The following is a 56,989-nucleotide window of genomic DNA, read 5'->3' on the forward strand; positions in this document are numbered from 1 at the left end:
TCCGCGGCATCGAATGCCAGGCGCGGTACGCGGAGGCCTTCCACACCGGAAAACTCACCCTCGACCTCGCGGGAGACTGATCGATGCGCGTCCTGCTCACCGGACACCAGGGGTACCTCGGCACCGTCATGGCGCCGGTGCTCACGCGGTCCGGACACGAAGTGACCGGGCTCGACTCCGGTCTGTTCGCCGACTGCGTGCTCGGCCCGCAGCCGGACGACCCACCCGCGATCAGCGTGGACCTCCGCGATGTCACGGCCGACCAGCTCACCGGCTTCGACGCGGTGATCCACCTGGCCGCGCTGTCCAACGACCCGCTCGGCTCGCTGGAACCGGACATCACCTACGAGATCAACCACCGCGCGTCGACGAGGCTGGCGAGGCTCGCGAAGGAAGCCGGTGTGCGGCGGTTCCTGTACGCGTCCACGTGCTCGGTGTACGGCGCAGGCGGCGACGGTCTGGTCGACGAAGACGCGCCGCTGCGGCCGGTCACGCCGTACGCCGAGTCGAAGGTGCGCGTGGAAGACGACCTCGTGGAACTCGCCGACAGCGACTTCACGCCGGTGTTTCTCCGTAACGCCACTGCGTTCGGCTTCTCGCCGAGGCTGCGCGCGGACATCGTGCTGAACAACCTGGTCGGGCACGCGGTCCTCACCGGCGTGGTGCGGGTGCTGTCCGACGGCACCCCGTGGCGTCCGCTGGTGCACGCCGCGGACATCGCCAGCGCGTTCGATGCGGCGCTCACTGCGCCGAAGGACGCGGTGCACGCGAAGGCGTTCAACGTGGGTACCGAGGCGAACAACGTGCGCGTGGCGGAAATCGCGCAGGCGGTCGTCGAGGCGGTACCGGGTTCGGACCTGCTGATCACCGGGGAAGCGGGCAACGACCCGCGGTCGTACCGGGTGGACTTTTCGCGGGTCCGTGCGGCACTGCCGGGCTTCGACTGCGTGTGGACGGTGCCGGCCGGGGCGCGGGAGCTCGTCGAGGCGTACCGCTCGCACGGGCTCACGCAGGAGGCGTTCGACCGGCGGTTCACCCGGCTCGCGCGGCTGCGCGACCGGGGCGAGACCGGCAGCGTGGATGCCGGTCTGCGGCCTGTCGCGGTCGGCTGAGGCCATGGTCAGCCCGGCGGTGGACCCGCTGATGGCGGATCCCGCGGAACCGATCCGGTGCCGGTACTGCCACGGCGAGAGCGGCGAGGTGGTGCTCGATCTAGGGCAGCAGCCGGGATGCGAGCAGTTCCCCCGTCCGGACGACGACGGCCCGGATCCGCGGTATCCGCTGCGGATGTGGTGCTGCACCGGCTGCGGGCTCGCGCAGCTGGCCGAGGACCCGGGGCTGCCGGAGACCGTGCTCAGCGTGGAGCCGCAAGCGATGCGGGACCAGGCCGAGCGTGTGCTCGACCGGCTGGCCGCGGAAGGCTGGCTGCACCCTGGCGCGTCTGCCATCGAGTTCGGCAGCCCGCACGGCGGTTCGTGGCTGCCGCGGGTGCTGCGCCGCGGTCTCGTTGCCGCGGACGGCCGAGCCGACCTGGTCCTCGACACCTACGGCATGCTGCACGAACCGGACCAGAGCGAGGCCATGCTCCGGCGCGCGGCGCGGCTGGCACCCGGTGGCCTGCTGGTGTTCCAGTTGTTCAGCCTCGGCAGCGTGTTGCGGCTCGGGCAGTGGGACGAACTGCGGCACGGGCACCACGGGTACTGGTCGCTGCCCGCGCTGGACGAGGCGCTGGCGCGGTACGGCCTCGGCGTGCACCGGGCGTGGAACTACCCGCTGGCCGGCGGCACGCTGGTGGTGCTCGCGAACCACAATCCGAAGCCGGACCGGGAAACGCGGATGACGATCGAGGCCGAGTATTCGGCCGGGGTACTGGATTTCGCGACGTTGCGGAAACTGCAGGAACGGGCGGACGCGGATGCGGCGCGGCTGCGCGCGTGGCTGACGGGCCGGGCGCGCACGCGGCGGCGGGTGATCGGATACGGCGCGGCTTCCCGCGCGGTGCCGTTGCTGTGTCACGCCGGGGTGGACGTCAGCCTGCTGCGGGCGATTGCCGATGCGTCGCCGGGTAAACAGGGCAGGCGGATGCCGGGTACGCAGATTCCGGTGATCCCGCCGGAGTACCTCCGATCCGGGCAGCCGGCCGACGTTCTGCTGCTGCTGCCGCAGTTGCTCGACGAGGTCCGCCGGAGTGTGCCGGAGGTCGAGGACCGCGGCGGACGCTGGATCCGGGTCGACGACGTGCTGGCAGGCCGGGCATGAGCGCGCCGGAGCTGTCCGTGCTGATGGTCACCTACAACGCGGCCGCGCATGCCGAACGTACGCTGCGGGCGCTCACCGGTGCGGCGGCGCCGTCGATGCCGTTCGAGGTGGTGGTGAGCGACAACGGGTCCACCGACGGTGTTGCGGACATTGTGGACAGTTTGGCCGGTCCGGGTACGGTGAAACGGCTGGGCCGCAACACCGGGTTCGCCTACGGCGTCAACCGCGCGGCCGAACGCGCGACCGGCCGGTACCTGCTGCTGCTCAACCCCGACGCGGAACCGAAACCGGGTGCCATCGACGCGCTTGTCGCGCACCTCAAGGCAAACCCGTCGGACGGGATCGTCGGCGGGCGCACGCTGGACGTCACCGGGCAGCTCGAACCGCGCAGCTGCTTCGGCCGGATCACGCCGTGGAGCCTGACCTGCTCGGCACTCGGGCTCAGCGCGGTGTTCCGGGGTTCACGGCTTTTCGACCCGGAGTCGCTCGGGCAGTGGGCGCGCAACTCGGTGCGGCACGTGGACATCGTGTCCGGCGGGCTGATGCTGATGACCCGCGAGCTGTGGGACCGGCTCGGCGGGCTCGACGAGGCATTCCACATTTACGGCGAAGACCAGGACCTGTGCCTGCGGGCCCGCGAACTCGGGTGCCGCCCGTCGATCACGCCGCGCTGCGAGGTCGTCCACGATGTCGGCGCGTCTTCGCGGGGGGACGTTTCCGGTCGGGACGTGCTCGTGCTGACTGGCCGGGCCGGGGTGATCCAGCGGCATTTGGGCAGTTGGCGTGGGTACGGGCTCTTTGCGCTGCGGTCGGGCATCGCACTGCGTGCGGTGGCGGAGCGGCTTTTACGGCAAGGTCCACGGTGGACGAAGGTGTGGCAGCGGCGCGTCGAATGGGAGGCTGGGTGGCCGGGTACCCGGGTGCTCGTGTGAAGCGCACTGCGAAGGCCGCATTCCGCGCCGGGACGACGATGGTCGGTTCCGTGCGCGCGGTGCGCACGGAACGTCCACATGCGATCCTGACTTTCGACGACGGTCCGGATCCGGTTGGTACGGAACGGATCCTGTCGGTTCTGGCGGCCCGTGGCGCGACGGCGACGTTCTTCGTGCTGATGGAGCGGGTGGAGCAATATCGGACCCTGCTGGCGGAAACCGTCGCGGAGGGACACGAGATCGCTCTGCATGGTCTGGACCACTCCAGGTTGACGCGCTTCGGGGCACGTGAGGTGGGCGTCCGGGTCGCGGCGGGCCGTCGGCTGCTGGAGGACGCGCTGGGCACGCCGGTGCGGTGGTTCCGTCCGCCTTATGGCGCCCAGACGCCCGCGATCTGGCGCGCGATCCGCCGCAACGGCTTGGAACCGGTGCTGTGGGGGCCGACGGCGTGGGATTGGCTGGACGAGCCGGTGCCGTCCCTTGCGGCGCGCGCGATGGAGGGGATGAAGCGGGGTTCGATCCTGCTGGCGCATGACGGTTACGGGGATGACCCTGGTGCGCCATCGGGCGTCCCGGCGCCGACTTTCGACCGCGGGGCGCTGGCTTCGGCGGTGCTGGATGGGTTGTCAGAGCGTGGGTTGCAGGGGGTTTCGCTGGAGGGGGCGTTGAAGTTCGGGGTGGCGGAGAGGTGGGCCTGGTTCAAGCGCTGAGCGCTCAGCCCAGCACTTTCCCCGCCACCGCAACGGTTTCCTCCGCCGCCCGATCCCACGTCGCATGCTCGATCACCGAAGGCGCCTGTCGTACCGTCCGATCCCGCAGCCCGTCATCCGACAGCAGCTCCGTGATCAACGTGGCCAGTTCCTCCGGGGAATCGCCCGACACCAGACTCCCGTTGTCGCCGGGGCGGATCAGCTCCGGCATCGCGCACCGGTTGCGCCCGATACACGGCAGGCCGTGCGCCAGCGCCTCCACGAACACGATCCCGTACCCCTCGAAGTGGCTCGGCAGCACGAAAAGATCATGTTCCGCGTAAAGCGCCGCCACCCGTTCCAGCGGGACCCGGCCGAGGAACGTCACCCCGTCCGGGACTGGCCCCGGCATCGGCCACGAAGCCGGACCGGCGATGGTCAATTCGATACCCGGATAACCCGAACGCCGGAGAATTTCCCACGCTGCCAGTACTTGGGGACCGGCCTTCGTGGTGAAGTCCTTGCCCACGAACAGCAATCGCGCCGGACCGGAGCGTTGCGGCAGGGCCGGGGGGACCTCGGGCAAAGCATTGCAACCCGGGTTCACCACATGCACCTTGTCCGCGGGCAGCCCCGTCACCCGGACCAGATGCGCCGCCAGCCACTCGCTCATCGCGAGCACTCCGGCTGCGCCCGCGTAGATCTCCAGCTGCCGTTCGCGCAGCCGGGCGATCCGCGATGCGTCCAAATGGGGGAAGTGCCGTAGCTCGCGTTCTTCGCGCAGCAGGTCGAAACTCAGGTCCTGGTACGTGAGGTACGGCGTGCGCAGCCGCGCGAGGTCGCCGATTTGCAGGACTACGTCACAGTCCGCAGTCGCCCGCCGCAAGCGCGCTCCGGCGAGGCCCATGGTGACCGGATGGTGTTTCCACCCGCTCACCCAGCGGCCTTCGTGCCGGTGCGCTGCCATCGCCTTCAACGCCATTCGCGCAGGTCGCGGCCAGGTCAGGCCGACGTCCCGGACGTCGGCGCGCTCGCGCAGCGCGGCCCGCAGATGCCACGGGGTGTAGGACCAGGTCGGCTGCGGCGGGTCGTCCCACGCGCACGCGAAACCGAGTGCGATCCGGCCGGAACGTCCCTGATGGGGGGACGTGACACCAGACGGTGACCCTTCATCTGTCACGTTCGGGCTGCTTTCGTCGATTGACTACACGAGGGGTCGGGGAGACCCATCCTGACGGGCAGGGGAAGGACGGGTCAATGGACCTCTTCGGGATTTTCCGGATCGCGATCCGGCGGTGGTACGTCTTGGTCGCCGCACTGGTCGTGACGGGCCTGCTGGGGTTCGTGGCGTCGACCCAGGTCGCGCCGAGCTACTCGGTCAGCGGCGTGCTCGTCGTCAACATCCCGTACGCGCAGGACCAGGAAGCGGCCGCGCGGCTGGCCGGCAACCCGTACTACGACACGCGTACCGCGGCGTCGGTGATGGGCTCGATCGCGGACTCGCCGGACGTGCGGGACGTCGTCGCGAAGGCCGGTGGCAGCCCGGACTACGTGATCAATGTGGACAGTGGCCGTCCGCTGCTGCTGATCACCATCACCGCCAAGAGTCAGCAGGCCACGCTGAGCACGTACAGCCTGTTGTGGAAGGAACTGCAGAAACGGATGCAGGACCTGCAGACCGCCAAGCAGATCCCGGACCAGTTCCGGGTCACGGTCGACGACGCGCTGCAGCCGCGGGAAGCCGCGGTGTCGAGCGGCAGCCGGACGAAGGTGCTTCTCGCCGCGCTGGCGATCGGCGTGGTGCTGGCGCTCGGGCTGTCGGTGTACGTGGATTACCTGCTGCGCCGTCGTGAGCTGCAGGCCGCCGAAGCCGCGGCCGCCGCGCCGCCGGACCCGAAGCCGGACGAGGAAGCCGTCGACGAAACCGCGATCGAATGGCCGGACGAACCGGCCGAATCCGGGCCGGACCGCACCGCGACGCCGTTGTCCGACCAGCCCACCCGCAAGCTGCGCCCGGTCTCGGCCAACGGCAAGGTCAAGGCCGGTGCCCGCGGTAACTCCGAACGGTCGCGGTGAGCGTCCTTCCCCCTCGGTCGGGTCTGCGTTCTCGCCTTGGCCTCGGCGACTTCATCCCGATCGAGAAGCGGATCGACCGGCATCCGTGGCTGGCGACCGTCGCGATCGGCGGCGGCCTGCTCGCCGTGGTCGCCGAGGTGTTTGTCCCGGACCTGGCGTTTCTCGTCTTCGCGGTCACCGCGCTGCTGATCGGGTACGCGTTCTCGCCAAGGGACGAGGTCACCGGCCTGACCCTGCTGCTGTCGGCGACGTTCCTGCTCCCGGCGAACCTCGTGCTGGCGCCGCTTGGTCAGTCGGGCGTACCGAGCGGTTTGCTGGCGAGCGGGTTGCTGCTGATCTGGTTCTGCCTGCGCTGCGCCCCCGACCTCGGCACCGACCGGCACTTCCAGCCACTGCGGATCGTGGTGCTGTTCGCCGTGGTGAGCCAGCTCGCGAGTTACGCGGCGGGGCAGGTCCGCGGCCTGAGCCCGCTCGAGTTGTCGGGCGCGAACGCCGGACTGCTGGCCGAGCTGAGCGCGATGGGCATTCTGCTGTACACCGCCGACACACTGCGCGACATCCGCGCGGTCCGGCGAGTGCTGAACCGCGTGACGGCAGGCGCGGCAATCCTCGCGTTCGTAGCGGCGCTGCAGTTCTTCAGCATCGTCGACCTGGCGAAGCTGATCCGGCTGCCGGGCCTCACCGTGCACACTTCGACGGCCGACTTCGTCCAGAGCCGCGACGGCTTCAACCGCGTCGCGGGCCTTGCCACGCACCCCATCGAGTACGGCGTCGTGCTCAGCATGGCCTTGCCCATCGCACTGCACCTGGCGCTCACCGCACAGCGGCGCAAGGCCGCGCGCTGGGTGGTCGTCGCCATGATCGCGGGCGGGATCCCGCTGTCGATCGGCCGGTCGGCAATCCTGGCGACTGGAGTCGCACTGCTGGTCTACCTGGCGTCCCTGCGCATGCGGACGCTGCTGAACATGCTGCCGTTCGCGATCGCCGGGCTCGTAGTGGTGCAGGCTGGTGCGCCGGGGTTGCTGACGAGTATCAAAGGCCTGTTCACCAACGCCGGAACGGACCCGAGCATCGAAGGCCGTACCGACGATTACGCCGCGGTATTCGGGCTATGGCAACATCATCCGCTTTTCGGCATCGGGCCGGGTACTTACGTGCCGAAGCTGTACCGGGTGCTGGACAACGAGTACCTGTACGAGCTGGTGACCGTCGGGGTGGTCGGTCTCGGCGTGACGCTGGCGATGTTCGGCATGGGCTATTCGCTTTCCCGCCGCGTGTACCGAACCGCCCCGAGCGCCGACGCCCGCGGCATGGGCCAGGCACTGGCCGGTTCGATCGCGGCTGCCGCGGTGGCGGCTTTCACGTTCGACGCTTTCGGTTTCGCGATCATGTTCATCACGACCCACGTACTGATCGGCTGCGCGGCTGCGCTGTGGCGCGTGTCGGTGCGCGACGTCCCGGAAGCGGAACGCCTGCCACCGACGTGGATCCGCCGACTGGCAAACCGGACGTTACGCCCGGCTTGAGTCCGTCTGCGGGGGTTCCTGCCGCGCGCCCTCGTGCTCCGCGACCCTATGCTCCCCGGCTCCCGCTGAGTGCTTGCGCCCCTTCTCACCCCACCCCAATGTGGCATTGGGTGCATGTGACGCACCCAATGTGGCGTTGGGTGCATGTGACGCACCCAATGTGGCGTTGGGTGCGTGGGATGCAGCGAATGTGGCATTGGTTGCGTGGGATGCAGCGAACGCCACATTGGGTGCGTGGGATGCAGCGAATGTGGCGTTGGTTGCGTGGGATGCAGCGAATGTGGCATTGGGGCGATGCGGACGGAAGCCGGGCTGAGCCAGCCCGAACCCTGCCGAGCCAGCCTGAACCGGGCTGACCTGCCTGAATCGGCGTGGAGCCGGTCGGGAACCGTGGCAGTAACCGCCTGACACCGGCCGAACCGGTCGAATCGGCGTGGAGCCGGTCGGGCTCGGCGGAAATCTCGCAGTACCAGCCCGAACCGGCCCCAGCCCGGCGAGAGTCAGCGGTCGGTACCCCAGCTGACCCGCCGCCCTCGTGCCCGCCGAACCGCATCCAACCCCCGCACCACCAGGCTCACCCCGGTGAACACCGCCGCATCCACCGGCCGCACCTGCCCACTCCGCACCAACCGCGCCAAAACCCCCAACCCCGCCGCCCCCGTCGACGGCGGCAGCCCCAGTTCCGTCAGCTGCTGGTTCCCCGCGATCACCCGGATTCGGCGGCGCACCATCGCGCGGATCGTGCGTACCGGGGTCACCGTCACCACGACGTCCTCCACCACCACCCGCCGGGACGCGCCGATCCGCCGTTCGACGTAGCCGTCGTCCGCGATGAGGTTCTCCGGCAGCGGGAACGTCTCCGCGTGCCCCGCCTCCGACAGCACGTACACGCCCCGCCCCGCGCCGTTCGCGCGTACCGCGGGCAGTTGCTGCCATGCCGCGAGATACCGCCGGACCAGCCACGACGCTTCTTCCGTGCGCAATCGCACTCCCGGAACCGCAAGAAGTGCTCCCGTTTCCGCAAGTGCGGCACCAAGCTGTAACAAGCCGTTCGCGTCGATTTCGATGTCCGCGTCCACATACGCGCGCGGGTAGGTGACACAACTCTCGTCACCGAGATTCAGTGCGTGCGCCTTTCCCGGCCGGGCGGTGTCGAGTACGACATCTCCGCCGGCCGCCCGCGCGGCTGCGGCAGTGCCGTCGGAACACCCGTTCGCGACGACCACGCAGCGCAGCCGTTGCGGTTCCCCGCACAGCCTCCGGACCGCCTGTCCGACGGAGCTTTCTTCATTGTGTGCTGGGATGACCACGTCCACGCGGACAGCCTACGGAAGGTCACCACCGGACCGGAAGAAGATCTTTCCGGAAAAATCCCGTGATCATTTCACTGAAACGGGTGGAAGATCGCTTTCGAAGGGTGCGGAACACCATTTCTCGGCGATACTGACCCAGGTCCGCAGTGCTTTTTACGGGCTGTCACCGGGCGGTACCTTGCAATGTGGGGCGAGGCCATGCATAGTCCTTCACGTTCCATCACGAACCGATATCGGTTGCATTTCTGTCATCATTTTTACCTTGGAGGTGAGGCGCTCTTGCGCCGCATCCTTGTTTCCGCGGGTCTCATGGGCGCCGTGCTCACGGTCGCCTTCGTGGTGGTCCAGCTCAGCGGCGGGTTCGCCCGCCAGCCCGAGCCGGTCACCGTCGCGGACGCGTCGTGGCACGGCCGTTACGACGGCAGCCGCTGTACCCGCCAGAACACCACCCCGTCCCCCACCCCATCCCCGACCCAGACCGCAGCTCCGGCAGCAACGACGTCCGCCGCCCCCGCGGCGACCGCCACTGTCGTAGCCCCGCCGCCGGCCAAGTCCGACCCCGCCCCCAGCGGGTACGGCGTCCCGTCCGGCGTCACGCTGAAGAGCGTCAAGGACGTGACCGCCGACCAGGCAGGCCAGGTTCTCGACGCGCTGAACGTGAGCGGCACGATCACCGTCACGGCCCCCGACGTGACGATCAAGCGCAGCAAGTTCACCGGCACCGGCCAGGACTGGGCGGTGCACACCAGCGGCAACGGCTCGGTGCGCATCGAGGACTCCACGTTCTCCGGCGACTACCAGAGTGAAGCCATCAGCTACCACAACTGGAGCGCCACCCGGATCGACCTTTCCGGGATGAGCAACGACGGAGCGAAACTCGGCAACAACGTGTCGCTCACCGATTCCTGGATCCACGACTTCAAGCCCGCCGACGGCGCACACAGCGACGGCGTGCAGCTGGTCGAGGACGTCGGGAACATCGTGATCAAGAACAACAAGATCGACCTCGGCACCAAGGTCGGCAATGCGGCGATCTTCCTTTCCCCGGACATCGGGGCGGAGCGGCCGTCCGCGGGCCCGATCAGCATCGACGGCAACACGCTCGGCGGTGGCGGTTACACGCTCTACAGCGTGAACGGCCGCGACGGTGCGACGTTGCAGAGTGTCGCGATCACCAACAACAAGTTCGTGCGGAATGCGCTTTACGGCCCGGTTTACGCGAGTGAATTCGTCGCGAAAACCGTGTCCGGCAATACGTACACGGATGGCACCGCCCTGAAGATGCCGTCCTGACCCCCGCAAGTCCCGGCCCGGTGCCTTTCGCTCGGAGGCGCCGGGCCGGTCCGCGTCCCGGGTATCGTCGGAAACGTGCGTCCGGCGAAAGTGCTTGTCATCGCGGGGGTCGTGGTCGCCGCCGCAGCCGTCGTCGTGGCCGTTTCCGTCCGGAATCCCGAACCCCCGCCCGCGCCACCGCCCGCACCGGCGTCCGGTTCGCTCACTGCCGACCGACCCGGCATGGTGCTCACCGGTCTCGACGTCCGGGGAATGCTCACCGTCACCGCGCCCGGTGTCACAGTCAAAAACAGCAAATTCACCGGTGACGGCAGTACCCCGTGGGGTATTCACACCGAGGGTGAAGGTTCGGTACGCATCGAGGACACCGTGATCACCGGCGACTACGGTGAGGCCGGAATCGCGTACGGAAATTGGTCGGCAATCCGGGTCGAAATCACGGGAATGTCCAACGACGGCGCAAAGCTCGGCCCGCACTCTTCGATCACCGATTCCTGGATCCACGATTTCAAGCCGTCCCCCGGCGCGCATTCCGACGGGCTGCAGCTGGTCGAGGACGTCGGCGACGTGGTGATCAAGAACAACCGCATCGAGATCGGCACCGGGGAAGGCGCGAACGCGGCGATCTTCCTTTCGCCGGACATCGGCCCCGACCACCCCGGCGCGGGCCCGGTCGTCGTCGAAGGCAACACGCTCGGCGGTGGCGGCTACACGTTCTACAGCGTCGGCGGCCAGGAAGGCGCGCGGCTGCACGACGTCACCTTCACCGGCAACACCTTCCTGCCCGATGCGAAGTACGGCCCGATCTATCCCTCGGATTTCGACGTCCGCACGGTGTCCGGCAACGTTTTCGCCGATGGCTCCCCGGTACCGCTACCGCGCTGAGGCAGCTTCGCCCGCACAGCGGCGGCGAGCGCGGCCACCGAGCGGTGCCGCTGGAACGGCAGTTCGAACACCGCCGCGAAACCGCGCGCGAACAGCACCGCCACCGGCACCACGATCACCGCGGTGAGCAGGAACGACGGCAGCCCCGCAGGAACGTGCGGGCCGATCAGCAACCGGCTCACGATCGCGACGATCGGCACGTGCACCAGGTACAAGCTGTAGGAACACGACCCGAGCGCCCGCAACGGCTTCGTGTCCAGGAACCGCACCAGCCACGCCGGACGGCCCTGCGCGAGCCCAGCCAGCAGCGCGGCGGTGGGGAAGGCGGCAAGCAGGTCGATCCAGAAGTAATTGTTGACGGTCCGTACCGAGCCGAGGATCGCGATCAGCCCGGCAATCGCCGCGCCACCGGCGAGCGCCAGCCACGGCCACGGCACGCGCCGGATCTTGCCCGGCGCAAGCACTCCGGCGGCCACCACGCCGAGCGCGAACAGCACGGCGAATTCGGGCGTCAGGTGCAGGAGCGACGCAAACACCCGGACCTTCCCGGACAGCAGCTGCAGCAGCACTACCCCGGTCAGCACGCACGCCACGAGCGTGATCGCGCCCACGTGCCGACGCAGCAGAAGCAGCAGCGGGAACACCAGGTACAGCTGCGCTTCCACGGCAATCGACCAGAATGCGCTGTTCGGGCTCGGCGCGGAAACCGCGTCCTGCACGAGCAATCCGAACACCAGGAAGGATTTTCCGGTCGGCACCACACCCGGTGTCTCGGTCACCAGAAAACGCGCGATCAGGAAGCTGAACACCAGCGCGGCCCAGTACGCGGGCAGGATCCGCCACGCCCGGCGGCGCAGGAACGTACGGATGCGGCCGAGCCGCCAGTCCCGTTGCGCGGGCGCGACCGCGAGCGAAAACCCGGACAGCACGATGAACACGACCACCGCGAGATGGCCGTAGAGCAGGAACGACAGCCACCATGGCCCGGTGTCGGCGGGGAACCCGGGGTAGGAGAACAGCCGGCAGTGGTGCAGTACGACGAACAGCGCGGCGAGCCCGCGCACGCCGTCGAGCCCGGCCAGCCGGACCGGTTTCGGCTGTTCGGTACCGCTCACGTCGGTGACTCCCCGCAGCCGGTTCCGCCGCCGCAGTGATCCCGGGGGCGGAGAAATAACGATGCCGTCCTCACTACATCGGTGCGGGCCGGTCGCTCGTAACGCCGACCCGCGATTTCCGATTCCGTTCTCGATGGGGTGCGCGGGGAAGACCCGCTGCCGGGAGCCAGTACGGCGGAGGGGCAAGCATGGCCGACGGATCGAACGCGACCGCAAGAACCAGGCCGGTGCTCTCGCTGGCAATGCCGCTGTACAACGGCGAACGGTTCCTTGCCGAGGCGCTCGACAGCATCCGGGCCCAGGACTTCACCGACTGGCAGCTGCTGATCTGTGACAACGCGTCGTCCGATCGCACCGAGGTGATCGCGAAGGAGTACAGCGCCCTCGACTCGCGGATTTCGTACGTGCGCCACGAACGCAACCTCGGCGCGGCCCGCAACCACAACTATGGTTTCCACCACACCGACGGCGACTACTTCGCGTGGGTACACGGCGACAACGTCTACCTTCCGACGTACTTCAGCCGCTGCCTGGAAGAACTGCGCGCACACCCGGAAGCGTCGTGCGCACACACTGTCGCGGTCGACATCGACGTCGACGGCAACCGCACACATCGCTGGGACGAAAACCTGCGCGCCGACCACGCCGACGTCGCGCTGCGCTTCCGTGATCTCACCGAGCAGGACCACATGTGCTTCGCGTGGTTCGGAGTCGTGAACCGAGACGTGCTCGCGCAGACCTCGCTGCACGCGTCGTTCGATTCGGCCGACCGGCTGGAGATCGTGGAACTCGCGCTGCGCGGCCCGATCCGCTTGATCGACGAGGAGCTGTTCCTGCACCGCGAGCACCCGGGCCGGATCATGCGCCAGGCTCCGACCGCGCGGTCGCGGTACCTGATCCTCGACCCGGAGTGGACCGGCCGGATTCCGTTCCCGGTGCTCAACATCGGGCGGCAGTACGCGCTCGCGGTGCTGCGTTCGCGACTCGGCACGCGTGACAAGCTGCGCTGCCTGCTGCAGATGCGCGGCTGGCTGCGGACGAACTGGAAGCGAATCCTCCGCACGATCGCGCGCGGCGGATTCGAGTACGCGAAGCTCGCCGTGCGCGCGGGGAGCAAGCGGTGACGACGCACGCTGAGCGACCGGCGCCGTCCGCGCCGAAGTCGACGGCTGCCGCGGCAGCGAACGGCACGCGCTGGACGGTCGCCGCGATGATCGTGCGGCAGTTCGGCCGCCTCGGCTTCGCCGTCGTGCTGGCCCGGCTGCTGGGTCCGACGGACTTCGGTGTCGCCGCTGCCGCGACGGTGTACATCTCGCTCACCGCGGTGCTGCTCGAGGCCGGGTTGTCGTCCAGCATCGTGCAGAAGCCGGACCTGCGGCCGCAGGACGAGGGCGTCACCTTCTGGTCGCTGGTCGCCATCGGGCTCGCGATGGCCGGGGTCACCGTGCTGTTCTCCGACGAGATCGCGTCGTTCCTCGACGTACCCGATCTCGGCCCGGTGCTGATCGCGCTTGCGGCCAGCCCGGTGCTCAAGGGAGTGTCCAATGTGGCCGCTGCGAAACTGCAGCGGAACCTGAGGTTCCGGGCGATGGCGGTCACCGAGATCGTCGGCACCCTGCTCGGCGGCATTCTCGGCGTGGTCGCGGCGGAGCTCGGGATGCGGTACTGGGCGCTGGTGGTGCAGCAGGTCGGCACCGACCTGATCGTGCTGGTGTTCTGGTTCGCCGCGGCCGGGCTGCCGAAGATCGTGGTGGACAAGGAAGCCTGGAAGTACCTGAAGGTGTTCGGCCTGCCACTGGTCGGTGCGCAGCTGATCGGGTACAGCGCCCGCAACATCGACAACGTGGTGGTGAGCCGGTTCCTCGGGCAGACCGCGCTGTCGTACTACACGGTGCCGTACCGGATCATGCTGATCCCGGTGGGCCTGCTCGGGAACGTGGCGAACCGCGTGGCGTTCCCGGTGTTCGCGAAGGTGCAGGACGACATACCCCGGGTACGGTCGGTGTTCCTGCGGATCACCAGGGTGATCGGGCTCGTGGTGCTGCCGGGCATGCTCGGCGTGGCCGTCCTGGCCGACGATTTCGTGGAGACCATCTTCGGCGCGGAATGGCTGCCCGCGGCGCCGGTGGTGCAAGCGCTTGCGGTGACCGGAGTACTGCAGTCGCTCACTACGCCCGGCGGGTCGGTGTTCATGGGGCTCGGCCGCGCGGACGTGTCGTTCCGCTGGGCCTGGATCCCGCTCACCGTGATGGTGCCGGCGTTCTTCATCGGCCTCCCGTGGGGCGTCACGGGCGTGGCGACGGCGTACACCATCGCGACGATCGTGATCACGCCGTTCCTGGTCCGCGCGATCGGCAGGCTCGCCGGTTTCCGGCTGCGCACCTGGGTGATGACGATCCTGCCCGCGTTCATCTCCACCATGCCCGCGGTGGCGGCCGCCTGGGTGATCCACATCGTGCTGCACCAGCAGGGGATGCCGTCGATCGTGGTGCTGGTCGCCGGGCTCGTCGTGGTGCTGGCGGGATACCTGGGGTTCCTGCGGCTGTTCTTCCCGGCACTGTTCCGTGAAGGTTTGTCGGCGGCTCGCATGCTCACCACCGGAAAACTGCTGAAAAACAGCTGATCCGACGGTCACGGTCGGGTGAATTCGGAAACATCTGGCGTTCCCGATGCGATTTCCCGGATGACGGATCGGCTCGGCGCATCGCCGGGCCCGTTGCCTTGCAACGGAATCAGTGCCGGGTTGGTGAATCGGGGAGGATCCCTTGGCCGCACAGCTGCTCGCGTATGTACTGCTGGGCCTCCATTTCGTGATCCTCGCTTACCTGGTGTTCGGCGGATTCGTGGCGTGGAAATGGCCGCGCACGTTGTTCGCCCACATTCCGCTCGTGGTGTGGGGAGTTGTCAGCTCGGTGTTCCAGCTCGACTGCCCGGTCACCGAGGCGGAGAACTGGGCGCGTTCGGCGGGCGGAATGGCGCAGTACGACCACGGCTTCATCGAGACGTACATCGCCGGGGTGTTCTACGACCCGCACCACGTCAACCGTTTCCGCGCGGTGGTGGGGTTCTTCGTCGCGGTCGGCTGGGTCGGCTCCTGGTGGTACGCGCGCCGTCGCCGAGCGGTCCGGCGGCTGCTCACCACCGCGGTGTCCAGCCCGCCAAGAGTGCCGGTGAAATAATCCGGGCCGGTCCCCGCGGAGGGAGACCGGCCCGTTGTGTTTCCGGAGGGGTTTTCAGACCTTGGCGTTGTCCGTGACGTCCGTGCACTCCGCGGCCTTGGTGGGACTCTTCTCCGGCACCCGGCGCAGCCACGCCTCGCGCCAGTAGATGTAGTCCGAACGCGGGCAGTAGCGGTTGAACTGACCGGCGCAGTTGACCTGGTCGATCACGACACAGTCGCGCAGCTTCAGCATCCGCCCGGTGACCTCGTCGACGATCTTCTCGATCTTCCCGAGCACCCGCCCGCGACGGCCCGCGTACGGCAGCATTTCCGCGTCGAACCACAGGCCGCGGTTGCGGTTGTTCGGCCCGAGCGCGGACATGATCTCGTCCTTGCTCTTCACCTCGACCATTTCGCCCGGCTGGAGACCGAGCCCGGCGGCGGGCTGCTTCGCGGCGCCAGTGCCGCGGTAGAACGGGTAGAAGGCGCCCTCACGGATGCGCAGCCGAGAGGGCAGTTTCCGGGACAGCTTCTGGAAGTTGTTGAACGCCGACAGCCCCAGGCTGCGCAGCGTGGCGCCCAGCGGGACGTTGCCGGTGCGCACGTCGTCCACGTACTGCCGCCAGTCCTGCACCGGCAGGTACGAGGTCGCGCGGACCAGCTCGGTCGCCTGGCAGCGGTAGAGCGGCTCGCCGTCGGTGTCGGTGCCCGCACTGGTACCGGACTCGATCACCTCGAGCGGCAGCGGGATCGTGCCGGCGTGCGGCCGCTCGGGCCGGATCGGGCTGCCGTCGGCGCGTTCGAGCCATTCCTCCTTGAAGAACAGCTGACACCCGGCCTGGCACCCACCGTGCGCACTCCCGTCACACCGCGCCCCGACGAGGTGCACCGCGTAATCCATGCGCCGCGTGGTGCCCTTGTGGTTGATGGTGTCGCACGTCTTGTGCGCGCTGAGGTGCACCGGCAGCTCACGCCCGGCGAACTTGAGGGTCTCCGGCATCAGCGGAAGCCCGTCGACGGTGCCGTTCTGATCGAGGGTCGCCAGTATTTCCTCGGCGCTGCGCACCCGCACGCGTTCTCCGGTGTGCAGAACGGGACGGGGTGGTGGGCTGGCGGACATGGTCACTCCCTGGATGCACCGAGCGGTCGTCCAGGATGTCGCTGCCGCGCCCCGCTTTCGTTACGGTGATCGGGTACCGGGATCGAGTTGGATGACGTCAGAGTTTCTCCGCGGCGGTCTTCGCGAGCAGGCCGGGGTGCCCGTGCGCCCGCGACAGGTGCGCTGCCAGGAATTCCAGCGTGGTACCGCCTTCGTGCTTCGACGGGCCGAAGTTCGCGATCCGGAAGACGTGATCCATGTTTCAGGCGAGCGCCCCCGCGGCGGGAATGACGTCCTTCGCGAACCTCTCGATCAACCTCAGATCCGGTATCCCCGGCATCGCGCCGAGCACGGCGTCCGCACCCAGGCCATGCAGCCGTTCCAGCTCGGTGAGCAGTTCGCCGGTTTTCTCCCCGTTCGGCCCGATGTCCAGCCGGTGGTACACGGTTTTGGTGATCTCCGCGTAGTCGCGGCCTTCGTTCTCGCAATGCTGCTTGAGCACGTCCAGCTTGTGTTCGAGTTCCGGGCTGTTGAAGAGGTTGCACGCGTCGCCGTACTTCGCGACGAAGCGGAGCGTCTTCTTTTCTCCGCCGCCGCCGATCATGATCTGCGGGCGCGGGCGTTGCAGGGCCGGTGGGACGTTCAGCAGCCGCTCCGCGGTGAAGTGCTTGCTCGTGAACGGGTCGTCGGCTTCGCCCCACATCTGGAGTACGTACTGCAGCGTTTCCTCGAGCAGTTCGAAGCGTTCCTTCGTCGGCGGGAACGGGAAACCGAGGCCGCGCGATTCTTCCTCGTTCCATCCGGCGCCGATGCCGAGCACGGCTCGTCCGCCGGACAGTACGTCGAGCGTCGTGATCGCTTTGGCGAGCAGGCCGGGGTGCCGGTACAGCGCGCCGGTGATGACGGTGAGCAGCTTGGCCCGCGACGTGTGCGCGGCAAGGTAGCCGACCGTCGTGTACGCCTCGAGCATGTCGTGGTCGCTCGGCCCGACGCTGCGGATCTGGAAGAAATGGTCCATTACGGCGAGATACGCGAAACCGGCATCGTCCGCGGCCCGCGCCACCGCGGCGAGGTCGGTGCCGAGCGTGGCGGGCCCGCCCGCCCAGGTGAAGTCGGGGATCTGGAGTCCGAGGTCCATTCCTCCACGGTATACCTGGAGTGACTTCACCTGTGCGGTCAGAAATCACGCACGATCGTGACGGTGCCGTGCAGCGGATCGGTCACGTACACCGCGCGCGTGTGCGGGTCCACCGCCACGTCGCCGGGGTTCACCCCGAGACTCAGCTCGCCAGACAGCATTTGCTGCCGTCCGTCTACTCGCGACAGTCCATTTTGGCCGCCGTTGGTGTACACGGTATCGCTGCCTTGGTGCACCGCAAGGGAAGACGCTTCACTGCGCAGCAACACGGTTTTCGTCTGAGTCCGGTTTGGACCGTCGACAATGGACAGATGGTGGATCGCCGAATTCGCCACGTACACCGTCCCGCTGCGCTGGTGCACGGCGACGCCGGTGGGGGAGGTACCGACCTCGACACTGCCGGTGAACGCGCCCGCATCGAGGTCACAGATCTCGACGGTGTTCGTGTCCGGGCTGGTGCAATAGGCACGTCGGCGCCCAAGATCGAGCGCAATTCCGGCGAGCCCTTGTTTCGGCGCGGGCAACATCTTTTGCTGGCTGAGGCTGACGGCGTCGATTACCGCGAAAGTGCCGGTTTCGCCGCTGACCGCGTACACGAGCCCGGCGGTGGAGTCGATCGCGAGCGACGACGCACCGGCGCCCGCGCTCACGACGCTCAGCAACCGGTGGGTACGGCAGTCGAAAGCGAGCACGGTGCCGCTGGGCGGGTTGGCGACGTAAATCCGGTCGGCATCCACCGCGATGTCACTCGGCGCCCCGCCCACCGTGAGCATGGAGACGACGCGCGCGGCGCTCGGGTCGATCACCGCGACCGAGCCGGACGCCGGGTCGACCGCGTAGACGAGCCCCGTGACCGGGCTCACCGCGAGGGCGGAAAGCGCCCCGCCGACCTGCACCGGGGTGACCCGCCCAGCGGCGCCCGCTGTGGGAGTCACTGTGGCGGTCAACGCCGCGGTGACCAGCGCGAAGACACCCCGCCGGGACATCTGCGGACCTCGCATCGCTCACCTGCCGGTCGGTTGGGTTGCCCGCCGACCCTAACCCGGGCGAGGATCATGCGAAGGAACTTCGGGTCCCCCGATCGCGTTGTTTCCGGTGGGTAACCGACGCGAGAGGTGGACGGAGGCGAGCGGCGTGCACCGGCATCACAACGGCTTGAAGACAGCGCTGCTGCTCGGCCTGCTGTCGGCGATCATCATCGGGATCAGCGGGTTGTTCGGCCGCGGTGCGCTGGTGATCGGCCTGATCGTGGCGCTCGGCATGAACGCGTTCGCGTACTTCAACTCCGAGAAGATGGCCCTGCGGGCAATGCACGCGCGGCCGGTGTCGGAAGTCGAGCAGCCGGTGATGTACCGGATCGTGCGCGAACTGGCCACGTCCGCCCGGCAGCCGATGCCGGCGCTGTACGTGAGCCCGACGGTCGCGCCGAACGCTTTCGCCACCGGCCGCAACCCGCAGCACGCGGCGGTCTGCTGCACCACGGGAATCCTGGACCTGCTGGACGAACGCGAGCTGCGCGCAGTCCTCGGCCACGAGCTGTCCCACGTGTACAACCGCGACATCCTGATCTCCTGCGTCGCGGGCGCGCTGGCGAGCGTGGTGAGCGTATTGGCCAACATCGCCTTCTTCTTCGGCGGCAACGACCGCGAAGGCAACCCATTCGTGTCCCTGCTGCTGGTGCTGGTCGGCCCCATCGCAGCCGGAGTGATCAAAATGTCGGTAAGCCGCTCCCGCGAGTACCAAGCAGACGCCTCCGGCGCTGAACTGACCGGCGACCCACTCGCCCTGGCCTCGGCCCTCCGCAAACTGGAACGTGGCACCCGCGCCGCCCCGCTGGCCCCGGAGCCGGCAGTCGTGTCGCAGTCACACCTGATGATCGCCAACCCATTCCGCCCGGGCGCAGGCCTGAGCAAGATGTTCTCCACCCATCCGCCGATCGAAGACCGAATCCGCCGCCTGGAAGAAATGGCCCGCGGCCGCTAGCCCCCTCCGTGCGCGCCCGGCGTGCCGCTAGCCCCATTCAGCGGTGGCCGGGTCGATCCCGTGGGCGGCGGCGTTCGCGAAAATCACGTCCCGCAACCACGCCGCCAACCCGGGCGCAAGCGCGTCGTAATACGCCGCATACCCCGGATCCGCCACGAACCGCCGACCCAGACACACCTGCATCGCATGCGTGCAAGCGAAATACCGCGACAACGCCGCCCGATGCCGCTCCGCCAGAATGTTCCCCTCCACCGACCCCGGCTCGACCGCGGACCGACAGCCAGCGGCCAGGTCAGCATTGAGGCTTTCGTGCTCGGCAGCGACCCGCCGCCAGTCCTCCGGCGTCAGATCCGTGGTCCGCTCGCGGTATTCCGCCCACTGCACCGTGTCACCCCAGCGCTGCGAGGCTTCCTGGACCCACCCCGGATCCCAATCGGACCCGAAGATCTCCACCTGCTCCACCGGCGTCAGCTGAATCCCCCCACGCGTCGCCGCCATCATCCGCTCCACCGCGGACACCATGTGCTGCAGCCGCCCGATCCGCTCCCGCAGCTCGCGCAGCTGCCGGGCGAGATGGGCATGCGCGTCGGCAGCAGGGTCGTCGAGGATCCCCCCGATCTCCGACAACGGGAACCCGAGCTCCCGGTAAACGAGCACCCGGTGAATCCGCGCCACGTCCCCGCCGGAGTACACCCGGTAGCCGGACCGAGTGCGCGCACTCGGCCGCACCAGGCCGACCGAGTCCCAGTGATGCAGCGTCTTCACACTCACGCCGACGAGCGTCGCCGCGCGCCCGACGGTGAGGCCGTCCTCCGTCACGACCTCAGTGTCGCAGCTCACGCCCCCGGAATCTCGATACCCACTGCCCGCAACCGGTCGGCCACCGCACTACCCGGCTCGATCGGCTGCGCCGCAGTCATCACGACGCTCGTACCTTCCGGCGTGACCACCGTGAGGTCCATCGAGTTCCACGGCATCTCCTCCGGCCCGGACGTACACCCGGGCAGCAACTCCGCACACCGCCGCCCGATCTCGTCGAGTTCCCCGAGCACGCAAGAGAAACTGACGCTCGCCCCTTGCCGGGCCATGGGCGCGGCCTTGAGCAACACGTCCTGAAACGCCCAGCGGCGCAGGTGCACCAACTGCCCGGGAATGGTGAACAGGTTGCTGAAGCCGAGCCCGCGAAGCCAGAAATCGGTGGAAGCATCGAGGTCGGCGGTGGGCACGTTGAGGAACATGGGCATGCCATAGATGCCGAGGTAGTTCCCGGGAGAAACCGCATCGAAGGCGGGAATGGGAACGGGGCTGCGGAATTCGTCCATGCGCTCGATGGTGAAGCCTCCTGCTGCCGGAGGGTCAAGCGCCGGACGCCGAAAACGAAAACACCCCCGGACCAGTGCCGGGGGCGATGGTGGCAGGTGAGGGATTCGAACCCCCGAAGGCTGAGCCGTCTGATTTACAGTCAGATCCCTTTGGCCGCTTGGGTAACCTGCCATAGCCGGGTGAACCGGCCGGGTAGAAGGATACCCAACCGTCCGCGGGCCGGGTCAACCGGGATGCCCGGCGCTAGGCTGGTGGCCCCTGACGAGCGAAGACGAGGTGTGAGTACACGTGGCGGATCCCTCTTTCGACGTGGTGAGCAAGGTCGACCGCCAGGAGGTGGACAACGCGCTCAACCAGGCAGGCAAGGAGCTCGGCACGCGGTTCGACTTCCGCGGCACCGGCACCGGCATCAGCTGGGCGGGCGAGGAAGCCATCACTGTCGAGTCGGAGACCGAGGAGCGCGCGCTGGCCGCGGTGGAGGTCTTCAAGGAGAAGCTGATCAAGCGGAACATCTCGCTGAAGGCATTCGAGGCCGGCGAGCCCGCGATCTCCGGCAAGACGTACAAGATCAGCGGCAAGATCCTGCAGGGCATCGCCTCGGACAAGGCGAAGCAGATCGCGAAGTTCATCCGCGACGAGGGCCCGAAGGGCGTCCAGGCCCAGATCCAGGGCGACCAGCTGCGGGTGTCGGGCAAGAAGAAGGACCAGCTGCAGGACGTGATCGCGTTGCTGAAGGGCAAGGACTTCGAGATCGCCCTTCAGTTCACCAACTACCGGTGACCTGCGCGGGCCTCCGGCACACCACCGGAGGCCCGCCCCCCTTCAACGAGCGGTGAAAGTCCAATCACTCTCGTAAGCCTCGACAGCCACATAAGTCGGCCCCGGTACCTCGAACTCTCCGTCGTAAGCGCCGATCTGGTTTACCGCCAGGTCGCGTCGCCGGTCGGTCAGTACCCATACCGCGGCGTGGCCGTCTGATTTCGTGCTGAACGTGGCGCGCGTCACGCCCGTGGGGATCGCCAGTACTGCGTCCCCGTGGGAGGTGTGTGGTTTACCCGGTTCCACCGTCGGCAGGGTGCGGTGGTCGGCCACCGTCGCGGTCCAGGATGCGTTCGCGGAGATGTGCAGCGTGTGCGTCGGCTTCGCGCCCCGGTCCATGTTGAACCACACCGTTCCATGGTACGACCCGATCGCGTTGATCAGCAGACTGTCGTCACCGTCGGTAGTCACGACGACGTTCGAGCTGCACTTCGGGCAGTCGAACGTCAGGAAGCCCGCCACCTCGGACGGCCAGTTCAGCGATACCGCGCCGTTGTTCTTGCCTTCGTGGGTCTCCGTCGCGGCCTCGGTCGGGCGGGGCGGGGGAGCAGACGACGTCGGCGGCCCGGGGTCGGCCCGGTGCGGTACCAGCACCCCGACTCCCTGCACCGAGCACGACGTGGTCAAGACCACAAAAGCGCATCCCGCAACGATCCGCCTGACGGCGCAAAACATGGATCCCCCTTGTGCGCCCCGATCGGGGCCTCCGGTGATCTTTCGTCACGCTGTGCCCGGTCGTTACGCGAAGAGGCGAGTCAAACCCCTCGAACGGGTGGAGCCGGGGAGAGAAGCCCGAAATACCCGCTGACCACGTGATGTAATCGCCCGTCCCCGTCGTGAGAAGAGGTTGTGGATGCGCCGCTGGACCCCCGTGATCGCCTTTCTCACCTCGATCGTCATCGTCGCGGCGGGGCTCACCCCGGCGTCGGCCGTCACCGAGAAGAAGCTCCTCGTCCCCGGCTTCGGCTCGTACGCCCGGCTCGTGCGCCTCGAGTATTCGCCGTTCGGCCGCGGCAACATCATCGCGTCGCTCACCAGCTCCGACGCGAACGGCAAGTTCACCCCCATCCTCGAAAGCACCGACGAGGGCGCGAGTTTCCACCGGATCGGCGAGATCCGCGACCCGGACGCGAAGTTCGGCCAATGCTGCGGAACCCTGTACGAGCTCCCGCAACGCGTCGGCCGCCTGCGTGCGGGCACGCTGCTCTGGGCCGCCAGCTACCGCCAGGACGCGGGCGCGCAGCGGCGCATCGGGATCAAGATCTGGTCGAGCCGGGACGGCGGCCGGAATTGGTCGTACCTGTCCGAGGCGGCGCGCTCGCACAACCACGACGGCATCTGGGAACCGGAGTTCACCGTGGACGCCGGCGGCACGCTCTGGCTGCACTACGCCGACGAAACGCAAGCCCCGAAATACGCGCAGGTGCTCAACCGCGTCGCATCCACCGACGGCATCCACTGGGGTACCAAGCAGCTCACCATGGCCATCCCGCCGGACCGCGTGCGCCCCGGCATGCCGATCATCCGCCGGCTGCCCGACGGCCGGTACTGGTTCGGCTACGAGATCTGCAACTACGGCGATCGCTACTGCGACCCGTACTACAAGATCTCCGCCGACGGCGCGAACTGGGGCAGCCCGACCGACCCGGGCACCCGCGTTGTCACCGCGAACGGCAACTACTTCCAGCACGCCCAGACCACCACCCTCTTCCCCGGCGGCCCGAACGGCGTGCGGCTGGTGATGGTCGGCCAGATCTACACCAACGCCAAGGGCGCCGTGCAACCCGGCAACGGCGAAACCCTGCTCGCCAACGACAACCTCGGCGCGGGCAACTGGTACCCGCTCCCCGCCCCGATCCGCATCGACGGCATCTTCAACAACTTCTGCCCCAACTACTCGTCGACCCTGCTGCCGGTCGACGACGGCCGGAACGTGCTCGAGATCGCGACCCAGTGGGCGGACGGCTGCCAGGCGTTCTTCGGCAAGGGACCGGCGTTCTGAATTCGGCGTAGGCCTTCGCGGGCTCACTCGGTACGGTGAACGGGACCATCGGATACGAGGAGGGGCCGTGAAGGGCATCGTGCTCGCCGGGGGCAGCGGGACCCGCCTGCACCCGATCACGCAGGCAGTGTCCAAGCAGCTGCTGCCGGTGTACGACAAGCCGATGATCTACTACCCGATCTCGGTGCTGATGCTGGCCGGGATCAGGGAAATCCTGGTGATCTCGACGCCGTCGGACCTGCCCAACTTCCGCCGCCTGCTCGGCGACGGCAGCCAGTTCGGGCTGTCGTTCTCGTTCGCCGAGCAGCCGAGCCCGAACGGGCTGGCCGAGGCGTTCGTGATCGGCGCGGACTTCGTCGGCGACGATCCCGTCGCGCTCGTGCTCGGCGACAACATCTTCTACGGCCAGGGATTTTCGACCACCCTGCGCACCGCGGCCACCGACCTCGACGGCTGCGTGCTGTTCGGGTACCAGGTCAAAGACCCGGAGCGCTACGGCGTCGGCGAGACCGACGGCAACGGCAAGCTGCTCTCGATCGAGGAGAAACCGGCGCGGCCGCGGTCGAACAACGCGATCACCGGGCTGTATTTCTACGACAACGAGGTCGTCGACATTTCCCGCAACCTCAAGCCGTCCGCGCGTGGCGAGCTGGAGATCACCGACGTCAACCTCGACTACCTGCGCCGCGACCGCGCCACGCTGATCGAGCTGAGCCGCGGGTTCGCCTGGCTCGACACCGGCACCCACGACTCGCTGCTCGAAGCCGGGCAGTTCGTGCAGGTCCTGGAACACCGCACCGGCGTGCGGATCGCCTGCCTGGAAGAGGTGGCGCTGCGGATGGGCTTCATCAGCGCGGACGAATGTCATGCGCTGGGAACGAAACTCGCCAAGTCGGGCTACGGCGAGTACGTGATGAACGTGGCCATGCTCGCGGGTGCAACAGGCTGAACGTCCGTGAAGGGAACCATCACGGAATCAGATTCCGTGATGGTTCCCTTCACGGCCAGTCAAGCGGCCTGTGCGACTTCCGAGGAAGCCGGGGTCAGTGCCAGCTCAAGTACTTCTCGCACATTGGCCACCGCGTGGACGTCCAATTCGGACAGTACCTCGGCCGGCACGTCGTCCAGGTCGGGTTCGTTGCGCTGCGGGATGATCACCGTCTTCATCCCTGCCCGGTGCGCGGCGAGCAGCTTCTGCTTCACGCCACCGATCGGCAGCACCCGGCCGGTCAGCGAGACCTCACCGGTCATCGCCACATCCGCCCGGACCACGCGGCCGGACAGCAGCGACGCGAGCGCCGTCGTCATCGTGATCCCCGCCGACGGACCGTCCTTCGGTACCGCACCGGCCGGGACGTGCACGTGGATTCCCCGCTCCCGCAGGTCTCCCACCGGCAGTTCCAGCTCCGCGCCGTGCGAACGCAGGTACGACAACGCGATCTGCACCGATTCCTTCATCACGTCACCCAGCTGCCCGGTGAGCTGCAGGCCGGTCGACCCGCTTTCCGGATCGGCCAGCGACGCCTCGATGTACAGCACGTCGCCGCCCGCGCCGGTGACCGCCAAACCCGTTGCCACGCCTGGTAAAGACGTGCGCTGGGTGGCCGTCGGGAGCGAGGACTCCGGCACGTGCCGCGGACGGCCGAGGTAGGTCTCCAGGTCCGCCGCCGAAACCGTGAGCGGCAATGCAGTGGAACCGAGCGCCACCTTCGTCGCGATCTTCCGCAGCACCTTCGCGATCGTGCGGTTCGCGTCGCGCACACCGGCTTCGCGGGTGTACTCGGCAGCGATCCGGATGAACGCGTCGTCGGTGAGCGTCACGTCACCACCAGCCAGCCCCGCGCGTTCCAGCTCACGCGGCAGCAGGTGGTCCCGCGCAATGGTGACCTTCTCGTGCTCGGTGTACCCGTCCAGCGTCACCAGTTCCATCCGGTCCAGCAGCGGTCCGGGGATGGTCTCCAGCGCGTTCGCCGTGGCCAGGAACACGACGTCGGACAGGTCGAGCTCGACCTCGAGGTAGTGGTCGCGGAACGTGTGGTTCTGTTCCGGGTCAAGCACTTCCAGGAGCGCGGCCGTCGGGTCGCCGCGGTAGTCGGCACCGACCTTGTCGATCTCGTCGAGCAGCACGACCGGGTTCATCGAGCCGGCCTCCTTGATGGCCCGCACGATCCGGCCCGGCAGCGCGCCGACGTACGTCCGCCGGTGCCCGCGGATCTCCGCCTCGTCCCGGATCCCGCCCAGCGCGACGCGGACGAACTTCCGTCCCATCGCCTTGGCCACGGATTCCCCGAGCGACGTCTTGCCGACCCCGGGAGGGCCCGCGAGCGCGAGCACCGCGCCGGAACGCCGTCCGCCGACCGGTCCGAGCCCCGATTCCGCGCGCCGCTTGCGCACAGCCAGGTACTCGATGATCCGTTCCTTGACGTCGTCGAGACCCGCGTGGTCGGCGTCGAGCACGGCCCGCGCGGCGGCAATGTCGTACACGTCTTCGGTGCGTTCGTTCCACGGCAGCTCCAGCACCGTGTCGAGCCAGGTCCGGATCCAGCCGCCCTCCGGCGACTGCTCGGACGTGCGCTCCAGCTTGTCGACCTCGGCCAGCGCGGCCTTCTTCACCGCGTCCGGCAGTTCAGCGGCTTCCACGCGAGCGCGGTAGTCGTCGTCGGCCGCGGTGCCGTCGAGCTCGCCCAGCTCCTTGCGGATCGCTTCGAGCTGGCGGCGCAGCATGAACTCCTTCTGCTGCTTCTCCATCCCGTCGGCGACGTCCTTGCGGATGGTCTCGGTGACCTCCAGCTCGGCCAGGTACTCCCGGCTCCATTCGAGCGCCTTCTCCAGCCGCGGGCTCACCGCCAGCGTGGCGAGCAGCTCCACCTTCTGTTCGGTCTTCAGGTACGGCGAGTTCCCGGCCAGGTCGGCGACCGCGGACGGCTCCTCGACCTGCTGGACGGCGTCGATCATCTGCCAGCCACCACGTTGCTGCAGCAGCGAGATGACCACGGCCTTGTACTCCGACGCGAGCTGCGCCGACCGGTCGTCGGTGGTCTCCTCGGCAGTTTCGGCGTGGACCCAGCGAGCGGCGCCGGGCCCGTCGGCGATCCGGCCGACGACCGCGCGGGCGGTACCGCGAAGCAGAACGGCGGCCTTGCCACCGGGGACGCGGCCGATCCGCTCGACCGTGGCAACGGTGCCGAGCTCGGCGTACTCGCCGTGGATGCGCGGGACGATCAGGACTTCGGCCTTGCTCGCCGCGCCGGAGCGGATCCCCGGGAAGGACGCCGTCGCAGGGGTCTTGGCCTGTGCGGACTCCACTGCGGCCCGGGTCTCGGTGTCGCCGAGGTCGAGCGGGACGACCATGCCCGGCAGCACGACGTCGTCATCGAGCGGGAGGACGGGCAGGAGGCGGGTGTCGGTCATGTGCACTCCTCGAATAAGTTGAGTCTGCCTTGCTCAACTCTCCGAAGGGTGGGTTTGTTTCCCAGGGAGTGTTCGCTGGAAGCGATCAGGGTTTGCGCGCGACCGCGCCCCAGGCGAACGGCCGGACCTCGGCGTCGAGCGCGGACACCGGGTCGTCCGGACGCCAGTCCGGCAGCGCGCTCATCCCCGGTTCCAGCAGCGGCCAGCCGCCGAACCACGGGCGGATCTCGTCGGCCGAGCGCAGGTACGCCGGGTTCGACGTGTCGCGGTACGCATCGACGAACGCGCGGACCTCGGCGGCCCGCTCCGGCGGCGCGTCGGGGCGGCAGGTGCCATGCGTCACGGCGAGCCACGAGCCGGGGGCGAGCCGGTCGCGGTACGTCGCGACGAGCTCGCCGGGGTGATCGTCCGGGCCGAGAAAATGCAGCACGGTGATCATCAGCAAGCACACCGGCTGCGACCAGTCGATCAGCCGCTCGGTGATCTCGTCGGCGAAGATCGCCTCCGGGGCGCGGATGTCGCGCTGCACGAGACCGGCCCATCCGGTGGCGCCCTCGCGGTCGAGGATCAGCCGGGAATGCGCGGCCGCCACCGGTTCGTAGTCCACGTACACCACCGACGCGGGCAGCCGTTCGCGCACGATCTCGTGCACGTTGCCCGCTGTCGGCACGCCGGAGCCGAGGTCGAGGAACTGCCGGATGCCCGCGTCGAGCGCAGACCGCACGACGCGGTTCATGAACGCCCGGTTCGCCCGCGAGATGGGCCGGATCAGCGGCCACAGTTTCTCTGCCCGGCGGCCGAATTCCCGGTCCACCGCCCAGTTCTGCGTGCCGCCGAGGTACCAGTCGTAGATCCGGGCGGCGGACGGCTTGTCGACGTCCACGCCCTTGGGCGCGTCGGGCGCGGTCACGGTTTGCGGGCCACCCCGCACCAGGCGAAGGGACGGGCTTCGGCCTCGACGGCGTTGAGCTCGCGCTCCGGCCGCCAGTCCGGCAGGTGCGTGATTCCCGGCTCCAGCAGCGGCCAGCCGCCGAAGAACGGCTCGATCTCCTCGCGGTCGCGCATCCACACCGGGTTGCTCGTCTTGCGGTACTGCTCGACGAACCAGCGCAGGCCCTCCAGCGCCGGCCCGCTGCCGTCGCCTTCGCTCATCTGCGAAATCGCCAGCCAGCTGCCGGGCGCGAGCGCGTCGCGGTACTTGCGCACGATCTCTTCCGGATCGTCATCCGGGCCCACGAAATGCAGTACTGCCATCAGCATCAGGCACACCGGCTTGCAGAAGTCGATCAGCTCGCGGGTGCGCGGGTCCTTCAGCACCGCCCGCGGGTCACGCATGTCGGCATGCACGATGCCGGCCCAGTCGGTGGCTGCCTCGTCCTCGAGAATCAGCGTCGCGTGCGCCACGGCCACCGGCTCGTAGTCGACGTACACCACCTTGGCCTGGTCCGCGTCACCCAGCTCGGCCTCGATCACCTCGTGCACGTTGCCCGCCGTCGGCACGCCCGACCCGAGGTCGATGAACTGGCGGACGCCCGCGTCCAGCGCCGCGCGGACCACGCGGTTCATGAACTCGCGGTTCTGCTTCGCGCCGGGGCGCACCAGCGACCACTGCTGCTCGACCTTGCGGCCGAACTCCCGGTCCACCGCCCAGTTCTGCTTGCCGCCGAGGTACCAGTCGTACACCCGCGCCGCCGAAGGTTTCTCGGTGTCCACGCCTTCGGGCGCCTTGGGCGCGGCATCCCGCTTGTCGGTCACGGAGACTCCCCTCGGACGGCGTGCCTGTCACCACCCTATCGAGAACGCACCGCGGGCCGCCGTTGCCAGCCGGTCCAGAGCGGCCGGTAACCCTGCGCGTACCAGAACGGTGTCGAACGCGGGTTGGCCATCGCGTGGTGCAGCAGGACGACATCCGCTCCGGCCTCGTCGAACACCTGGTGCGCGTGCGCGGCCAGCGCGGTACCGACGCCGGACGACCGGGCTGCCTCGGACACGGCGAGTGACGACAGGTAGCCGACCCGGGACGCGGCCACCCGGTGCCGGATCCACGCGGTTTCGTCCGGCATCTGGAGCACGACCAAGCCGAGCGGCTGCCCATACAGCTCCGCGATCCACACCTGCGGCTCGGGTCGCTCGAGGTCGTGCAGCAGCTCCTTCGCGATCAGCTCCTCGACGCCGGGCCGGAGCGTGACCCGGCCGAACTGCGCGTCGTAGCGCTGGAGTTCCAGCATCAGCCGGACCGCGGTGCCGAGGTCGGCCGGAGTCGCGTGCCGGATGCAGACACCAGGGGTGGTCTCGGGTCCGGCGGCCATCCGCTGTGCCGGACGGACCGCCAGCACACCGACCGGGGCGAAGCCGTGCCGGAGCAGTTCGGTGGACCCGGCGGTGTCGCGGCTCGGCCGGGAGAGCACCGCGGCGGACTCGGTATCCCCCACTCGGGCGATGGAGTGCAGGTGTTCATCCCATCGGGTGAGCAGAGCGTCGAGTCCGGCGGCCGGATCGGGCCCGGCGAGCTGTACCTCCAGCCGGTGCTCCACGAGCGCCCGCCACATCGACTGCGGGCTGTCCGGGCCGAGGTCCGTCTCGGTCGCGAGACCGGCCGCGGTGGTGTCGCCGACCTGGGCGGAAAGCAGTACGGAATCGCCCTGGACCTCGAAGGGGAGTGGCGCGGGGACCAAAGCGTCCACCGTGGCGATGCGCGCCGCATGCCCGGTGGCTGTCACGTCGTTGTGCATGCCTTCATTCTCCTCCGCCCGGGTCTTGGGAACCCCCGGAACACACCTTTGCCCGGGGGTTCCGGCACCAACCGCGAGTTTCACTCCTTGGTCCACGCAGGTCAGCAAAGGCCGCCCATTGTTAACCCTGGGGTGATCTCCTACTGTCTCGAAAGGGACACCGGTACGCCCTACGGGGTAAGGTGGCGCCCTCGCCCACACCTGACGTCACGGACGAGCGCGACCGGGCAGCCGGGAAGGAAGGTCGGATGCCGGACAGCAACGCCCATCCCGGTACCGCTACCGAGCCGATGGGCAAGGGGGCAGCTGCGACGGCTCCCGCCGAAGGGCGCAGCGACGAGAGCCGCTTCCGCGTCTACACCTTCTTCGTGCTGGGCCTCGGGCTCCTCGCGGCGCTCGCGGTCGGCTCGTGGCTGCCGTTCGACGGTTCGGCCAAGCTCTGGTGGATCGGCCCGGTGCTCGCACTGGCGTTCCTGCTCGCCGAGCAGCTCGGCATCAACGTCGACGTGCGCAGCGGCATTTCGTGGACGATCTCGTTCACCGAGATTCCTCTGGTAATCGGTTTCTTCGTCGCCCCGTTCGAGGTCGTGCTCGCCGCCCACCTGGTCGCGGGCATCGGGACGCTGCTGGCCCGCAAGGTGTCCGGGCGCGTCCTCTACAACGCGGGCGCGTTCCTGCTCGAAATCACCGGCGCGTTCGCGGTCGCCGGGCTGGTGCAGACGGCGATGGGCGGCGGCCCCGGCATGCCGTGGGTCGCCGCGCTCGCCGGAACGCTCACCGCGCCGCTGGTCAGCACGCTGCTGGCGCTGGCCGCCGTCCGCGTGCTGCGCCGCCGGATGCGGGTGAGCACCGCGATCCGGCTCACCGGCCGCATCCTCGTGGTCGGTTTCGTGAACGCCTCCGTCGGCCTCTCCGGGTACCTGGTCATCGCGCACACCCCGCAGGCGTGGCCGCTGGTGCTCGCGGTGTTCCTCGGCCTGACCGCGCTGTACTGGGCGTACTCCGATCTGTTGCGGGAACAGCGGGATATGGAGGCGCTGTCGGACGTGAGCCTCATGGTGGCGCGATCCGGGCAACAGGCCGCCGCGCGTCCGGCGAGCCGGGCCGAAGAACTCGTCGGCGGCGTCGACGTGCGGGAATGGGCGACGATCGCCGAGCGGATCAAGGACCAGCTCGCCGCCGGTCGCGTGGTACTGCGGCTGCGGCTGGAGACCGACGACCCGATGCGCGTCGTGGTAGCGGGCGAGGCACTGCCGCTAGCCGACCCGAACGGCGACGACCCGCTGCTGCGCCTCCCCGGCGCGCACGTGCGGCATTTCCGGATCACCGAAGCCAACCCGGACGTCCGGGCGGCGCTGCTCGAACGCGGCGCGCAGGAGGCCCTCGTGGTGCCGCTGCGCAGCGCGAACCAGCTGCTCGGCGTGGTCGAGGCGCACGACCGGCTGTCGCGCTGGCGCGGGTTCGGCAAATACGACGTCCAGCTGCTCGGCACCATGGCCAGCCACCTCGCGACGTCACTCGACAACCGGCGGCTGCTCGCCACGCTTAGGCACGACGCGTACCACGACCCGCTCACCGGGCACCTCAACCGGCCGGGCTTCCAGCAGGTCGCGCGTGATCCGCTGCGTGATTCGACGGAGGTCGTGGCGCTGCGCATCGACCTCGACGTCTTCTCCACGGTCAGCGACGCGCTGGGGTACTCGTGGGCGGACCGGATGGTGATCGCCGCCGGACGGCGCATCCGCGACGCACTCGGCCCGGACGTCCCGCTCGCCCGGCTCGAAGGCGCGTCCTTCGCCGCGCTGCTGGTCGACTGCACGGTCGACGACGCACACCTGGTCGCGGAGCGGCTGCGGGTACAGCTGTCGGCGCCGTATCCCGTCGACCGGCTTTCGGTCGAGGCCAACGCGATGATCGGGTACGCGAGTTCGGTGGACGACACCGGTGAAGTGGACGTCGACGGTCTGCTGCAGCGCGCCGACGTTGCCGTGCGCGCCACCCGCGGTGGGGAGGAAGTACGCGGCTACGTGCCGAGCATGGGACAGATCTTCCTGCGCCGTTTCCAGATGGTGACGCAGTTCCGGCAGTCGCTCGAGGACGGCCACGTCTCCGTGCACTACCAGCCGAAGGTCACCCTGCCGAACCGGCAGGTGCAGGGCGTCGAGGCGCTCGTGCGCTGGGTGCACCCGGAGTTCGGCAGGCTGGGTCCGGACGAGTTCGTCCCTGCGATCGAAGCGGCCGGCCTGATCGGCGTGCTGACGTCGTTCGTGCTGGAGGAGTCGCTCAAGCGGGTGCGCAAGTGGCTCGACGAGGGCCTGCGGATCTCGGCGGCGGTGAACCTGTCGGTCCGCAACCTCGCCGACGACGACTTCCCGGCGAAGGTGCAGCGCGAGCTCGAGCGCTTCGACGTCCCGGCCGAGCTGCTCACCTTCGAACTCACCGAATCCGGTGTGATGTCCGACCCGCAGAAGGCATTGCCGATCCTGCGCGAGCTGCATTCGCTGGGCATCGTGCTGGCGGTGGACGACTTCGGCACCGGGTACTCGTCGCTGGCGTACCTGCGGCAGCTGCCGGTGGACCAGGTCAAGATCGACAAGAGCTTCGTGCTGGGCATGGGAACCGACCTCGGCGACCTCGCGGTGGTGCGGTCGATCGTGGAGCTGGGCCACTCGCTGGGGCTGACGGTGGTCGCAGAGGGCGTCGAGGAGGACGTGGCCCGCGACCAGCTCGAGGCGATGGGCTGTGACGTGGCACAGGGGTATCTCATCTCGCGGCCACTGCCGGAGGACCGCCTGGAGGCCTGGCTGCAGGCCCGCACGGCGCGGTCTCCCGGGCGGTATTCGGAGACCGTGCTGACCTTGCTGACCTGAGGTTTTGCGGTAACCCGACCCCGGTTGCACTCTTGGGTGACCCGCCTTGCTAACCTTTTCAAGTCCTCGCGAGAGGCAGGCCCCTTTAGCTCAGTCGGCAGAGCGTCTCCATGGTAAGGAGAAGGTCTACGGTTCGATTCCGTAAAGGGGCTCGCGAGTGGGCGAGCCTTGTCTGCGAAAAGCGCAGACCGGGCTCGCTTCGCGGCGTCCATCTGGGGGTCGGACCCCCAGACCCCCGCCAGGGGGCGAGCCCCCTGGACCCCGGTCGGGTGGGCGTGTGTGGGGCGGTGTAGCTCAGTTGGCAGAGCAAGCGGCTCATAATCGCTGTGTCGCCGGTTCAAGTCCGGCCACCGCTACGCGGTAACGACGGGGCTGGCCCCCGTACCTGAGAGAGAAGGAAACGCTGTGGCTGCCACCGACGTGCGACCCAAGATCACGCTGGCGTGCGAGGAGTGCAAGCACCGCAACTACATCACCAAGAAGAACCGGCGCAACAACCCGGATCGCCTTGAGATGAAGAAGTTCTGCCCGAACTGCGGTACGCACCGGACTCACAAAGAGACCCGCTGACACCGGCGGTTCTTTTCCAGCTTCGAGAAGCCGTCCCGGCACCTGCCGGGGCGGCTTCTCGCCGTCCCGGGCACCCGCGCGGGGGCGCGCCGGGGTTCGGTTAACCTCTTCGGGTGCCTTTGGACCAGTCGTTCGCCGGACGGGAGTACCCGCCTGCCGGGACGTACTCCGTGAGCCGGGAGAAGATCCGCGAGTTCGCCGATGCCATCGGTGACCCCAACCCGGTCTACCGCGACCCGGCGGCGGCCCGCGCGGCCGGCCACCCGGACGTGATCGCGCCGCCGACGTTCCTCACGATCGTCAACCTGCCGAAGATCAACGGCATCGTCGAGGACCCGGCGCTCGGGCTCGACTACTCGCGGATGGTCCACGGCGACCAGGGCTTCCGCTACGAACGCCCGGTACATGCCGGTGACGAGCTGGAGATCGCGGCGCGGATCGACTCGGTGATGTCCCGCGCGGGCAACGACTTCATCAACCTCCGCGCGGAAATCACCGACGCGGACGGGAAACTCGTGTGCACCACGCGCGCCCAGCTCGTGGTCCGAGGGGAGGACGCGTGAACCCCGGCGACGAACTGCCTCCGCTGGAGGTCCGCGTCACGCGGGAGCAGCTGGTCCGCTACGCCGGTGCCTCACTCGACTTCAACCCGATCCACTGGAACGAGCGCTTCGCCACGCGCGTCGGCCTCCCGGACGTGATCGCGCACGGCATGCTCACGATGGCGCTGGCCGGTCGCATCGTCACCGACTGGCTCGGCGACCCGTCCCGTCTCGTCGACTTCAGCACCCGCTTCACGCGCCCGGTCGTCGTCCCGGACTCCACCGAAGGTGCCCTGATCGAGGTCACCGGCAAGGTCGGCCCGCCCACCGACGACGGCCTGACCCGCATCGACCTCACGGTGAAGTTCGAAGGCAAGACCGTGCTGGGGAAGCCACAGGCCCTGGTCCGCCCCTGACCCGCTGAAGATCGCCCCAATGTGGCATTGGGTGCATCTGACGCACCCAATGCCACATTGGGTGCGTCAGATGCAGCGAATGTGGCATTGGGGTGCGGTTCCGCGGGACGGTCAGCGTTTCCCGAGGAGGGACTCCACGACCTCCGCCATCCCGGCTTCGCCGCGCGCGTTCGGATGCAGGGCCGCGGCCGACGACGTCGGGACCAAACCCTCTACCCAGCGGGTGTCCGACCCGGTGCAGACGTCGTGGCCCTTGCCGGCCGCGGCCGTGTCCGCGAAGCCCGCGGAGTGGGATTTTGCCTGGTCGGACAGGGCGTCGTTGAGTTTGCCGAGCGCGTCTCGCAGGTACGCGACGTCGCCGGTACCCAGCGGGAGCACCGGCCAGCAGCCGTCGCCGTCCGGGAGCACCGCCGGGTAGCCGACCACGATCACGCGCGCCTTCGGGGCCTTCTCGTGTATCCGGTCGAGTACCTCGCCGACGCTGGTCGCCGTGGTCGCGATCCGGTCGGCGAGCTCGTCGTGGCCGCCTGCGGTGAGCCGGTCGCGGCACGGCGAACTGTCGCGGTGTGACGTCGCGCAGTCCGGGGCCAGCCCGATGAAGCCGACGTCGTTGCCGCCGATTCCCAGGGTGACCAGCGTGGTGTCCGAGGTCACCGCGTCGAGCTGCGGCGGGTTCGAGCCGTTGCGCGTGGACTGGGTGCTCGTCATGTTCGCCGTGGTCGCGCCGCTGCAGCTGACGTCCACGAACTTCGCCGGTTTCAGCTTCGCCGCGACCACGTGCGGGTAGTTGTTGTCCGAGCGCGCGCATCCGGCCGGGGTGCCTGCCTGCTTGCCGGTGCGGGGCGCTGACGTGTACGAATCCCCGAGCGCGACGTACCGCCCGGTGCCGCCGCCGGTGTCCGCGCCCGCCGGCGGCGCGGCCGACGAATTGTGCTTCGCCTGGTAATAGCCGACCGCGAGCAACGCTCCGGCGACCACCAGCACCAGCAATCCACATCCGCCTTTTTTGGCCGCCACCGGACCGTTTCTACCGGCCCGGCGCGCCGCAGACGACCGGCTTCCGGGTGATCACCGGTGCACGGCAGCGTGCAGTTCGCCCGCCAGCTCCAGCGCGTGCGGCCCGGTTTCGGCCAGGTAATGCAGGTCGACCAGCGCTTCGGTGAACCCTTCGGCCTCGGCCGCCTTGAGCTGGGTCGCGACGTCCTCGATCGTGGCGGCCGCCGAACCCGGCGCCGGGTTGATCCGCAGGACCCGCCGCAGCGCCCCCGGGTCCCGGCCCGCCTGCTCGGCCGCCTCGGTGACCACCGTCCACAACCGGCGCAGCACCGGCACCGGCAGCCCGCCGGGCAGCCAGCCGTCGGCGATCCGGCCGATCCGCCGCAGCGCCGGTTCCGACATCCCGCCCAGCAGCACCGGCGGTCCGGGCTGCTGCACCGGACGCAGCCCGACCAGCGAGTCCGGGACCTCCCAGCGGTCGCTGCGGTGGCCGACCGGATCGGCCGTCCAGAACTTCCGCAGTACCCCGATCAGCTCGGTCAGCTGCGCCCCGCGGGACTCCCAAGGCACGCCGGTCGCGGTGTACTCGTCACGCAGCCAGCCCAGGCCGAGCCCGACGTCGAGGCGGCCGCCGGACAGCACGTCCAGCGAGGTCAGAGACCTGGCCAGCAGCACCGGGGAGTAGAGCGGGCCGTTGAGCGTGCTCGACCCGAGCCGCGCGGTTTTCGTCGCACCGGCGGCCGCGGTGAGGGCCACGAACGGGTCGACGAAGTGGACGAAGTCCGGCGGGTACGGCCGCTCGGGTGTCCCACCACCCGGGTAGTAGGTCTGCGGCGCGATCGGGGTGAGCACGCGGTCGCCGACCCACAGCGACGCGAAACCCAGGTCCTCCGCCGCGGCGGCGAATCCGGCGACGGCGGAGGGGTCGGCGAGCTTGCCGTACTGCGGCAGGGCGAGTCCGAGTCGTAACGCGGTCACCAGGTCTCCTCGATCAATTCGCTTGCCGGGCAAGGGGGGACCACCGGCCGGGGAGACCGTCTCGCTGCACCCATGGGGAAATCCGGGGCGGCGGAGACGGTTTCGCTTGCCGGGTAACGCATCCTGCGGGGTGGGTACGGCACCGGTCCGGCGGCCCTGGCCAGGCGGCCGACGGTTTCGCGATTAATCGGGAACCGGTGCATGCGCTCATAGTGGCACGATCGGGTGACAGTTGCCGCTCGATTGCCCGGCTGCCCGAAGCGGCCCGGCCCGGCGGTCGAGGGGGCGCGGTTGCGGGCGGCCATCCGGCTTGCCGTAGACTTCGGATCTCGGAACGCACTACGGTCATCCCCGCCGGATGGTGGGGACGATGGAATGCGTCCGCGGGAGCCCGGGAGACCGGGCTCCACAGGGGTGTAGCTCAATTGGCAGAGCAGCGGTCTCCAAAACCGCAGGTTGCAGGTTCAAGTCCTGTCACCCCTGCGTACGGGAACTGGTGGAGCGGAGGAGTGGTCGTGAGCGACAGCGACGCCAGCGGCGCGAACGAGCAGGACGAGTCGGGCAAGAAGCCCGGGGTCGAGTCCCGCCCGGTGTCCGCCGCGGCTCGGCGCGAACGCCGCGCTTCCGCTCGGCCGGCAGGCAAGTCCGAGGCACGACCGGGGTCCACCCGGCCGTCCGGCAAGGCGGGCGACAAGGTCGCGAAGCCCGCCGACACCAAGGGCACGCCCACCCCCAAACGGGACCGGAAGCCGAAGAAGGCCTCGGTGTTCGCCCGGCTCATGCGGTTCGTCCGCGAGGTCTGGGCGGAACTGCGCAAGGTCATCTGGCCGAACCGCAAGCAGATGGTCACCTACACCGCGGTCGTACTGGTGTTCGTGGTGTTCATGGTGGCCCTCGTGAGCGGCCTCGACTTCGGCTTCAAGGCGCTCGTCGGGCTGGTCTTCGGCTGAGCCCGCACGGGGCCCGCCACCCGGCCCGGCACGTGATCAACTGAGAGGACGGAACGTGACCTCCGACAACGGCACAGGAGCCGGTCGCGACCTGACCGAGCTTTCCGACGAGCAGGTGCAGACGGCACTCGGCGACGAGGAGTCCGCTCACCTCGAGCCCGTCGACGTGCCCGCCGCCGCGGACGAGGTCGACGAAGCCGCCACCGACTCCGCGGACGACGACGTCACCGAGCCCGAGGCCGAGGCGGACGACCCGGTCGCCGCGCTGCGGGCCGAACTGCAGGCCGCGCCGGGCGAGTGGTACGTGGTGCACTCCTACGCCGGGTACGAGAACAAGGTCAAGACCAACCTCGAGACCCGGACCACGACGCTGGACGTCGAGGACTACATCTTCCAGATCGAGGTCCCGACCGAAGAGGTCACCGAGATCAAGAACGGCCAGCGCAAGCAGGTGCAGCGCAAGGTGCTGCCCGGCTACATCCTGGTCCGGATGGATCTCAACGACGCCTCGTGGAGCGCGGTGCGCAACACGCCGGGCGTCACCGGGTTCGTCGGTGCCACGTCGCGTCCGTCGCCGCTGACCGTGGACGAGGTGCTCAAGTTCCTCGCGCCGCAGGTCGAGAAGGAAGCCCCGGCCAAGACCGCGAAGGGCGGCGAGGCTGCCGCGTCGGGTTCTGCCGGTGGACCCGCCGTCGAGGTCGACTTCGAGGTCGGCGAGTCGGTCACCGTCATGGACGGCCCGTTCGCCACGCTGCCCGCCACGATCTCCGAGGTCAACGTCGACGGGCAGAAGCTGAAGGTCCTGGTGTCGATCTTCGGCCGGGAGACCCCGGTCGAGCTCTCGTTCAGCCAGGTCTCCAAGATCTGACGGCCGGGCCATCCCGGTCGGCAGTCCCCGCGTACTGGCAGGTGTGCGGGGGACTCTCGTCAGTCAAGAAGGACACAAGGTAATGCCACCCAAGAAGAAGAAGCTTGCGGCGATCATCAAGCTGCAGATCAAGGCGGGTGCGGCCAACCCCGCGCCGCCGGTCGGCCCGGCGCTGGGTCAGCACGGCGTCAACATCATGGAGTTCTGCAAGGCCTACAACGCCGCGACGGAGTCGCAGCGCGGGGACGTCGTCCCGGTCGAGATCTCCGTGTATGAGGACCGGTCGTTCGACTTCAAGCTGAAGACGCCGCCGGCCGCCAAGCTGCTGCTGAAGGCCGCAGGCGTGGAGAAGGGCTCCGGCGAGCCGCACAAGACCAAGGTCGCCAAGGTCACGTGGGACCAGGTCCGCGAGATCGCGAAGACCAAGGAAACCGACCTCAACGCCCACGACATCGACCAGGCCGCAAAAATCATCGCAGGCACCGCCCGCTCAATGGGCATCACGGTCGAGGGTTAAATCTCAACGTGCCCCGACCGAGAAATCGCCCCGGTTTCTGGACTGAGCGATTCGATCGGCCCCCAGGGCCGAGCGAATCGGGAGGGAAGAAACCGGATGAAGGCGATTTCTCCGCCGCCGACGAAGTCGCGGCAATCAAACACAGCGGCAATTAAACACAGTGGGAGAGCCGGTGCTGGCTCGTCACCACACTGATCCACCAGACCTAAGGACAGAAGCATGACCAAGCACAGCAAGGCCTACCGCCAGGCCTCCGAGCTGATCGACAAGACGCGGCTGTACGCGCCGCTCGAGGCCGCGAAGCTCGCGAAGGAGACCTCGAAGACCAAGATGGACGCGACCGTCGAGGTGGCGATGCGTCTCGGGGTCGACCCGCGCAAGGCTGACCAGATGGTCCGCGGCACCGTGAACCTGCCGCACGGCACCGGTAAGACCGCCCGCGTCATCGTCTTCGCCGTCGGCGACAAGGCCGCCGAGGCCGAGGCCGCCGGCGCGGACGCGGTCGGCACCGACGAACTGATCGAGCGCATCCAGGGTGGCTGGCTCGACTTCGACGCCGCGATCGCGACGCCGGACCAGATGGCCAAGGTGGGCCGTATCGCCCGCATCCTCGGCCCGCGCGGCCTCATGCCGAACCCGAAGACCGGCACGGTGACCCCCGCGGTCGAGAAGGCCGTGAAGGACATCAAGGGCGGCAAGATCAACTTCCGTGTCGACAAGCAGGCCAACCTGCACCTGGTGATCGGCAAGGCGTCGTTCGACACCGAGAAGCTGGTGGAGAACTACGCGGCCGCGCTGGACGAGATCCTGCGGGCGAAGCCGTCGTCGGCGAAGGGCCGCTACGTCAAGAAGATCACCTTCACCACGACGATGGGCCCGGGCATCCCGGTCGACCCGGCTCGTACCCGCAACCTCCTTGCCGAGGACGCGGCGGTCTGAGTCGCACATCACGCGAAAGGGTGGTCACGCTTTGTGCGTGACCACCCTTTTTTCGTGTCTCATGGAAGCATGCCGACGACGTTCACCGCCCCCGACGGGCTCCAGCTGAGCTACACGGTGTGGGAGGGGACCGGCCGGCACCGGCGCCCGGTCGTGCTGCAGCACGGGTTCGCGGCCGACAGCCAGGTGAACTGGGTCGGCCCCGGAGTGGTGGACGCGCTGGTCAAGGCAGGTTTCACGGTCATCGCACTCGACGCACGCGGACACGGCGCCTCGGAGAAACCACACGACCCGGCGGCGTACGGCGAGGACGTGATGGCGTCGGACGTGTCGGCGCTGTTCGACGAACTGGGCCTCGACGAGGTATGCCTGGCGGGCTATTCGATGGGCGCGATCGTCTCGCTGCTGGTGGCTACGCGTGACCGCCGGGTGCGCTGCCTGGCAGTCGGCGGAGTGGGTGCGGGAATCGTCGACTTCGGCGGCGTGGACGCGCGAGTGGTCAACCGGGCGCAACTCGCCGAGGGTTTGCTGGCCGAGAACCGCGCGGACGTCCCACCCGCGGCGCGCCCGTTCCGCCGCTTGGCCCGCCGCGCCGGAGCCGACGTCACGGCCTTGGCCGCGGTCATGCAGGCGCTCCCACACGGCCCGATGAGACTGTTCGACCTGACCGCAGCCACCCTGATCCTGGCGGGGGAGTCGGACGAACTGGCGACCCAGCCGGAACGCCTCGCCGCCGGCATCGCGGGAGCGCGGCTGGTGCGGGTCCCGGGGAACCACATGGAGGCAGTGGCCCACCCGGCATTCGCGGCGGCTTTGGTGGATTTCTTCGCCTACTCGGACACGGGGGAGACCCGGTTGCCGATCAGTTCCCCTGCTTGATCAGGGCGTGCCGGAGGTGGTCGGTGGCGCGGACGGGCATGCGTTCAGACCCCCCGAGTGACCGGTGATCAGCCACTGACCGCTGGGGAGCTGACTAACGGTGAAGGTGCCGAGCGGGGGCCCACCGCTGATCGCGAAGTCGCAGGACTTCACCACCACTGACGGGCCGGGAGGCCACGTCGACTGCTTGGGAATGGACTCCGCGTAGTCGTTGACCGCCCGAGGCCGCTGTTCGAGGATCTGGTGAATGCCTGCGACGGCTGCCGGGCAGTCCGCGAAGCCGGTGTCTTTCGCGAACTTCACCTGCGTGGCTTCGTCGAAGCGCCCGCAGACGTGGGCGACCATGTCCTTGATCCCGGGACCGTGCTGGGCGATGCCGTCGTAGACACCCCGGACCGCCTCGTAAGGCGAGGAGGTGGGCAGGAGCTGGTTGGTGTTGAGCTTGCCGCCCCCCTCGGCGGCGACCTGTTCCGAGGTTTTGCCGTCGTCGCTGGGGAAGATCTTGTGGTACAGCCAGTTTCCGCCCAGGTAGAGGAGGACCAGCACCAGTACCCAGCCCAGGATCTTGCCGCCGAGGCGTTTCACCCAGCGGGGGACCGGCTTGCGGGGGCGGTCTTCGTAAGGGGCCAGGGCGCCGGGCTGGTTCGGGGGCGCCGGTGGTTGCCCGCCTGCCAGCGGCTGCGGCTGGCGGGATCCCGCGGGGACCAGACCGCCGTCGGGGGTCGGGGCCGGTTCGGTGCCTTGCTGGGCCTGGGTGAAGCGGAGGTACTCCTGGAACCGCTGGAACTCCTGGAACTGCCGCAGCTGCTCGGGATCCAGCGGGGGGACCTGCTCGGGTGACCCGTTCGCGGCCGGTTGCGGCAGATTCGGGGGCGGGGGATTGACCGGCTGCGGCAGGTTCGAGGAGTGCGGCAAACCCGGGACCTGCGACGGGTTCGGCTGGGAAGTGTCGGCCCCGCCGGGCTGCGGAAGGTTCGAGGAGTGCGGCTGGGAACCGCCAGGCTGCGGCAAGGCGGGTGGCTGAGCACCGGCAGCCTGCGAACCGGGTGCCGGTGCCGAATCTGCCGGGCCGGGAGAAGGAGGCACTTCCGGCTTTCCGTGATCACGCTGTTCCGCCACGTCACCAATGATGCCCGTTCCCCCGGCAAATCCCGAGACACCCCCGGTTCCCGCAGCTCAGTCAGGGGGTCCCGGCGAACCCCCGGGAACCCTCCCGTATGCTGGTCGGCGGTTCTACCGAAGACCGCTGGTTCTCCCCCGGGTCAACCGAGGGAGCGAAGGTTCCGCGAGATGGCGGACGGCCTGCGCAGGAGGAACGAGGCCTTCACAACGCCCCGCGCCTTGCTGCGCGTGGGCGTTTTGTCGTTTCAAGGGCGCCTTCGCATCGACAGAGCCAGTGGTGACACTAGCCAAGAGAGGAGGCGACCCATGGCGAAGCCCGACAAGGTGGCGGCCGTCGCCGAGATCGCGGAGAGTTTCCGCAGCAGCTCGGCCACCGTCGTTACCGAGTACACCGGCCTCTCCGTGACTCAGCTGTCCCAGCTGCGCCGCGCTCTCGGCACCAGTGCCAAGTACCGGGTCGCGAAGAACACCCTCGTCAAGCGTGCCGCCGAGGACGCCGGCGTTCAGGGGCTCGAGGACCTGTTCGTGGGGCCGACCGCGATCGCCTTCGTGCAGGGTGAGCCGGTCGACGCCGCGAAGGCCCTTCGCGAGTTCGCGAAGGAACACAACGCGCTTGTCATCAAGGGCGGCTACATGGACGGCAAAGCGCTGTCCGTGGACGAGATCTCCAAGATCGCCGATCTCGACAGCCGTGAGGTGCTGCTCGCCAAGGCGGCGGGCGCGTTCAAGGCGAAGCTGTCCCAGGCCGCCGCGCTGTTCCAGGCGCCGGCGTCCCAGGTCGCCCGCCTGGCTGCCGCGCTGGAGGAGAAGCAGCGCACTGCCACCGGTACCGAAGCAGCCGAAGCACCCGCCGAGAGCTGAACCACCCCACCCCGAACGCCTAGTTCGTTTTTTTGAGAGGAAGCCATCATGGCGAAGCTGAGCACCGCCGAGCTGATCGACGCCTTCAAGGAGCTCACCCTTCTTGAGCTGTCCGAGTTCGTGAAGGAGTTCGAGGACACCTTCGACGTCACCGCCGCCGCCCCGGCCGCCGTCGTGGCCGCCGCCCCGGGTGCCGCGCCCGCCGAGGCCGCTGCCGAGCAGGACGAGTTCGACGTCGTCCTCGAGTCGGCAGGCGACAAGAAGATCCAGGTCATCAAGGTCGTCCGCGAGGTCGTCTCGGGCCTGGGCCTGAAGGAGGCCAAGGAGCTGGTCGAGGCCGCTCCCAAGGCGCTCCTGGAGAAGGTCGACAAGGAGGCCGCCGAGGCCGCCAAGGAGAAGCTCGAGGCCGCCGGCGCCAAGATCGCCATCAAGTGATCAGCGCCTGACGCACCACCTCGAAGGGGGCGGGCATCCACCCGGATGCCCGCCCCCTTTGCCGTCCCCGACCATCTGTTCGAACCAGGGAGAGGCGGCCAGGCCGACGCGTGGATGCCGGGTTTGCCCTGGTTACCCCGACCGTGTGACGACCCTTCGGCCGTCTTGCTCTGCGCGCGGGGGTGGCGTGCATTACCGTGCTGCCAGCGGTCGCCGTACTTGATCCCTATCGGGTGAGGGGGACACGCGCTCGCCGACGAACAAAACTGGTGAGTAACCTGTTCGCCCTCAGCTCGTTGCACCTGGTTGACGCGGGGCTCCGCGCCTGCCGCGAGGTGCGGGGCGGCGGTGCGCGACGATGCGGAACAGCTCCTGGAGGTGCGATGGGTGCCGAGGTGGTCATCGAAGGTCTCACCAAGTCCTTCGGCAGGCAGACCATCTGGCGGGATGTGACGCTGACCCTTCCGCCCGGTGAGGTGTCGGCCATGCTCGGCCCGTCCGGAACCGGCAAGTCCGTGTTCCTCAAGTCCATGATCGGCCTGCTCAAGCCCGACCGCGGCCGCTGCGTCATCAACGGCGTCGACATCGTCACCTGCTCCGAGCACAAGCTGTACGAGATCCGCAAGCTTTTCGGCGTGCTGTTCCAGGACGGTGCGCTGTTCGGCTCGATGAACCTCTACGACAACGTCGCGTTCCCGCTTCGCGAGCACACCAAGAAGTCCGAGACCGAGATCCGCCGGATCGTGCTCGAGAAGCTCGAGATCACCGGTCTGGCCGGGGCGGAGAAGAAGCTGCCCGGCGAGATCTCCGGCGGGATGCGCAAGCGTGCCGGCCTCGCCCGCGCGCTGGTGCTTGACCCGGAGATCATCCTCGTCGACGAGCCCGACTCGGGCCTCGACCCGGTCCGCACCACCTACATCTCGCAGCTCTTCCTCGACGTCAACGCCCAGATCGACGCGACGTTCCTCATCGTGTCGCACAACATCAACCTCGCCCGCACGGTGCCGGACAACCTCGGCATGCTCTTCCGCAAGGAACTCGTCATGTTCGGCCCCCGCGAGGTGCTGCTGACCAGCGACGAACCCGTCGTCGAGCAGTTCCTCAACGGCCGCAAGCTCGGCCCGATCGGCATGTCCGAGGAGAAGGACAGCGCCCAGATGGCCCGCGAGCAGGCCGAGGCCGAGGCGGGCCACGGCGACGTGCTCAACGAGGACGTCCGCGGCGTCGTCCCGCAGATGCAGGTCAGCCCCGGGGTACCGGAGCGGGCCGGGGCCAAGCGGCGGATGGACCGGGTCATGCGGATCCTGCACACGCTCCCGCCGAACGCGCAGGAGGGGATCATCGAATCCCTCACGCCGGAGCAGCAGCGGTACTACAACGTGCGCCCCAACCCGGCCGCCTTCCACCACCGGACCGGCCCCGGGGACACCCAGCAGCTGCCGCCGGTCGACGTGCCGGGTCCGGTGCCCGACCAGCATCAGGGCCAGCTGCCCGCGGACCAGATCGCCCGCATCCCGGGTGCCGCGGACCGCAGGCCGCCCCGGCACGGGCAGGGTGGCGCGTGACTGCGACCTCGGCGAAGATCCCCGGCTACGGCATGCTGCGGGAGACCGGGAACCTGTTCGCGCTCGGTCTCGACATCATCCGCGGCATCTTCCAGCGCCCGTTCCAGTTCCGGGAGTTCATCCAGCAGGCCTGGTTCGTCGCGAGCGTCACGATCCTGCCGACCGCGCTGGTCGCCATCCCGTTCGGCGCGGTGATTTCGCTGCAGTTCGGCGCGCTGGCCCGGCAGCTCGGCGCGCAGTCCTACACCGGCGCCGGTTCGGTGCTCGCCACCGTGCAGCAGGCCAGCCCGCTGGTCACCGCGCTGCTCGTGGCCGGCGCGGGCGGTAGCGCGGTCTGTGCGGACATCGGCGCGCGCACCATCCGCGAGGAAATCGACGCGATGGAGGTGCTGGGGGTCTCCGCGGTCCAGCGCCTGATCGTGCCGCGCACGCTCGCCATGATGCTGGTCGCGCTGCTGCTCAACGGCATGGTCAGCGTCATCGGCGTGCTCGGCGGCTACTTCTTCAACGTCGTGCTCCAGGGCGGGACCCCGGGTGCGTACCTGTCCAGCTTCTCCGCGCTCGCCCAGCTGCCCGACCTGTGGGTCGGCGAGATCAAGGCGCTCATCTTCGGCTTCATCGCCGCGGTCGTGGCCGCCTACCGGGGCCTGCACCCGAGCGGCGGCCCGAAGGGCGTCGGCGACGCGGTGAACCAGTCGGTGGTCATCACGTTCCTGCTGCTCTTCGTCGTGAACTTCGTGATCACGCTGATCTACCTGCAGCTCGTGCCAGGAAAGCTGGACTGACCCATGACGTTCCTCGCGGGGGCGAAGCGGATCGCCAACCGGCCGCTCGAGACGCTGGACACGCTCGGCGACCAGATGTCGTTCTACGGCCGGGCCTTGCTGTGGACGCCGCGCACGCTGCGCCGCTACACCAAGGAAGTGCTGCGGCTGCTGGCCGAGGTGAGCTTCGGGTCCGGTTCGCTCGCGGTCATCGGCGGCACGGTCGGCGTGATGGTCGGCCTGACGCTCTTCACCGGTGTCCTCGTCGGCCTGCAGGGTTACTCCGCGCTGAACTCGATCGGCACCTCGGCGTTCACCGGTTTCCTCACCGCGTTCTTCAACACCCGCGAAATCGCCCCGCTGGTGGCCGGGCTGGCGCTGTCCGCGACCGTCGGCGCCGGGTTCACCGCGCAGCTGGGCGCCATGCGGATCTCCGAGGAGATCGACGCGCTCGAGGTGATGGGCGTGCCGAGCCTGCCGTACCTGGTGACCACGCGGATCATCGCCGGGTTCGTCGCGGTGATCCCGCTGTACGTGATCGGCCTGCTCAGCTCGTATCTCGCGTCGCGGCTGGTCGTTATCTACATCTACGGACAGTCCGCGGGTACCTACGACCATTACTTCGACCTGTTCTTACCACCGCAAGACGTGCTCTATTCGTTCATCAAGGTGCTGATCTTCAGTGTCCTGATCATTCTTTCGCACTGTTACTTCGGGTACCGGGCGTCCGGCGGCCCGGCCGGGGTGGGCGTGGCCGTGGGGCGCGCGGTGCGGCTTTCCATCGTCACGGTTTCGATCGTGAACTTCTTCATCGGTTTCGCCATCTGGGGAACCGACGTCACGGTGAGGATCGCGGGATGACGACACTCCGGCGAAGGTTGCTGGGCCTGCTGCTGGTGGCGGTGCTCGTCGGCGGGATCGCGCTGAGCATTGCCTTGTACGACAAGGCCTTCAGCAAGTTCGTCACCGTGAAGCTCGATGCAGGCAGCATCGGCAACCAGCTGCTCCAGCAGTCCGACGTCAAGGTGCGTGGGCTCATCGTCGGTTCGGTGCAGGAGATCAAGGCGACCCCGGACGGCGCCGAGCTCACGCTCGCGATGGACCCGGAGTCGGCGAAGCTCATCCCGCAGAACGTGTCCGCGCGGTTCCTGCCGAAGACGCTCTTCGGCGAACGTTATGTGTCGCTGCAGATCCCGCCGGACCCGTCCACCCGCACGCTCGCCGACGGCGACGTGATCCCGCAGGACCGCACGTCGAGTGCGGTCGAGCTGGAGCAGGCACTCGAACACCTGATGCCGGTGCTGCAGGCGGTGCAGCCGCAGAAGCTGTCGAGCACGCTCACCGCGATCTCCACCGCGCTGCAGGACCGGGGCAAACCGCTCGGGGAGACGTTGTCGCAGCTGGGCCAGTACATCGGCGACCTGAATCCGCACGAGCCGGAGCTGCAGCACAACCTCCAGGCGCTCGCGGAGTTCTCCGACCACCTGCGCGGTGCGGCGCCGGATCTGGTGCAGAGCCTGGACAATCTCAGCACGACCACTCGCACGGTCGCCTCCGAACAGCAGAACCTCTCGAACCTGTACGGCAGCCTCACGGTCGCGTCGCGGGACCTGCAGTCGTTCCTGGAAGCCAACAAGCAGAACATCATCAGCCTCGCGAGCACTGCCCGGCCGACTGCCGAGCTGCTGGCCAAGTACTCGCCCGAGTACCCGTGCGTGCTCAAGCAGATGGCGAAGGTCGTGCCGGTCGCGGACGCGGCGCTGGGCAAGTTCAACGGCAAGCCGGGCCTGAACGCGACCATCGAGGTGGTCGTGAACCGCGGGCCGTACCAGCCGGGCGAGGAACCGCGGTTCGAGGACAAGCGCGGTCCGCGCTGCTACGACCTCAACCCGGCGCCGGACCCGTTCCCGCAGGAACCGCCGGACGGTCCGTTCAAGGACGGTACGAAGCACACGCCGCCGCCGAAGTCGTCGGGCCAGGGCCTGAACCCGGCCAACTTCACCGCGGACGCGGGCGGCTTCAACGGTGGCGGCGCGGGCGGCGGCAACCCGGCCAACTCCGCGGCGGAGAACGACTTCCTCGCCGCGCTGGTCAGCCCTGAGCTCGGGATGTCGCAGGACCGGTTCCCCGGCTGGGGATCACTCCTCGTCGGGCCGCTCTACCGGGGTGCGGAGGTGACCGTCAAGTGAGGGGACTCGTCGCACCGCTGGTCAAACTGCTGATCTTCGTGGTGATCACGGTGCTGTTCACCACGGTGCTCGGCATCAGCATCGCGAACATCAACACGTCCAGCACCAACGAGTACTCGGCGCGGTTCACCGACGCGACGCTGGTGCTGCCGAACGACGACGTGCGCATTGCCGGCGTCCGCGTCGGCCAGGTCAAGGACGTGAAGATCGTCGACAAGCGGCAGGCGCAGGTGGACTTCGAGGTCGACTCCGGGCGCAAGCTGCCCGCCGGGGTCACCGCGCAGATCAAGTTCCGCAACCTGGTCGGCCAGCGCTACGTCTCGCTCGGCGAGGGCACCGACCACAGCGGCGCGCTGCTGCCCGCGGGCGGCAACATCCCGCTCGAGCGCACCACGCCCGCGCTGGACCTCACCGAGCTGTTCAACGGGTTCAAACCGCTCTTCATCGCGCTCAACCCGGATGACGTGAACAAGCTGTCGTACGAGGTCATCCAGGTCCTGCAGGGCGAGGGCGGCACCGTGGAAAGCCTGCTGTCGCACACCGCGTCGCTGGCCACCACGATCGCGAACAAGGACCAGGTGATCGGCGAGCTGATCGACAACCTCAACTCGGTGCTCGACACGGTCAACCAGCACACGCCACAGCTGAACGACCTGATCGTGAAGCTGCAGCAGCTGGTGTCCGGCCTCGCCGCGGACCGCAAGCCGATCGGCGACGCGATCGAGGGGCTCGGCAACCTCGCGAACACCACCGCCGGCCTGCTCGCCGACGCGCGCCAGCCGCTCAAGGACGACATCAACGCGCTCGGCAAGCTCACCGCGAACCTCAACCAGAACGAGCCACTGGTGGAGCACTTCATCCAGTTCATGCCGAAGAAGGTCAGCGCACTCACGCGGACCGCGGACTACGGCTCGTGGTTCAACTTCTACTCGTGTGAGGTGACCGGCACCGTGGGCCTGCCGGGGATCCTGCCGCCGACCGACTTCACGCTCGCACCGGCGAACCGCGAGAGGTGCAAGTGATGAAGTCCTTCCAGAAACGCAATCCGATCCCGATCGCGCTCGTCGGCATCGCGGTGCTCGGGCTCGGTCTCATCGCCGCACTCAACTCCGACGACCTGCCGGTGATCGGTGGCGGCACCACGTACAGCGCGGCTTTCTCCGAAGCGGCCGGGCTGCAGAAGGACAACGACGTGCGCATTGCCGGGGTCAAGGTCGGCAAGGTGTCCTCGATCAAGCTGGACGGCGCCAGCGTCAAGGTGTCGTTCAAGGTCAAGGACGCCTGGCTGGGCGACAAGACGACGGCGGCCATCAAGATCAAGACGTTGCTGGGCCAGAAGTACCTGGCGCTCGGCCCGCAGGGCAACGGCACGCTCAACCCGGACGCGCCGATCCCGCGGGACCGCACGATGTCGCCCTACGACGTGCTCGACGCGTTCCGCGGGCTGTCGCAGACGGTCGACGCGATCGACACCAACCAGCTGGCCAAGAGCTTCGACGCGATCACCCAGACGTTCGCCAACACGCCGCAGGACGTCAAGGGTGCGTTGTCCGGGCTGTCGAAACTGTCGGACACCATCGCGAAGCGCGATTCGCAGCTCGCGAACCTGCTGGCCAACACGCGTGAGGTGTCACAGACCCTGGTCGACCGCGACGCCGAGGTGCAGAAGCTGCTCACCGACGGAAACCAGCTGCTGGCCGAGATCACCAAGCGGGAGCAGGCGATCAGCGCGCTGCTCGACGGTTCGCGGCAGCTCGCCACGCAGCTGCAGGGCCTGGTGGACGACAACGACAAGCAGCTCGACCCGGTGCTCACCCAGCTCGACCAGCTCACCTCGATGCTGCAGCGCAACCAGGATTCGCTGGCACTGGGCATCCAGAAGTTCGCGCCGTTCATCCGGGTCTTCAACAACACCATCGGCACCGGGCACTGGTTCGACAACTACATCTGCGGCCTGGTCCTTCCTTCGGTCGGCCCGCTCAACCCGGAGGGGTGTTACTCCAAATGACCAGCACCCGCTTCGGCCAGTCGCTCACGCGTGGCGTCACGATCGCGATCGTGCTCGCCCTCGTGGTCGCGGGCGGCTTGTGGTGGACCCTCAAGGATGCCAACCGCAACCACCTCACCGCGTACTTCTCCGGCGCCGTCGGCCTGTACGAGGGCAACAGCGTGCGCATGCTCGGCGTGGACATGGGCCGGGTCACCAAGGTCCAGCCGATGGGCAACCAGGTACGGGTGGACGTCGAGTACGACCGCTCGGTGGCGGTGCCCGCCGACGCGAAGGCGCTGATCGTCGCGCCCTCGCTGGTGAGTGACCGGTACATCCAGCTCGCCCCGGCGTACACCGGCGGCCCGCAGATCGCCGACGGCGCGACCATCCCGCTCGACCGCACCGAGGTCCCGCTCGAGGTGGACCAGCTCGCCGCCAGCCTCGCCCGGGTCAGCGAGACGCTGGGTCCCAATGGTGCCAACAAGAACGGCTCGCTGTCGGACCTGCTGAACACCGCGGCCAAGAACCTCGACGGCAACGGCAAGGCCCTGCACGACACGATCACGAAGCTCGGGCAGGCGTCCGGCACGCTGGCCGGGAACAAGGACGACCTCTTCCAGACCGTGCAGAACCTCGGCCGGTTCTCCCAGACGCTCGCGAACAGCGACGGGCAGGTGCGCCAGTTCGAGACCCAGCTCGCCCAGGTGAGCGGATTCCTGGCGGGGGAGAAGGACAATCTCGCCGCGACCGTGCAGCAGCTGGGTACCACGCTGCAGACGGTGCAGGGCTTCATCGAGCGCAACCGCGGCCGGTTGAAGTCCAATGTGGACAAACTGGCGAGCGTCACCAAGGTGCTGGTGGACCAGCGCAGCTCGCTCGCCGAGATCCTCGACGTCGCGCCGGTCGCGCTGTCCAACATCGTCGGTGTCTACAACGGGTCGTCCGGCACGCTCGACGCGCGGCCGAACCTCAACGAGCTCACCCAGCCGCCGCTGGTCATGGTCTGCAGCCTGCTCAAGCAGACCAGCGCGACCAAGCAGTTGCTCGGCAACGCGTGCGACGGCATTGCCGGGGTGGTCGACGGGCTGGTGCCGTTGCCGTCCACCGCGCAGGTGCTGCAGGCAATGCAGGCGGGCAAGCTGCCGCCGCTGCCGCTCCCCTTGCAGGGCCAGGTCTACGGGACGGGGAGCTGACGTGAAGCGACTGACGAAGCTCGCCGCCGCCGGTGCGGTCACCACGGTGTCCGCGCTGGTGCTGAGCGGCTGCGGGTTCAGCGGCATCTACGACGTGCCGCTGCCCGGTGGCGCCGACCTCGGCGATCACCCGTACACGCTGAAGATCCAGTTCAAGGACGTGCTGGACCTGGTGCCGCAGTCGGGAGTGAAGGTCAACGAGGTGCCGGTGGGCCAGGTCAAGGAGATCGGCCTGACGCCGGACGGCTGGCACGCCGAGGTGACCGTGGAGGTCAACGGCGACGTCAAGCTGCCTGCCAACGCGATGGCCAACGTGAAGCAGTCGAGCCTGCTCGGCGAGAAGTACGTGGAGCTGGCGTCACCCGGGCCCGCCGAGGCCACCGGGCAGCTCGCGAGCGGGGCGACCATCCCGCTTGCGCGCACCGGCCGTGACGTCGAGGTGGAGGAAGTGCTCGGCGCGCTGTCGCTGCTGCTCAACGGCGGCGGCGTGGACCAGCTGAACACCATCACCAAGGAGCTCAACAACGCGACGGCCGGGCGCGAACCGGACCTCAAGGCGTTGCTGGACAACGCGAACCAGCTGGTGACGAACCTCGACCGGCAGTCGGCGAACATCACCCGCGCACTCGACGGGCTCAACCGGCTGTCGATGACGCTCAAGGATCAGAAGGACAAGCTGGTCGGCGCGGTCGACAATCTCGGGCCCGGGCTCGGGGTGCTGGAGCAGCAGCGCGGCCAGCTGATGACGATGCTGAACGCGCTCAACAACCTGTCCGGCGTCGCCACCGACACGGTGAACCGGAGCAAGGCGGACCTGGTGGCCGACCTCAAGGCGCTCACGCCGACGCTGCAGAAGCTCGGCGAGGCGGGCAGCGACCTGCCGAAGGCGCTGGAGATCCTGCTGACGTACCCCTTCACCGACCAGGCCTACAACGACGTCAAGGGCGACTACTTCAACCTCTTCGCCAAGATCGACCTGAACCTCAAGGACGTCATCGACAACCTCGGCCGCAGCAGGCAGAACCCGTTGAACGGCCTCGTGCCGGTGCCCGGTCTCACCGGCGGGGTCGAGGGCACGCAACCCAACCAGCCGCCGCCGCTGCCGATTCCCGGGCTGGGCGGGGCGCCTGCCCAGCAGGCGCCGAGCTCGACCGGCGGCCAGGGCGGCGGGCAGCCGTCGCAGAGCGGGTTGTCCGGCCTGTTCGGGGTGCTTTCCGGAGGTGCGGGCTGATGTTGCTGCGCAGGACGAAAATCCAGCTGATCGTGTTCGCCTTGATCTCGGTGCTGGCCATCGGGTACGCGCTCGTGCGGTTCGCCGGGCTCGGCACGGTGTTCGGCACCAGCGGGTACACGGTGAAGCTGCAGCTCAACGAGTCGGGCGGGATCTTCACCAACGCCGAGGTCACGTACCGGGGCTTCAACATCGGCCGGGTCGGGCAGCTGCGGCTCACCCACACCGGGCTCGAGGCGGACCTGAACATCGACCCGAAGGCGCCGCAGGTGCCCGCGAACCTGGACGCGGTGGTCGCGAACCGGTCCGCGGTGGGCGAGCAGTACGTGGACCTGCGGCCGAAGAACGACCAGGGTCCGTACCTGCGGGCCGGTTCGGTGATCCCGGCCGCGAAGACGACCACCCCGGTCACCACCGACCGGCTGCTGGCCGACCTCGATTCGCTGGCCGCGTCGGTGCCGACCGACTCGCTGCGCAAGGTCGTCGACGAGTCCTACGACGCCTTCCGCGGCACCGGCGGCGACCTGCAGAAACTGCTCGACACCGCACGCAGTTTCACCGGCACCGCCCAGCAGTACCTGCCGCAGACCGTGCAGCTGCTGCAGGCCGGCGGCAAGGTACTGGACACGCAGAACGACCAGGCGTCGAACTTCGCGTCGTTCTCGAAGAGCCTCAACCAGCTCACCGGAACGCTGAAGAACTCCGACGGCGACCTGCGCAAGCTGATCGGCATCACCCCGCAGGTGGCCGACCAGATCACCCAGGTCGTCAACGAAACCGGGCCCGGCCTCGGCGCACTGACGGCGAACCTGCTGACCACCGCCAACCTCACCGTGACCCGGCTGGACGGCCTCGAACAGGGCCTGGTGACGTACCCGGCGCTGGCCGCCGCGGCGCCGTCGGTGGCACCCGGCGACGGGACCGCGCACCTGGGGCTGGTGCTGAACCTGTTCAACCCGCCGTCGTGCACCAAGGGCTACCTGCCGTACAGCCAGTACCGGCCGGGGTCCGACACGTCGGTGCGCCCGGAGAACGACAAGGTGTACTGCGCGGAGCCGAAGGGCAGCCCGATCAACGTCCGCGGTTCGCAGAACGCGCCGTTCAACGGGGTGCCGGTGCAGCCGTCGCAGCAGGACGTGGCGGCCAACCGGGACCGCCCGGCACAGCAGCTGCAGGAGCAGCGCGACGCCCAGGTACCGGGTGTCGTCGGCAGCCCCGGAGTGTCGCTGAACAGCCTCGGCGCCCTGCTCGGGGTCGGCTGACCGGGATTTGATGACCGTTACCTACTCTGGAGTGTCATGAGTTCGAAGCCCCAGGTCACCGAGGACGAGGTGGCTGCCCGTACCGGGTGGAAGCTGCCCGGGTCGCCGCGCGCCTGGCTGTTCGGGTCCGGGGCGTTCGCGCTGGCCGCCTTCCTGGTCGCGGTGGTGTTCGGGGCCCTGTGGCTGGCGGCGGTGCTGAACAGCGACCGTGGCCTCGCCGCATCCCGCGACGACGTGATCAAGGACGGCACCTCCGCAGTGCTGGCCTACACGCAGGTCGACTACGAGAAGCTGGACGACTACTTCAAGCAGCAGAAGGACGTCTCCACCGAAGAAATGGCCAAGCAGATCGACCAGGCCATGCCGAACTACTCGAAGGCGTTGAAGGACCAGAAGGTCAAGGTCACCACGACGATCCAGGACATCGCCGTCGAGGAGCTCAACGACCACGACGGCAAGGCGAGCTTCCTCGCCGCGATCACCACGGACACGTCGGCAGGCGGCAAGAACGGCACGAAGGCGCTGCGGCTGGAGGTCCAGATGACCCGGGTCGGCAGTGACTGGAAGCTGTCCGGGATCGACCAGGTGCCGCTCGTCGCCGCCGGTCAGTAGCTGCTGTACCCAGCTTTACGTGCGTTACCGCAGATCGGAGTTCCGCAGTGCCCCCCTCCCGTCGCCAGCCCCCGCGCAGCACCACTCCACCGGCCCGCCGGCCGAAGGTCGCCGGGTTGCGCAAGCCGTCGGATGCGGCACCGGCGTCCCCCAAGCCACGGCCGCGGCCGCTGCCGGACGCGGATCCGGTCGAGGTGACCCAGGAGCTGCGCATCCCCCGGGGTGGGCTGGTGCGCCCTGCCGCTGAGGAGGCTCCTGCTTCTTCCTCGGACTCGGCCTCGGACGCGGCGGTCGACTCGGCCGCGGTTTCCGCTGAGGACTCGGAGGCGGCTTCGGAGACGGCTTCGGCGGAGGTCGTCGCGGGTGTCACCACCGAGCCGGTTGATGCCCCGGAACCTGCGGAAGTCCCGGATCCGGTCGAAGCTTCCCCTGTCCCGTCCCGCCCGAGCCCTCGCCGCAAGCAGCGAGACACCGGCGCCGCGAAGCCGGTGGACGTGACGGAGGCGGAGTCGAGGACGAGGTCGGCCGCCGGTTTCCCGGCCGTCCCGGCCCAGCGTTCGGCGGAAAGCCGCACCGTCGTGTTCACGGCGGTGCTGCTGGTGGTCGGAGTGGCGCTGGTGGCGCTGGCGGTGATCTTCGCGGTCTTCCGCCAGTCGGTGGCGGACTCCACGGACAACCGCGCGCTGCTGGACGTGGCGAAGACCGCGCAGGTCAAGGACCAGGTCTCGAAGGCAACCGAGGCGCTGTTCTCCTACGACTTCAACAACATCAAGAAGACCGAGGACGCGGCGTCGTCGCTGCTCGCGAGCGACGACGTGAAGGCCAAGTACAACGCGCTGATGGGCGAGGTCAAGAGGCTGGCGCCGCAGCAGAAGATGGTGGTGACCTGCAAGGTCACGCGCAGCGCCGTCATCCATCTCGACGGCGACCTCGCGCGGGTCATGGTGTTCGTCGACCAGACCTCGACCCGCGCGGACACCAAGCAGACCGCCGCCGGCACCGCCCAGCTCCACGTGGACGCCCAGCTCCAGGGCGACAAGTGGAAGATCACCGACCTGGACACGTACAAGGCCGCCCCTGCGCCCGGTGCTCCTCCGCCTTCGTCGGCACCCCCGTCGAAGTAGGCGGCCTGCGGGTCAGGTGACCGAACGCAGCGCAGTCCGCAGAGCAACCCGGCGCAGGTTGTCCAGCCGATCGAGCACCGAGGGCGCCACGGTGTGCGGACCACGGTCGGCGAGGAGCTGATCGAGCAGGCGTCCGGTGAGGACGTCCAGCTCCGCGCGGATGACGTCGAGGTCAGGGCTCGCGCCAGGGGCCTCGCCGGGATGCGCAGTCCAGCGGGCGATCAACCCGCGCTGGACGATCTTGCTCGCGCTGATCTGGTCCCGAAAGAACGCCGCCGCCCGCACCGGGTCGACGCCGAGCGCCCGCGCCCGCTCCCGGACGGACGTGAGCTCCTGCTGCTCCCGATCCGGATCGTCGACAGCCTTGCCGGACCCGAACTTCGCCGCCGCCACCCGAGCACTGACCTCGAGCCGCGCCACGACGAGATCCGCAAGCGGCCCACCGGCCACCGGCCCCACCGCCCGCCCCGCGACGGCCCCCAGGAGCACCGCACTGAGCAGGGCAAACCGCACCGCCACGACCCTTCCTGCCGACACCCGACCCTTCCCCTGATGATACCGGCGAGGGGTGACAGAAAACCCGGTTCAGGCGAAGCGAGACGAGAATTCACCGCCCGGGCGGACCTTGCGGGGCCGCGAACCGGCGAGATGGCTGACCCAGCGGGTGCCGTGGCCGAGTGGCAAGAGGGGCCGACGTGGCGGGGATAGCTGCTTCGACGGTCAGGTGACAGGCCTGGTGGCTGGCTCGGCGGTGAGACGGCTGGACCGCCAGCTTACCGCCCGACGTGCCCGATGGAGCAGAGCAGGAACGCGGTCAAGCACGACCCCCGGCGAGACGGCCGCCCCGCAGGGGCTTCTGCGAGGCAGCTGCCCTGCAGAACCCCACCCCCCGCCGGGGAGCTGCGCCCGACACCCGCTCACGTCTCCCGGACCCGTCCGAAACCCGCTGCCGTTCCCCCAAGCCCCACTCCCCGGTCGGTCCTGCCCCGCAGGAGTCCGCCGCCCATCCGAAGCACAGCGCCAGCCCGGTCGTCCGCCTCTTCGAATCCGCTCCGAACCCGCCGCCAAACCCACCCCCCACGACCGTGACGCACGCCACTCCCGTCACCACCAGCCCCGTCCCCACCAGGCCCTCCGCCAGCTGGTACCCGGCGGTAACCGGGATGATCATCCCGGCCGTCACCCTCCGCTGACCTGCCCCGACGATGCGCCAACCGGCGGGACCCCCGTGTGGCATCTTGACTCTCGCGCGTCCTGGGTTCACGCTTACTGCCAACGGTGACGGCCGGGGAACGCGGACCTTGCGGGAGGGACGCGAAACCGGGGGATCCGGGAGGCTGTGGAAGAACTGCCGGAAGCGGCGCGATACAGGCTGGGCCCCGTCGGGAGCGCCCCCTGGACAGACTGCGTCGTTCGGGCTAGACTGCCTCTTTGCGCTGCCCTCTTTCAGGCTGCCCGGAGCCGGTAGTTAGGATAGTGGGCACACGGCACCCCTGACAGTCCGCGACAGCTGTTGCCATCGCGGCTGCTCACCGCTCATTGTCCCCGGAAGGACGCATCTTGGCAGTCTCTCCCGCGAACCAGGCCACTGCTGCGACCACCTCGGCTGTACCCCGCTCGCAGGCCTCGGGTATTCCCGGAGCGCCCCAGCGGGTCTCTTTCGCAAAGATCCGTGAACCCCTCGCCACCCCCAACCTGCTGGATGTTCAGCTCCAGTCGTTCCAGTGGTTCACCGGTGACGAGGCGTGGTTCGAGCGCCGCGTGGAAGAAGGTGAAGAGAACCCGGTCGGCGGCCTGGAAGAGGTTCTCAACGAGATCTCCCCGATCGAGGACTTCTCCGGCTCGATGTCACTGTCGTTCTCCGCCCCGCGCTTCGACGAGGTCAAGGCCTCGATCGAGGAGTGCAAGGACAAGGACATGACGTACGCGGCGCCGCTGTTCGTCACCGCCGAGTTCGTCAACAACAACACCGGCGAGATCAAGAGCCAGACGGTCTTCCTCGGTGACTTCCCGGTGATGACGGACAAGGGCACCTTCATCATCAACGGCACCGAGCGGGTCGTCGTGTCCCAGCTGGTGCGTTCTCCGGGCGTGTACTTCGACCGCAGTGTCGACAAGACCATCGACAAGGACGTCTTCAGCGTGCGCGTCATCCCGAGCCGCGGTGCGTGGCTCGAGTTCGACGTCGACAAGCGCGACACCGTCGGCGTGCGCATCGACCGCAAGCGCCGTCAGCCGGTCACCGTGCTGCTGAAGGCGCTCGGCTGGACCACCGAGGCCATCCGCGAGCGCTTCTCCTTCTCCGAGACGCTGCTCGCCACCCTCGAGAAGGACCACACCGCGGGCACCGACGAGGCACTG

General features: G+C 68.6%; 57 protein-coding genes and 4 tRNA genes (2 of these 61 running past the window's edge). 42 read left to right on the forward strand and 19 right to left on the reverse strand.

The annotated features are described in order from the left end of the window. The 5 genes in view from OO71_RS19065 to OO71_RS19085 are tightly spaced (at most 4 nt apart) and all read left to right on the forward strand, a layout consistent with a single transcriptional unit that may run on beyond the window. Positions 1-80, forward strand: partial view of a PIG-L deacetylase family protein gene (locus OO71_RS19065; RefSeq protein ID WP_033291134.1) — the 3' end only. 571 nt of this gene lie to the left of the window's left edge; 80 of the gene's 651 nt are visible here — the last part of the coding sequence; its start codon lies beyond the left edge, outside the window; its stop codon occupies positions 78-80. 3 nt (positions 81-83) lie between these two features. Continuing rightward, a complete protein-coding gene (locus tag OO71_RS19070) occupies positions 84-1,112 on the forward strand; it encodes an NAD-dependent epimerase/dehydratase family protein (protein WP_033291135.1) in 1,029 nt (342 codons plus the stop codon). A gap of 4 nt (positions 1,113-1,116) precedes the next feature. After that, on the forward strand, positions 1,117-2,259 hold the full coding sequence (locus OO71_RS19075) for a methyltransferase domain-containing protein (protein WP_245633709.1): 1,143 nt from the start codon (positions 1,117-1,119) through the stop codon (positions 2,257-2,259). Next, the gene (locus OO71_RS19080) at positions 2,256-3,191 is read left to right on the forward strand and encodes a glycosyltransferase family 2 protein (protein WP_033291136.1); all 936 of its coding nucleotides are present in this window, start codon (positions 2,256-2,258) and stop codon (positions 3,189-3,191) included. Before OO71_RS19075 ends, OO71_RS19080 begins: the two co-directional genes overlap by 4 nt. After that, a complete protein-coding gene (locus OO71_RS19085; RefSeq protein WP_162186082.1) occupies positions 3,188-3,901 on the forward strand; it encodes a polysaccharide deacetylase family protein in 714 nt (237 codons plus the stop codon). The genes OO71_RS19080 and OO71_RS19085 overlap by 4 nt, the downstream gene beginning before the upstream one ends. Before the next feature lie 4 nt (positions 3,902-3,905). On the opposite strand, the gene OO71_RS19090 is transcribed toward OO71_RS19085, so the two are convergent. After that, positions 3,906-5,060 carry a glycosyltransferase gene (locus OO71_RS19090; protein ID WP_245633710.1) on the reverse strand — a complete coding sequence of 385 codons (1,155 nt, stop codon included), beginning with the start codon at positions 5,058-5,060 and terminating at the stop codon, positions 3,906-3,908. A gap of 77 nt (positions 5,061-5,137) precedes the next feature. Between OO71_RS19090 and OO71_RS19095 the strand changes: the two genes are divergently transcribed. Both OO71_RS19095 and OO71_RS19100 read left to right on the forward strand, forming a co-directional pair. Then, positions 5,138-5,956: a YveK family protein gene (locus OO71_RS19095; protein WP_051791698.1), complete on the forward strand. Its 819-nt coding sequence runs from the start codon at positions 5,138-5,140 to the stop codon at positions 5,954-5,956. Next, positions 5,953-7,482 carry an O-antigen ligase family protein gene (locus tag OO71_RS19100; RefSeq protein WP_051791699.1) on the forward strand — a complete coding sequence of 510 codons (1,530 nt, stop codon included), beginning with the start codon at positions 5,953-5,955 and terminating at the stop codon, positions 7,480-7,482. Before OO71_RS19095 ends, OO71_RS19100 begins: the two co-directional genes overlap by 4 nt. A 500-nt stretch (positions 7,483-7,982) precedes the next feature. On the opposite strand, the gene OO71_RS19105 is transcribed toward OO71_RS19100, so the two are convergent. Further along, the gene (locus tag OO71_RS19105) at positions 7,983-8,798 is read right to left on the reverse strand and encodes a glycosyltransferase (RefSeq protein ID WP_051791700.1); all 816 of its coding nucleotides are present in this window, start codon (positions 8,796-8,798) and stop codon (positions 7,983-7,985) included. A 276-nt stretch (positions 8,799-9,074) separates the two neighbouring features. Here OO71_RS19105 and OO71_RS19110 point away from each other — a divergent pair, with 276 nt between their 5' ends. Both OO71_RS19110 and OO71_RS19115 read left to right on the forward strand, forming a co-directional pair. Further along, the gene (locus OO71_RS19110) at positions 9,075-10,088 is read left to right on the forward strand and encodes a right-handed parallel beta-helix repeat-containing protein (RefSeq protein ID WP_162186083.1); all 1,014 of its coding nucleotides are present in this window, start codon (positions 9,075-9,077) and stop codon (positions 10,086-10,088) included. A 75-nt stretch (positions 10,089-10,163) separates the two neighbouring features. Continuing rightward, positions 10,164-10,973: a right-handed parallel beta-helix repeat-containing protein gene (locus OO71_RS19115; protein WP_051791702.1), complete on the forward strand. Its 810-nt coding sequence runs from the start codon at positions 10,164-10,166 to the stop codon at positions 10,971-10,973. Here the strand turns inward: OO71_RS19115 and OO71_RS19120 are convergent. Then, positions 10,895-12,088 (reverse strand): acyltransferase family protein, encoded by a 1,194-nt coding sequence (locus tag OO71_RS19120; protein WP_063740084.1) that lies wholly within the window; start codon positions 12,086-12,088, stop codon positions 10,895-10,897. The two genes, OO71_RS19115 and OO71_RS19120, sit on opposite strands and share 79 nt — an antisense overlap. Before the next feature lie 188 nt (positions 12,089-12,276). On the opposite strand from OO71_RS19120, the gene OO71_RS19125 reads away from it, so the two are divergent. The 3 genes from OO71_RS19125 (at position 12,277) to OO71_RS19135 (ending at position 15,267) form a co-directional block, all read left to right on the forward strand. Next, a complete protein-coding gene (locus tag OO71_RS19125; RefSeq protein ID WP_051791703.1) occupies positions 12,277-13,212 on the forward strand; it encodes a glycosyltransferase family 2 protein in 936 nt (311 codons plus the stop codon). Then, positions 13,209-14,711 (forward strand): lipopolysaccharide biosynthesis protein, encoded by a 1,503-nt coding sequence (locus tag OO71_RS19130; protein ID WP_033291137.1) that lies wholly within the window; start codon positions 13,209-13,211, stop codon positions 14,709-14,711. Before OO71_RS19125 ends, OO71_RS19130 begins: the two co-directional genes overlap by 4 nt. Before the next feature lie 142 nt (positions 14,712-14,853). Then, positions 14,854-15,267, forward strand: a complete 414-nt coding sequence (locus OO71_RS19135) for a DUF2784 domain-containing protein (protein ID WP_051791704.1) — start codon at positions 14,854-14,856, stop codon at positions 15,265-15,267. A gap of 54 nt (positions 15,268-15,321) precedes the next feature. Here the strand turns inward: OO71_RS19135 and OO71_RS19140 are convergent, their stop codons facing one another. From OO71_RS19140 to OO71_RS19150, 4 genes are all read right to left on the reverse strand, one after another. Further along, positions 15,322-16,368, reverse strand: a complete 1,047-nt coding sequence (locus OO71_RS19140; RefSeq protein ID WP_211260555.1) for a hypothetical protein — start codon at positions 16,366-16,368, stop codon at positions 15,322-15,324. Positions 16,369-16,465: 97 nt separating this feature from the next. Next, positions 16,466-16,606 (reverse strand): hypothetical protein, encoded by a 141-nt coding sequence (locus OO71_RS50170; protein WP_156096396.1) that lies wholly within the window; start codon positions 16,604-16,606, stop codon positions 16,466-16,468. A 3-nt stretch (positions 16,607-16,609) separates the two neighbouring features. After that, complete coding sequence (locus OO71_RS19145; protein ID WP_033291138.1) at positions 16,610-17,485, reverse strand: LLM class F420-dependent oxidoreductase; 876 nt, start codon at positions 17,483-17,485, stop codon at positions 16,610-16,612. Positions 17,486-17,523: 38 nt separating this feature from the next. After that, positions 17,524-18,471, reverse strand: coding sequence for a hypothetical protein (locus OO71_RS19150; protein ID WP_245633711.1), 948 nt, complete (start codon positions 18,469-18,471; stop codon positions 17,524-17,526). 148 nt (positions 18,472-18,619) lie between these two features. On the opposite strand from OO71_RS19150, the gene htpX reads away from it, so the two are divergent. Further along, positions 18,620-19,468 carry a zinc metalloprotease HtpX gene (htpX, locus tag OO71_RS19155; RefSeq protein ID WP_033291140.1) on the forward strand — a complete coding sequence of 283 codons (849 nt, stop codon included), beginning with the start codon at positions 18,620-18,622 and terminating at the stop codon, positions 19,466-19,468. A 27-nt stretch (positions 19,469-19,495) separates the two neighbouring features. On the opposite strand, the gene OO71_RS19160 is transcribed toward htpX, so the two are convergent. The 3 genes from OO71_RS19160 to OO71_RS19170 form a co-directional block, all read right to left on the reverse strand. Continuing rightward, positions 19,496-20,287 (reverse strand): MerR family transcriptional regulator, encoded by a 792-nt coding sequence (locus OO71_RS19160; RefSeq protein ID WP_245633712.1) that lies wholly within the window; start codon positions 20,285-20,287, stop codon positions 19,496-19,498. A gap of 17 nt (positions 20,288-20,304) precedes the next feature. After that, positions 20,305-20,790, reverse strand: coding sequence for a VOC family protein (locus tag OO71_RS19165; protein ID WP_033291142.1), 486 nt, complete (start codon positions 20,788-20,790; stop codon positions 20,305-20,307). Positions 20,791-20,877: 87 nt separating this feature from the next. Next, positions 20,878-20,962, reverse strand: a tRNA-Tyr gene (locus tag OO71_RS19170). 117 nt (positions 20,963-21,079) lie between these two features. Between OO71_RS19170 and OO71_RS19175 the strand changes: the two genes are divergently transcribed. Further along, a complete protein-coding gene (locus OO71_RS19175; protein WP_033291143.1) occupies positions 21,080-21,571 on the forward strand; it encodes a YajQ family cyclic di-GMP-binding protein in 492 nt (163 codons plus the stop codon). Positions 21,572-21,613: 42 nt separating this feature from the next. Here the strand turns inward: OO71_RS19175 and OO71_RS19180 are convergent, their stop codons facing one another. Continuing rightward, positions 21,614-22,204, reverse strand: coding sequence for a hypothetical protein (locus tag OO71_RS19180; RefSeq protein ID WP_245633713.1), 591 nt, complete (start codon positions 22,202-22,204; stop codon positions 21,614-21,616). 259 nt (positions 22,205-22,463) lie between these two features. Here OO71_RS19180 and OO71_RS19185 point away from each other — a divergent pair, with 259 nt between their 5' ends. Beyond that, positions 22,464-23,612, forward strand: a complete 1,149-nt coding sequence (locus OO71_RS19185; protein ID WP_033291144.1) for a sialidase family protein — start codon at positions 22,464-22,466, stop codon at positions 23,610-23,612. Between the two features lie 67 nt (positions 23,613-23,679). Next, positions 23,680-24,561, forward strand: coding sequence for a glucose-1-phosphate thymidylyltransferase RfbA (rfbA, locus tag OO71_RS19190; RefSeq protein ID WP_033291145.1), 882 nt, complete (start codon positions 23,680-23,682; stop codon positions 24,559-24,561). A gap of 59 nt (positions 24,562-24,620) precedes the next feature. Here the strand turns inward: rfbA and lon are convergent, their stop codons facing one another. The 4 genes from lon to OO71_RS19210 all read right to left on the reverse strand — a co-directional run bounded on the left by lon (position 24,621) and on the right by OO71_RS19210 (position 29,755). After that, complete coding sequence (lon, locus tag OO71_RS19195) at positions 24,621-27,023, reverse strand: endopeptidase La (RefSeq protein ID WP_033291146.1); 2,403 nt, start codon at positions 27,021-27,023, stop codon at positions 24,621-24,623. Positions 27,024-27,108: 85 nt separating this feature from the next. Then, entirely contained in the window at positions 27,109-27,933 is an 825-nt protein-coding gene (locus OO71_RS19200) for an SAM-dependent methyltransferase (RefSeq protein WP_245633714.1), read from the reverse strand. Continuing rightward, on the reverse strand, positions 27,930-28,778 hold the full coding sequence (locus tag OO71_RS19205; RefSeq protein ID WP_033291148.1) for an SAM-dependent methyltransferase: 849 nt from the start codon (positions 28,776-28,778) through the stop codon (positions 27,930-27,932). The genes OO71_RS19200 and OO71_RS19205 overlap by 4 nt, the downstream gene beginning before the upstream one ends. Before the next feature lie 35 nt (positions 28,779-28,813). Beyond that, positions 28,814-29,755: a GNAT family N-acetyltransferase gene (locus OO71_RS19210; RefSeq protein WP_033291149.1), complete on the reverse strand. Its 942-nt coding sequence runs from the start codon at positions 29,753-29,755 to the stop codon at positions 28,814-28,816. Between the two features lie 248 nt (positions 29,756-30,003). Between OO71_RS19210 and OO71_RS19215 the strand changes: the two genes are divergently transcribed. The 6 genes from OO71_RS19215 (at position 30,004) to OO71_RS19240 (ending at position 34,153) form a co-directional block, all read left to right on the forward strand. Beyond that, positions 30,004-32,625, forward strand: a complete 2,622-nt coding sequence (locus OO71_RS19215; protein WP_033291150.1) for an EAL domain-containing protein — start codon at positions 30,004-30,006, stop codon at positions 32,623-32,625. Between the two features lie 79 nt (positions 32,626-32,704). Further along, positions 32,705-32,777 (forward strand) — tRNA-Thr (locus OO71_RS19220). A gap of 131 nt (positions 32,778-32,908) precedes the next feature. Next, a tRNA-Met gene (locus tag OO71_RS19225) sits at positions 32,909-32,981 on the forward strand. Positions 32,982-33,030: 49 nt separating this feature from the next. After that, entirely contained in the window at positions 33,031-33,195 is a 165-nt protein-coding gene (rpmG, locus tag OO71_RS19230; RefSeq protein WP_005152047.1) for a 50S ribosomal protein L33, read from the forward strand. 113 nt (positions 33,196-33,308) lie between these two features. Continuing rightward, positions 33,309-33,758, forward strand: coding sequence for a MaoC family dehydratase N-terminal domain-containing protein (locus OO71_RS19235; protein WP_084145033.1), 450 nt, complete (start codon positions 33,309-33,311; stop codon positions 33,756-33,758). Next, positions 33,755-34,153: a MaoC family dehydratase gene (locus OO71_RS19240; protein WP_033291152.1), complete on the forward strand. Its 399-nt coding sequence runs from the start codon at positions 33,755-33,757 to the stop codon at positions 34,151-34,153. The genes OO71_RS19235 and OO71_RS19240 overlap by 4 nt, the downstream gene beginning before the upstream one ends. Before the next feature lie 111 nt (positions 34,154-34,264). Here the strand turns inward: OO71_RS19240 and OO71_RS19245 are convergent, their stop codons facing one another. Both OO71_RS19245 and OO71_RS19250 read right to left on the reverse strand, forming a co-directional pair. After that, positions 34,265-35,170, reverse strand: coding sequence for an SGNH/GDSL hydrolase family protein (locus OO71_RS19245; protein ID WP_033291153.1), 906 nt, complete (start codon positions 35,168-35,170; stop codon positions 34,265-34,267). A 51-nt stretch (positions 35,171-35,221) separates the two neighbouring features. Further along, a complete protein-coding gene (locus OO71_RS19250; protein ID WP_033291154.1) occupies positions 35,222-36,127 on the reverse strand; it encodes a TIGR03619 family F420-dependent LLM class oxidoreductase in 906 nt (301 codons plus the stop codon). Positions 36,128-36,537: 410 nt separating this feature from the next. Here OO71_RS19250 and OO71_RS19255 point away from each other — a divergent pair. From OO71_RS19255 to OO71_RS19280, 6 genes are all read left to right on the forward strand, one after another. Further along, a tRNA-Trp gene (locus OO71_RS19255) sits at positions 36,538-36,610 on the forward strand. Between the two features lie 32 nt (positions 36,611-36,642). Further along, positions 36,643-37,077, forward strand: a complete 435-nt coding sequence (secE, locus tag OO71_RS19260; protein WP_162186084.1) for a preprotein translocase subunit SecE — start codon at positions 36,643-36,645, stop codon at positions 37,075-37,077. Between the two features lie 55 nt (positions 37,078-37,132). Next, entirely contained in the window at positions 37,133-37,945 is an 813-nt protein-coding gene (nusG, locus tag OO71_RS19265) for a transcription termination/antitermination protein NusG (RefSeq protein WP_033291156.1), read from the forward strand. An 82-nt stretch (positions 37,946-38,027) separates the two neighbouring features. Continuing rightward, positions 38,028-38,462, forward strand: coding sequence for a 50S ribosomal protein L11 (gene rplK / locus OO71_RS19270; RefSeq protein ID WP_009072206.1), 435 nt, complete (start codon positions 38,028-38,030; stop codon positions 38,460-38,462). Between the two features lie 219 nt (positions 38,463-38,681). Beyond that, the gene (gene rplA / locus OO71_RS19275) at positions 38,682-39,401 is read left to right on the forward strand and encodes a 50S ribosomal protein L1 (RefSeq protein ID WP_033291157.1); all 720 of its coding nucleotides are present in this window, start codon (positions 38,682-38,684) and stop codon (positions 39,399-39,401) included. A 69-nt stretch (positions 39,402-39,470) separates the two neighbouring features. Beyond that, positions 39,471-40,280, forward strand: a complete 810-nt coding sequence (locus OO71_RS19280; protein ID WP_033291158.1) for an alpha/beta fold hydrolase — start codon at positions 39,471-39,473, stop codon at positions 40,278-40,280. On the opposite strand, the gene OO71_RS19285 is transcribed toward OO71_RS19280, so the two are convergent. Next, entirely contained in the window at positions 40,281-41,195 is a 915-nt protein-coding gene (locus OO71_RS19285; protein ID WP_033291333.1) for a hypothetical protein, read from the reverse strand. Positions 41,196-41,708: 513 nt separating this feature from the next. Here OO71_RS19285 and rplJ point away from each other — a divergent pair. The 13 genes from rplJ (at position 41,709) to OO71_RS19350 (ending at position 54,628) form a co-directional block, all read left to right on the forward strand. Then, positions 41,709-42,263, forward strand: coding sequence for a 50S ribosomal protein L10 (rplJ, locus tag OO71_RS19290; RefSeq protein ID WP_033291159.1), 555 nt, complete (start codon positions 41,709-41,711; stop codon positions 42,261-42,263). Positions 42,264-42,311: 48 nt separating this feature from the next. Continuing rightward, positions 42,312-42,698: a 50S ribosomal protein L7/L12 gene (gene rplL, locus OO71_RS19295; protein ID WP_033291160.1), complete on the forward strand. Its 387-nt coding sequence runs from the start codon at positions 42,312-42,314 to the stop codon at positions 42,696-42,698. A gap of 383 nt (positions 42,699-43,081) precedes the next feature. Then, positions 43,082-44,263: an ABC transporter ATP-binding protein gene (locus OO71_RS19300; RefSeq protein WP_033291161.1), complete on the forward strand. Its 1,182-nt coding sequence runs from the start codon at positions 43,082-43,084 to the stop codon at positions 44,261-44,263. A gap of 32 nt (positions 44,264-44,295) precedes the next feature. After that, positions 44,296-45,048, forward strand: coding sequence for an MlaE family ABC transporter permease (locus OO71_RS19305; RefSeq protein WP_051165981.1), 753 nt, complete (start codon positions 44,296-44,298; stop codon positions 45,046-45,048). A 3-nt stretch (positions 45,049-45,051) separates the two neighbouring features. Continuing rightward, positions 45,052-45,888 carry an MlaE family ABC transporter permease gene (locus OO71_RS19310; RefSeq protein WP_033291163.1) on the forward strand — a complete coding sequence of 279 codons (837 nt, stop codon included), beginning with the start codon at positions 45,052-45,054 and terminating at the stop codon, positions 45,886-45,888. Further along, positions 45,885-47,216, forward strand: a complete 1,332-nt coding sequence (locus OO71_RS19315) for an MCE family protein (RefSeq protein WP_033291164.1) — start codon at positions 45,885-45,887, stop codon at positions 47,214-47,216. Before OO71_RS19310 ends, OO71_RS19315 begins: the two co-directional genes overlap by 4 nt. Continuing rightward, positions 47,213-48,238, forward strand: coding sequence for an MCE family protein (locus OO71_RS19320; RefSeq protein WP_033291165.1), 1,026 nt, complete (start codon positions 47,213-47,215; stop codon positions 48,236-48,238). Before OO71_RS19315 ends, OO71_RS19320 begins: the two co-directional genes overlap by 4 nt. Beyond that, positions 48,238-49,224: an MCE family protein gene (locus tag OO71_RS19325; RefSeq protein WP_033291166.1), complete on the forward strand. Its 987-nt coding sequence runs from the start codon at positions 48,238-48,240 to the stop codon at positions 49,222-49,224. The genes OO71_RS19320 and OO71_RS19325 overlap by 1 nt, the downstream gene beginning before the upstream one ends. Next, positions 49,221-50,399 carry an MCE family protein gene (locus OO71_RS19330; RefSeq protein WP_033291167.1) on the forward strand — a complete coding sequence of 393 codons (1,179 nt, stop codon included), beginning with the start codon at positions 49,221-49,223 and terminating at the stop codon, positions 50,397-50,399. The genes OO71_RS19325 and OO71_RS19330 overlap by 4 nt, the downstream gene beginning before the upstream one ends. 10 nt (positions 50,400-50,409) lie before the next feature. Further along, the gene (locus OO71_RS19335; RefSeq protein ID WP_033291334.1) at positions 50,410-51,630 is read left to right on the forward strand and encodes an MCE family protein; all 1,221 of its coding nucleotides are present in this window, start codon (positions 50,410-50,412) and stop codon (positions 51,628-51,630) included. Beyond that, positions 51,630-52,892 carry an MCE family protein gene (locus tag OO71_RS19340; RefSeq protein ID WP_033291168.1) on the forward strand — a complete coding sequence of 421 codons (1,263 nt, stop codon included), beginning with the start codon at positions 51,630-51,632 and terminating at the stop codon, positions 52,890-52,892. Before OO71_RS19335 ends, OO71_RS19340 begins: the two co-directional genes overlap by 1 nt. Before the next feature lie 36 nt (positions 52,893-52,928). After that, entirely contained in the window at positions 52,929-53,504 is a 576-nt protein-coding gene (locus tag OO71_RS19345; RefSeq protein ID WP_245633715.1) for a hypothetical protein, read from the forward strand. Positions 53,505-53,551: 47 nt separating this feature from the next. Then, complete coding sequence (locus OO71_RS19350; RefSeq protein WP_245633716.1) at positions 53,552-54,628, forward strand: hypothetical protein; 1,077 nt, start codon at positions 53,552-53,554, stop codon at positions 54,626-54,628. A gap of 12 nt (positions 54,629-54,640) precedes the next feature. On the opposite strand, the gene aroQ is transcribed toward OO71_RS19350, so the two are convergent. Then, positions 54,641-55,165, reverse strand: coding sequence for a gamma subclass chorismate mutase AroQ (gene aroQ, locus OO71_RS19355; RefSeq protein ID WP_084145037.1), 525 nt, complete (start codon positions 55,163-55,165; stop codon positions 54,641-54,643). A gap of 1,023 nt (positions 55,166-56,188) precedes the next feature. Here aroQ and rpoB point away from each other — a divergent pair. After that, a protein-coding gene (gene rpoB / locus OO71_RS19365) for a DNA-directed RNA polymerase subunit beta (protein ID WP_033291170.1) crosses the window boundary here: on the forward strand, positions 56,189-56,989 show its start. 2,703 nt of this gene lie beyond the right edge of the window; 801 of the gene's 3,504 nt are visible here — the first part of the coding sequence; its start codon is at positions 56,189-56,191; its stop codon lies beyond the right edge, outside the window.

This window comes from Amycolatopsis jejuensis, from assembly GCF_000717335.1.
In the GTDB taxonomy this organism is placed as follows: Bacteria; Actinomycetota; Actinomycetes; order Mycobacteriales; family Pseudonocardiaceae; genus Amycolatopsis; species Amycolatopsis jejuensis.

Coding starts and splice junctions, on each gene's coding strand:
- rplL (WP_033291160.1), top strand. CDS start 42,312: ATGGCGAAGCTGAGCACCGCCGAGCTGATCGACGCCTTCAAGGAGCTC.
- lon (WP_033291146.1), bottom strand. CDS start 27,023: ATGACCGACACCCGCCTCCTGCCCGTCCTCCCGCTCGATGACGACGTC.
- OO71_RS19185 (WP_033291144.1), top strand. CDS start 22,464: ATGCGCCGCTGGACCCCCGTGATCGCCTTTCTCACCTCGATCGTCATC.
- OO71_RS19340 (WP_033291168.1), top strand. CDS start 51,630: ATGTTGCTGCGCAGGACGAAAATCCAGCTGATCGTGTTCGCCTTGATC.
- OO71_RS19150 (WP_245633711.1), bottom strand. CDS start 18,471: ATGTCCCGGCGGGGTGTCTTCGCGCTGGTCACCGCGGCGTTGACCGCC.
- rplK (WP_009072206.1), top strand. CDS start 38,028: ATGCCACCCAAGAAGAAGAAGCTTGCGGCGATCATCAAGCTGCAGATC.
- OO71_RS19330 (WP_033291167.1), top strand. CDS start 49,221: ATGACCAGCACCCGCTTCGGCCAGTCGCTCACGCGTGGCGTCACGATC.
- OO71_RS19080 (WP_033291136.1), top strand. CDS start 2,256: ATGAGCGCGCCGGAGCTGTCCGTGCTGATGGTCACCTACAACGCGGCC.
- OO71_RS19165 (WP_033291142.1), bottom strand. CDS start 20,790: ATGGACGAATTCCGCAGCCCCGTTCCCATTCCCGCCTTCGATGCGGTT.
- OO71_RS19300 (WP_033291161.1), top strand. CDS start 43,082: ATGGGTGCCGAGGTGGTCATCGAAGGTCTCACCAAGTCCTTCGGCAGG.
- OO71_RS19280 (WP_033291158.1), top strand. CDS start 39,471: ATGCCGACGACGTTCACCGCCCCCGACGGGCTCCAGCTGAGCTACACG.
- OO71_RS50170 (WP_156096396.1), bottom strand. CDS start 16,606: ATGGATCACGTCTTCCGGATCGCGAACTTCGGCCCGTCGAAGCACGAA.
- OO71_RS19315 (WP_033291164.1), top strand. CDS start 45,885: ATGACGACACTCCGGCGAAGGTTGCTGGGCCTGCTGCTGGTGGCGGTG.
- OO71_RS19325 (WP_033291166.1), top strand. CDS start 48,238: ATGAAGTCCTTCCAGAAACGCAATCCGATCCCGATCGCGCTCGTCGGC.
- rplJ (WP_033291159.1), top strand. CDS start 41,709: ATGGCGAAGCCCGACAAGGTGGCGGCCGTCGCCGAGATCGCGGAGAGT.
- rplA (WP_033291157.1), top strand. CDS start 38,682: ATGACCAAGCACAGCAAGGCCTACCGCCAGGCCTCCGAGCTGATCGAC.
- OO71_RS19345 (WP_245633715.1), top strand. CDS start 52,929: ATGAGTTCGAAGCCCCAGGTCACCGAGGACGAGGTGGCTGCCCGTACC.
- OO71_RS19075 (WP_245633709.1), top strand. CDS start 1,117: ATGGTCAGCCCGGCGGTGGACCCGCTGATGGCGGATCCCGCGGAACCG.
- OO71_RS19095 (WP_051791698.1), top strand. CDS start 5,138: ATGGACCTCTTCGGGATTTTCCGGATCGCGATCCGGCGGTGGTACGTC.
- OO71_RS19145 (WP_033291138.1), bottom strand. CDS start 17,485: ATGGACCTCGGACTCCAGATCCCCGACTTCACCTGGGCGGGCGGGCCC.
- OO71_RS19125 (WP_051791703.1), top strand. CDS start 12,277: ATGGCCGACGGATCGAACGCGACCGCAAGAACCAGGCCGGTGCTCTCG.
- OO71_RS19215 (WP_033291150.1), top strand. CDS start 30,004: ATGCCGGACAGCAACGCCCATCCCGGTACCGCTACCGAGCCGATGGGC.
- OO71_RS19305 (WP_051165981.1), top strand. CDS start 44,296: ATGCTGCGGGAGACCGGGAACCTGTTCGCGCTCGGTCTCGACATCATC.
- OO71_RS19210 (WP_033291149.1), bottom strand. CDS start 29,755: ATGCACAACGACGTGACAGCCACCGGGCATGCGGCGCGCATCGCCACG.
- OO71_RS19140 (WP_211260555.1), bottom strand. CDS start 16,368: ATGTCCGCCAGCCCACCACCCCGTCCCGTTCTGCACACCGGAGAACGC.
- OO71_RS19070 (WP_033291135.1), top strand. CDS start 84: ATGCGCGTCCTGCTCACCGGACACCAGGGGTACCTCGGCACCGTCATG.
- OO71_RS19310 (WP_033291163.1), top strand. CDS start 45,052: ATGACGTTCCTCGCGGGGGCGAAGCGGATCGCCAACCGGCCGCTCGAG.